This window comes from Mesorhizobium amorphae (genome assembly GCF_014843845.1).
Classification (GTDB): domain Bacteria; phylum Pseudomonadota; class Alphaproteobacteria; order Rhizobiales; family Rhizobiaceae; genus Mesorhizobium; species Mesorhizobium amorphae_A.
Genome location: NZ_JHQS01000126.1, coordinates 1 through 55,145 on the forward strand (window position 1 = coordinate 1; position 55,145 = coordinate 55,145).

Below are 55,145 nucleotides of genomic sequence, written 5' to 3' on the forward strand. Positions count from 1 at the left end.
GCAGAACGCTTGACTTCCAAGACAGTCGCTCTGGCCTGCCGGCCATCTCCCCCACGAGGGGGGAGATCACCCCTTTACAGCGCCTTCACCGCCACCTTCACCGGCTTTTCGATCTCGAGAGGGTTGCGCAGCGGCAGGCCGAAATCCCCGGCTTCGATCTCGAAAATATCGCCGGCCTCGGTCCTGATGCCGTCAGCAAAGGACAACGTCGCCGTGCCGAACATGTGCACATGCACGTCGCCCGGCTGGCGGAAGGCCGAATATTTGAAATGGTGGTGCTCGAGATTGGCGATGGTGTGCGACATGTTCGCCTCGCCCGACAGGAACGGCTTTTCCCAAAGCAGCTTGCCGTCGCGAACGATGCGCGATGAGCCCCTGACGTCGGACGGCAGGTCACCGATCAGGATCTCTGGCCCGAACGAGGCGTTGCGCAGCTTCGAATGCGCCAGGAAAAGATAGTTCACACGCTCGGTGACATGGTCTGAAAACTCGTTCGACAGCGTGAAGCCGACGCGAAACGGCGCGCCATCGTCGCCGATGACATAGATGCCGGCGATCTCCGGCTCCTCGCCGGCATCCTGGGCGAAGGCGGGCGACATGAGGGCTGCACCCGGCGCCACCGCCATGGTGCCGTTGCCCTTGTAGAACCATTCCGGCTGCACGCCGGTCTGGCCCTTCGCCGGCTTGCCGCCTTCCAGCCCCATGCGGAACATCTTCATGGAATCGGTGAGCTGCTCCTCGCCATCGGTGTTGAGCTTCTTGTGCATGGAATCGCGCGTCGCCGCCGAGCCGAGATGGGTGAGCCCCGTGCCGGTGAGGTGGAGATGCGCGGGATCCGGATGGTTGATCGGCGACAGCAGCCGACCCTTCTTGTAGGCGGCGTCGAGGTCGACGGTCTCACCAAAACCCTTGCGCTCAATCAGCGCGGCGAGCCCGGTGCCGGTGCGCGCGGCCTCCATGGCCAGCGAATAGACGCTGCGGGCGCCGTTGATGATCCGCGTCTTGCCGCCGTTGCGGGCGACGACGCGGATCGTCTCGGCGTCGTCGAGGATCTGGGAGATCAGCATGATGTACCCTCTCTCTGGTGCCTTGGCCCGGCCGCCTGCATGGCAAACCTTGACCTGCGCGGCTCGGGACCAATCCGCGCCACGGGTGAAACTCTTCGTCCGGATTGCGCTCGCAGGCCTGGTCCCTCGGGGGACTTCTCTGCATCGGCGGGTTGCCGACGGCCGCGATGTGACCCGTATGCCGTCCTGGTTGCCTCGCCCTTAACCCTTGTTCTTGTTGTAGACGTCGAAGACCACTGCGCCGAGCAGCACCAGGCCTTTCACGACCTGCTGCCAGTCGACATTGACGCCCATGATCGACATGCCGTTGTTCATGACGCCCATGATGAAGCCGCCGACCACCGCGCCGATCACCTGGCCGACGCCGCCCATGGCCGAAGCGCCGCCGATGAACACCGCGGCGATGACGTCGAGCTCGCTGCCGAGGCCCGCCGCCGGAACCGCTTGTCCGAGCCGCGCCGCGATGATCAGGCCGCCAAGCGCCGACAGCACGCCCATATTGACGAACACCATCAGCGTCAGCCGCTCGGTCTTGATGCCCGACAGCTGCGCCGCCTTGGCATTGCCGCCCATTGCGTAGATGCGGCGGCCGATCGTCATGCGTTTGGTGACGAAGACGAACAGCGCGATCAGCACGCCCATCACCATGAGTACGATCGGCAGGCCCCTGTAGCTGGCGAACTGGTAGACCAGGAACAGCGCCAGCGCGCTGGTCACCAGGGTCTTGACGACGAACAGCGCGAAGGGCTCTGCTTCGTAGCCATGCTGCTCGCGGGTGCGCCGTGCCCTGAGCCCGAAATAGGCATAGGCGAGCACCGCGACGACGCCGAGCACGATCGTCGTCATGTGCAGCGTCAGGCCGCTGCCCATAATGGTCTTGCCGGCCGCATTTACCGTCGGTGGGATCAGCGTCAGGGGGCCGATGACATCCGGGATGAAGCCGGAGCTGAGCGCCTTGAAGCCGTCGGGAAGCGGCCCGACCGAGGATCCGCCACCCAGCAGCGCCTGGCAGATGCCGCGGAAGATCAGCATCCCCGCCAGTGTGACGATGAAGCTCGGTATTCGGTGATAGGCAATCCAGTAGCCTTGGGCCGCGCCGATGCCGCCGCCGATGATGAGGCAAATGATCGACACCACCAGCGGATTGCTCAGAGGGCCGAGCGGCCAGATGACCATCATCATCGCCGCCAGCGCCCCGATGAAACCGGCGACGGAGCCGACGCTGAGATCGATATGGCCGGAGACGATCACCAGCAGCATCCCCAGCGCCATCACGATGATGAAGCTGTTCTGCTGCACCAGGTTGCTCAGGTTCACCGGCTTGAACAGCGTGCCGGACGTGGTGAACTGGAAGAATACCATGATGGCGATCAGCGCCAGGATCAGGCCGTATTCGCGCAGATTGGTGATCAGCGCCGAGACGGCAACGCGCGGTCCCGGCTGTACGTCTTCGGCGACGCCGCTTTTCGGCGCGGGAGCGCTTTCGGTGCTCATGATGCTTTTCCTTCTCCCCGAACGATGGCCCGCATTATTTTTTCCTGGCTTGCGTCGCTTGCCGCCATTTCGCCGACCATGCGCCCTTCATTCATGACGTAGATGCGGTCGGTGATGCCGAGCAGCTCAGGCATCTCCGACGAGATGACGATGATTGCCTTACCCTCGGAGGCGAGACGCGCGATGATGGTGTAGATTTCATACTTGGCGCCGACGTCGATGCCGCGCGTCGGCTCGTCGAGGATCAGCACCTCCGGATTGGCGAACAGCCATTTCGACAGCACCACCTTCTGCTGGTTGCCGCCCGACAGATTGCCCGTCATCTGATAGACGCTGGACGAGCGGATGTTGGTCTTGGCCTTGTAGTCGTTGGCGACGGCCAGCTCGCGCATGTCGTCGATCACGCTATGACGCGACACGCCGCTGAGATTGGCCAGCGTGATGTTATGCTTGATGTGGTCGATCAGGTTGAGGCCGTAGGTCTTGCGGTCCTCGGTGACGTAGGCAATGCCATGGTCCACGGCCTTGCTCACCGAGGAGACGTCGATCGGCTTGCCCTTGAGCAGCACTTCGCCGGTGATGTGGCGGCCATAGGAGCGGCCGAACAGGCTCATCGCGAATTCGGTGCGTCCCGCTCCCATCAGTCCGGCGATACCGACCACCTCGCCCTTGCGGACGCTGATGTCGATGCCCTTTATCACCTGCCGTTCGGCATGGATCGGGTGGTAGACCGACCAGTTCTTCACCTGCAGCACGGTCTCGCCGATCTTGGGCTCGCGCGGCGGATAACGGTCGTCGAGCGAGCGGCCGACCATCGAGGTGATGATGCGGTCCTCTGATATGTCCTTTCTGGCAAGTGTCTCGATGGTGCGCCCGTCGCGGATGACCGTGACCTTGTCGGCAACCCGGTTCACCTCGTTGAGCTTGTGCGAGATCAGGATCGAGGTCATGCCCTGTCGCTTGAATTCGAGCAAAAGGTCGAGCAGCGCCTGGCTGTCCTTTTCGCTGAGCGACGCCGTCGGCTCGTCGAGGATCAGCAGCTTCACTTCCTTGCTCAGCGCCTTGGCGATCTCGACCAGTTGTTGCTTGCCGACGCCGATATTGGTGATCAGAGTCTTGGGGTCCTCCTTGAGGCCCACCTTCTTGAGCAGGGCGCTGGTGCGCGTCTCATTGGCATTCCAGTCGATGATGCCGAATTTGGCGTGCTCGTTGCCGAGAAATATGTTTTCGGCGATCGACAGCATCGGCACCAGCGCAAGTTCCTGGTGGATGATGACGATGCCCTTGTGTTCGCTGTCGTGGATGCCTTTGAAGTGGCATTCCTCACCACGATAGACGATCGCACCCTCATAGGTGCCGGATGCATACACGCCCGACAGCACCTTCATCAGCGTCGATTTGCCGGCGCCGTTCTCGCCGACCACGGCGTGGATCTCGCCTTCCTCGACGCTGAGGTTGACGTTCGACAGCGCCTTCACGCCGGGAAACGTCTTGGTGATGTCGCGCATCTCCAAAATCGTCGAGGTCATCAGGAATTAAGCTCCTTCGAGGTCGGCAAAACAATACCGGGCTCGCTGGTTAACGAAAAGGGGCCCTGCGTTGCGCAGGACCCCTGTCCTTGCAACCGTGATTACTTCAGTTCGTCGGCCTTGATGTAGCCGGAGTCGACGACCAGCGCCTGGTAGTTCGACTTGTCGACGTCATGCGGCGTCAGCAGGATCGAGGGAACGACCTTGACGTCGTTGTTGTAGGTCTTTTCATCAAGGCCGTCAGGCTTGCCGCCCGAGAGCACCTTGTCGACCAGACCGACAGTGGCCTTGGCCAGTTCGCGGGTATCCTTGAACACGGTCGAGTACTGTTCGCCCGAGATGATCAGTTTGACCGAGGCGGTCTCGGCGTCCTGGCCGGTCACGATCGGCCAGGGCTGAGCGTCCGTGCCGTAGCCGACAGCGCGCAGCGAAGCGGTGATACCGCGCGACAGGCCGTCATAGGGCGACAGAACGCCATCGACGCGGCTGCCGTCCGAGTAGTTGGCGGACAGCAGATTGTCCATGCGCGCCTGGGCGGTGGCGGCCAGCCAGCGCAGCGTGCCGACCTTGTCCATGCCGGTCTGGCCGGACTTGATCTTGATCGAGCCGTCGTCGATCAGCGGCTGCAGGACGGAAATCGCACCATTGTAGAAGAAGAACGCGTTGTTGTCGTCGGGCGAGCCGCCGAACAGTTCGACGTTCCACGGCTTGGTGTTCGGGAAGCGCTCCTTGAGGCCCTTGACCAGGGAATTGGCCTGGATCACGCCGACGCCGAAATTGTCGAAGGTGGTGTAGTAGTCGACATTGGCGGTCTTCTTGATCAGGCGGTCATAGGCGACGACGACGACGCCCGCGTCAGCGGCCTTCTGCAGCGCGTCCGATAGCGTGGTGCCGTCGATCGAGGCGATGATCAGCGCCTTCGGGCCCTTGGTGATTTCGTTTTCCAGCTGGCTGAGCTGGTTCGGAATGTCGTCCTGCGCGTACTGCAGGTCGACGGTGTAGCCGAGCGCCTCGAGCTGGGACTTCACGGCATCGCCGTCATTGATCCAGCGCTGCGAGGTCTTGGTCGGCATCAGCACGCCGATCAGGCCTTCGCCTGCATGCGCAGGCAGCGTCATGGCCGCGATGCCAAGGGCCGCCACGGCGGCCAGTGTCTTGATGATTTTCACAGTAACTCTCCCTGGTTGATGGACGCGACACCTCGGGGCTTCGCGGGCCGCGCAGTCGAGCAGAAGCGCACACGGCGCTGCTGTCGTCTATCGATCTCCGGTATCCTCCCAATCGGCCCCGGGACGCAGATTTCAATCGATACGATTTTCCTCGTCATCGACCGGCACGCCCCAGGACGCGCGAAGGGTGTGTCCCTTTGACATAACTGTCAAATGCGATCTTTGATGATTGCTATACCGAAACTGATATATGATTGAAAACAGATAGATCCTTCGACGGGAACAGGCGACAATCATGGCGGCATTGCAAAATCCTTCTGGAATTTCCGGTAGTTACGACGAGCTGCCGGGCGACGGCGAAACCCTGCTGCGCAGCGGCCTGAGCCTGCGCCACATGCGCATGATCGCCGCACTCGACGATCACGGCCGGGTGAGTGCGGCCGCGCAGGTGATGAACATTTCACAGCCCGCAGCATCGCGCATGATCGCCGAGATGGAGGCAGTGCTCGACGTCAAGCTGTGCGAAAGGCTGCCGCGCGGCATCACGCTGACGCCCTACGGCAAGGCGCTGGCCCGGCGCGCGCGCTCGATCCTGCTCGAGATGCGCGAGGCCGACCGCGAGATTTCCGAACTCAAGGCGGGCAAGGGCGGTTCGGTGTTCCTCGGCGCGGTGACGGCGCCCGCGATCGAGCTGGCGGTGCCGGCGATCCGCGAGATCCGCCGCATCTACCCGCGCATCGAGATCACCATGCAGGTCGAGACTTCCAACGTGCTGGCGCGCGAGCTGATCGCCTCGCGCCACGATTTCATCATCGCGCGCATCCCCGACGACCTCAATCCGCGGCTGTTCGAATCGCGCGTCATCGGCGTCGAAAAGGCCTGCCTGATCGTGCGACGCGGCCACCCGCTGAGCATGGGCAAGGCGGTGCGGCTGGAGGACACCGCCGCCTATGACTGGGTCTTCCAGTCGGGCGGCTCGCCGCTGCGCCAGGCGATGGAAAGCAATTTCTTGAACCGCAACATCGCGCTGCCCGACCGCATCCTCAACACCAGCTCGCTGCTGCTCACCCTGGTCATGGTGGCGCAGTCCGACGCCATCGCGCCGGTGTCGATCCAGGTGGCGAAATTCATCCAGAGCCCGGAAGGGCTGGCCGGCGCCATCGACGTCGTCCAGACCGAGTTCGACATCGAGGTCAGGCCCTACAGCCTGATCACGGTCAAGAACCGCGTGCTGTCGCCGGCCGCCAAGATGCTGCACGACTTCATTCTAAGGGAAGTGGGATAAACGCTGGAGCGGATGGCGGTAGTCCTTGGACGTTTCCCAAAACCCGGACAACAGATGAAGCGGTGATGCCCTCTGCGCCAAAGGCTGGAGCACGTGGCGGGGATCGAGCTTGCGCTAGTGTAACAGTACCGATCGGAAGGTTGATTAGCGCTGCCTTATGTTAACCATCTTGATGCTAGCGTTGGCGTCGCGAGACGAACGCGAGATCACAAGATGGACAAAGATCTGATGCCCGCACGGATGTTGACGACCAGGGCGATGGGGTTCTTCGCCGCCGTCCTGATGGCGCTGCCCGTGAACGCGGAGACCGTGAGCGGCAATCCCGGTGGCCAGATCGTGAACTTCGCTTTGCATGTCGCCGAACTGCGCGTCGCCGAGGAGCCAGTGAGCTTTGACGGGGCATGCGACAGCGCCTGCACGCTCTACCTGTCCCTGCCCGCCGAGCAGCTTTGCGTTACCCTGGACGCATCCTTTGGCTTCCATCTGCCCTATGGCGTCGGCGCTCGGCAGAATGTGGTCGCCGCCAACTACCTCATCTCGCAATACCCCGATTGGGTGCGGCACTGGATCGAGGAGCATGGCGGCCTGTCGCACACGATAATGCGGATGGGAGCCGAAGAGGCGGCAAAGCACCTGCCCCTGTGTGGAGTGCTGGCGTGAACGTGGTCGCAGTGGCGCTGTTCGCCTTCGGACGCTGGAGCGGGTAGAGGGAATCGAACCCTCGCGTTCAGCTTGAGATCGAAGACCATCTCGTCCTTTGTGTCCATGGCCGACGCCGGCGCTACCACGTCAGAACCTCTTCGACATATCCACGTCGCATCCAGTATGGATACCTCAATCCCCGAACATCGGGATCATTTGCGTAAAGCGATCGTACCGTATTCTGGTTGACTTCGTGGTTGATTGAAAGGAACGTATTCGTGTTCTTTCGAGCAAACCGCCAATATGCCTCGGCGGTTTCTTGCGACATCTCCGTCAGAGAGTCGACGTTGACGATCAGGTCATATCTTTCATCGATTTGATCGATCGCCGTAGCGGGCACTATACGAACCGGTGCAACTGATTCTTCCCCATGCAATCGAATACGCGACGTGCCGAGCGTCCGGCCGAGGAATGAAGCCTGCGCGGCATTGGTCAGGGGAATGTCAATGATTGTGTAATCCTTGATCCCAAAGAGGTCGGCAAAATAGGCTGTCCTGCCCAGCCCCGCTCCAATCTCCAGAACTTTGAAATTTGCTCGGCTTCTTGAGATCTGTCCAATTCGCCATGCCTGGTAGACCGCTTGCAACGCGCGGAACCCCGCGATTCCCCGCTTTGTGCTGAGCCCGATTTCATTTGGAAATGGATTGGGGAATTGCAGCTTGATGCTGAGCGTCTCGTCGATATCATCCAGTATCTGGTCGGCGCTTCGCGCATTGGCGTAGTTGGCGCCGACATCTGCAGGCTGCATTTCCGGATAGGTCATACGACGCGCACCAATAGCTTCGGCAAGGCTGTTCAACATATCCATCAGCCACATCGCGTGGAGTTTTTGCCACGATATGGTGCCGTTGAGACGGCGGACGACGAATTCGTGCGGTTCAACCTCGCCGGGCGGGGCTTTCGCAATATCGTCAAAGCCCCAGAAAAATGCTGTCTCGCTGGGGCGACCCAGCACACGCGCGGCTTTGTCGGCATTGTCTCCAAGCAGGGCGTTGTGAACGTCGGCCTTGATACTGAACAAGGAGTGATCCCAAGCCGAACTTGTCGGCACAAACGCCGCATATGCCCCGCGATACGCTGCCGTAATTCGGTCAACGAGACCGCTGTCATCCTGGGCCCCGACGTGCGGCGATTGCGCTAGGTCAGGAACGTCACCTAATGGCATGCGGCTCAACAGCCACGCGAAATATTCTAAGGAATGTTCTTCTTCCACGGTTTGGACTGGCACACTCTCGGGGTTGGAAAACCAGCGCTTTAGGAATTGCATGTGTGACGGGGCTCCCCTGTTCTGCCATTTGATCGCGCCGCATCGTGGGCGGGCTGAGATCACAACTTCCTGTTCTCATCGGGCTCAGCATGCAGGCGCGGCCAAGCCCTCGGAGGTACGGTCGAACGAGTTTCACGCCTGCCTTGCGGGTCATCCGCTGCATCGCCTCATGCAGAGTTGGCGTGAGCTTGAATCCTGACGTCAAAGCGACGGTACTTGCCGTACGGAGCAGCCGAAGGGAGACCTTGGGAGTGATCCCGGCGCCGAGCCGGACTGTCCATGCCAGTTGCTGGAGCGGGTAGAGGGAATCGAACCCTCGCGTTCAGCTTGGGAAGCTAGCCGGTTCGTTGCGAATCCAGAGACTTGGCTGTAAAACCGGCCAAAAGTCGCTCTTTTCAAATCAATAGCTTAGCTCGCGATTGTAAAACCGGGATCCGATGTCGATCATCCTCGTCGCCCTCATGCTTTCCGGTTGGCCGGTTGCCATCGACGGCGACACCATCGTGCTGGACGGCAAGCATATCCGCATCGCCAACATCGATGCGCCGGAGATCGAGCACTACAAATGCGACGCCGAGCTGCGTCTCGGCCTGGTGGCGAAGAAGCGGATGGCCGAGCTGCTGGACAGCGGCCCGGTCACCGTGCACGAGGGCGACCCGGCGAGCGGCCGGCTGATTGATCGCTATGGCCGCACGCTGGCGACGGTCGAGGTCGACGGCAAGGACGTCGGCGAGATCCTGATCGCCGAAGGGCTGGCGCGCCGCTGGAACGGCAAGCGCCGCCCATGGTGCGATTAGCAAACGGGGACTTTGCCCGGAACCCCTAGTCGTTGCGACGGGCTTCGTACGTGCAAAAAGTCCCAGTGTCCGCATGCTGGAATGAGCCGCCGCCCTTTTCCTTGACACCTTCGTAGTAAGCTTTTGCCGCGCCCAAACAGGCCCGCCTTGCAACTAAGCCCATCTTCCGACAGATGTTCTTCGTTTGCGTGTGGAAGTCTTTGTCACACTTGCTTTTGTGATAGTGGTAGGTGGTGGCCCCCATTCTGTAGCAAAAATCGTGCTGCACGCAGGCGGGACCGAAAACCCTGTCGTAGCCTGCAACAGGTGGGAACAACTTGGCCCAATCGGTGGAGCATTCAATCTCTTCTTTAGGTAGACAATTCCCGTATGGACCATCCGGATAGGCGCTACCCCTAGGTGGTGGCGGTGTAATATGCCACAATTGAGAACTGCTCTTGGCCTGGGGGCCGGCAAGAATTGTCCGGGTTTGGTTTTGGCTGCCAGACGCATCAATGTAGGTCCCGTCGTCGGCTTGAATTGTATAGGCATTGGCTCCCACACGCGTGATGAGAAACTTCGCAGGATCGACCGCCGAGTCGGCCGCAACCGCCACCAAGCGTCCGTTTTCTACAGCAAGGTACCTACCGCTGTTCTTGTGGAGGATCGCATATGTCCCACGGGCCTTGCCGCGGATTAGTTGCCACGTCTCTTTGCCATTGGGAGAAGCTGCCACTTCGCCCGACTTCGAAATGTCCCAAGACCTGTCGGTGTTGAGTTGTACGATGCTCACTCTCGTTCGGTGATCCCTTACATCAGTTTTCTTGCTATCTTCTGATGCCGCCTCCTGCGAGAGCATAACCGCAAATACGAGCAGTATCGTTGAGCAAATGGTCCTGATGATAGGGTGAGGTCGTAAGCGGCCCATGGCATTCCTCCCGTGTGAAACCAAGTCAAGCACAAGAAATTGCCGAAGAAGTCAGTCAACCTACATTCACCGGATGACCGGCCTGTTGAGACGAAGTCTTGCGCAAACTGGCACCATTTGCAAGGCCAGACCCCGGCAAATGGCATCGGCGATCAACCCTCAACATGAGTTCAAATCAGACGAAGATCATCGGGCTCAGGTCAGCCCTCCGGACTTAGTCGATTTTTCTGTCGAATCGGATCGGCCTGCCGCGCTCAGCCGCGAATGTCCCTATGAGGGCCTGAAGGTCGACGGTAGATCCTTTGATCCCGCCTTCGCGAAGCGCGGCAATGCCGGCGGCGATCGACACAGGGCCTGGATTGTCGAGCAGGAACTTCTCGAGCACGGCGCGGATCTCCATTCTTCCCCCTCCTCCTATTGGATGTTGGCGTACCTGGCGCCGCAGATGTTCTTTATGTCGAAGCGATCCAATTTGGCGCAGCCCTTGCGCCTGGCGATCGCCTCGAGCAGATAGGTCAGCGCGCGGTCGCCGCCGGCTTCCAGCATCTCCAGCTTGTCATATTTGGCCTGCATGCCGCACTTGTCGCAGTCCACGATGACCTTGTCGGCCGGGTAGCGAGAAAGGAGGGCGGCGCCGCTCGGGATAGGCTCACTGCTCATGCCGGTTCCTCGCGCCAGACTGGAACACGATGGATCTTGAGTGCCACCAGGCGACGGATGCGCAGGTTCACGGCCTCGCGGCCGGTCGGCGAGAATGCCTCGACCTCGAGCTTTCCATGGTCGGCGCCGTTCTCGCATTTCATCCTGTCCATCAGCGAATCGACGTCGACGTCGCCGAAGATCTGGATGAGGTCGGACGGGAAGTAGTTGTGCGAGCGCTTGCAATAGCGACAGCGCACGCGGACCAGCCGAAGCGTGTCGTTGAGATTGGACAGCGGGTAGTCGCGTCGCTTCGGGGCATAGGTCTCGGGCATGAGAACAGAAAAGGAACAAATTCCTTGAACGTCAAGGCCAGTTGTGGAATCTTCTCGACGTGGAAAGGGATTTCACATGCCACTGCGCTATGCCGTCGAAACATGCCCGGACGACGCGACGGTGCTTCACTTGAAGCTGAACGAAGCCGTCGACAATGGTGGTCGCGTCGTGAATGTCATCTGGCAGCCGGAGCACGAAGTGGTCGACCGTTCGACTTATGACGATGTGCGGATCAAGGTCGACGCCGCCTATGTCATCATCTTGGAATATTTCGAGGCGGAGCCATGAGCGACGAACCGACACGCCCCTCCGAAGCCCTCCAGACGCGCGAGCGCGGCCCAGCTATTGGCCATGTCTGCGAGCACGCCGGCTGCGGCAAGGATGCCGGCTGGGGCTTCGCGCGGCCACGCCAGCCATCGCGCTGGTTCTGCTTTGAACACCGCGGCGAGGGCGAGCGCTTCTTATGATCCAGCAGCCGAGACACCAGAGCGACTATGCAGACCGAGATATCGATTGCCAGGAAGCGATGGAGCCTGGCTTCCAGGCGATCGTAGACTGCATGCTCGAGGCCGGCTGGGCACGCGGCGAGGTCATGCGATCGCTGCGGCAGCTCATCGCCGCCGACAACATGGCCCAGAAGGAAAGCGCCAGGCTGGAAGCACAACTGGCGATCGCGCGGGCGATGATCCGCGCGGGCAGGGCGCTCTAGCTCTCTTCCCTGAAATCCTGCACCGTGGCGTGGCGCAGCTTCGGTTCCCCGCGCAGATGTCTGACCCGGGCTGTGATGCCAGGGTTCAACCATTCCGCCTTCGAGATCGCCTTCGGCAGCCCGGGCGGTGGCGCCCGTCCCTTGCGTACTCGATGCCATAGACGCTCGCGCATCTCCTTGGTCAGTGCGATTGTGGCTGATCCCGCATATTTCCCGCCGCGGGCCATGATGCCTTGCGGCGCCTTGCCGGGCTCGCGCTTGATACCGAGCAGCTCGAAGTCTCCGATCTCCCAGCATTTCGTCTTCACCCAGGAATCGCCTGGACCGCTGTGATAGGGGCTGCCGCGCCGTTTCGAGACGATACCCTCAAGTCCCATCTTGTCGGCGGCGGCAAAGAAGTCGGCGCCGTTGCCCTCGACGTGATCGCTGTACTGGATGATTTCCTTGGCCGGCTTCACGAGATCCCAAAGGATCGCCTTGCGCTCGATCGCCGGCAACGCGCGCAGATCGCGGCCGTTGAGATGCAGGATGTCGAAAGCGACGAAGGCGAGCAGCTCCGCGTTCCAGGTCATGCGCGAATGCATCTGGTGGAAGTTTGGCCGCCCGTCGGCTTCCGGCGCGATCACCTCACCGTCGAGGATGAACGATTTCGCCGGCAGTTTTTCTGCCGCGGCGACCACCGGCCAGTAGCGCTTCGACCAGTCGACACCGGTGCGGGTAAACGCGCGCGCGCCGGCCCAGTCGAGGATCAGCTGGGTGCGGAAACCGTCATATTTGATCTCGTGGATCCAGTCGTCGCTGACCGGCGCCTCTTGGACCAGCAAGGGCTCCTGCGGCTTGATGAAGTTCAGCCTATCTCGGGGAACGCTACGCATGGGCTCACACTCAAGAAACCGCGATTCAAAGTCCCGGCGTGCCTATTCGGTTCCGGGGGAGTTGAGTAAAAATCTACTCAAAAATGAGTGGAAAGTGAGTAAAGAGGCCGCCAAGTAGCCATCTTGCAACCTCAGGACGCGAGGTCTATCGTAGAGAAACGGGGAAACTATCTGCGGCATTGGGCAAAGGGGCGCTGCAATGTTTCGTGTTTTGCGTGAATTCTGGAATGATCAGCGCGGTGTCGCGATGGTCCTGGTCGCTGTCATGCTGCCGGCGATCGTCGGATTTTCGCTGCTGGTGATCGACATGAGCCGGGCCAACAACCTGCAAAACGACCTGCAGAAGGGCGCCGATTCGTTCGCCTTGGCGACTGCGGCAGAGCTTGATGGACAGTCGGACGCTATCACCCGAGGCGACCGCGCCCTCGCGACGTTGGTCCTCAATCAGTATACCTTCACGACCACCCCGGGACCGCAAGATCTAGCAGCAGCAGGGGTGACGAGACGCTATCTTAGGTCCATTCCAGGTACATCGAACGGTGTTCCCGGCGACGCGCGGGCGATCAGCGCGGCTGATGTCATAACGGACGAGATCGGCGACGCCAAGGAGGCTCGCTTTGTCGAGATCAGGGTGACCCCTGTCGGATTTGCGACGATCTTTCCCGTCTCGTTCTTGACCGGCGGGACTGAGAACTCATGGACCATCGGCGCTGTCGCTGTCGCCGGCTTCACTACATCGGTCTGCGATTACACGCCGGTCTTCATTTGCAATCCCTACGAGAAGACCGAAGCCGCTGGAGGCCTCACGCTCGAGCAGGCCGCGAGCAACCGCGAGCAGCGCCGCCGGCAGCTGATCCTTCGTGGCGACAAATTCTATGGTCCAGGCAACTTTTCCTTTTTGGACTCGCCGCTCGGCACTGGCGCGAAGGCGCTGGAGGAAGCCTTGGCCGTGGTGAAGCCCGCCGCATGCTTTGCGCAGAACGGCGTGAGCACCAAACCTGGGCAGAACGCCGGGCCGGTGCTTGATGGCCTCAACGCTCGGTTCGGTCTGACCTCGACCTATGTAGATTCCGACCCGCCATCGCCAAACGTCCGCATGGGCGTCAAAAGCGTGGAGTGTAAGAGCGGCGCCGTAAAGAAGATCGAGTTCAACACCGCTGCCGAAGGCACGACGGGGCTTAACCGTGATGGCTGCTACAGCACCGGATCCTGCACCCCTCTCGACCCTGCTAATCCGGCCGACGCCGGCATGCTCGGCGATGGCGATTGGAAACCTGGCGACTATTGGAACTCAAACCATCTTGTGCCGGGGAGCAGCCCACCGGTAGCACGACCGTTCCCGTCGGGGCCCGATGTTCCCTGGACCTCTTCCGGCACCAACGCAGCGACCAGATACGAAATGTATCGCTACGAGATCGATCACGGATTGATCGCCGACGAGTCGACGTCCGGAGACACCGGAACGCCGCTTTGCGGCATGCCCTCGATATCAATCCCTGATCGACGCATCCTTTTCGGCGCCATTCTAGACTGCGAAGAGTTGGCGCTGAACGGCAACCAGAATGATGTTCCGGTGCGCGCCTTCGGCAGTTTCTTCATCACCGAGCCGATCAAGGACGGCAAGGAGATCTTTGTCGAGCTCGTCGACATCACCGGCCGCGGTGGTCGTGGCACGCTCGATAACTTCCTTCGCGATGAGGTGCAATTGTACCGATGAGAATGCTGCTGGCCGCCCTACTGCTTGTCTCAACCCCGGCCGTGGCTCAGATGAGCCCGGTCGGGTGCAACGCTCTCAGCGCGTCAGCCGATGAAGCCGCGGCAGCGATTGATAAGTCGCTCGACCAAATGAAGGGTGACGCCTTCCGGGCAGCGATGCCTCATATGCCGGAGAAGGCGAAACCGGCCGCTGCGGATGTCGAAGACGCCCGCATCTCGGCCGAAATGGCGATGCGCGAATACACGCACTCGCTACGGGATTTCGCCACCAAGATCCAGAACTGCGGCCAATAAACGCAAAAAGGCCCCGCCGGCAGAACCAGCGGGGCCTCGTGCGGTTGCAGAGGTTTTACTCAGCCGGGGTGAAATCCAGATAGTAGGACTTGCCGACGTCGAAGTGGATTGCGGCGTTGGGATTGTCGACATTCATGCGAAGCTCGCCCCACGGTGTCGCCTGCGTGAATCGCCCATCCTCGGACTGGATGTCCTCGGAATATACGGTGTGCAGGAAGACGGTGTTGCCTTCCTTGCCACTGCATATGAATTTCGCCCTTACTCGTACCGTCATCGGTCTTCTCCTTGTGATTGCCCGGAACCGCCGGGCGCGGATCTCAACCGGTCGATCGAGACCGGCGCGGTTTGGTGGACGGCGGCTGCTCGAGCATCGAGCCGACGATGTTGTCCATGCGCTGGTTCATCAGGTCCTGGCGTTCGCTCAGCCCCTTGATGCCGCTCATGATCTCGTCGCGAGTTTCCCGCATCCCCTGTTTGGTGATGTAGGTTTCGGCGACATGCAGTTTATGCTCCGCGAGCTGCACCTGCGTCAGGCTGGCGATCGCCGCCGCTGCGTTAACCTGACCGCTGGCCTCCTGCTTCGCGGCTGTCACTGCACCCGCCATTTCTGCCTTTGCCGCCGTAATGGCGCGCTCGACGCGCCACCATGCCCCGAACAGGGCGCCGGCGACGAGGATGATGAACACGACGTTGCCGGTCGTGATCGGATCTGCTGCTGTCATCCACTCGCCCCTTGTCAGATGCCGTTGTCGAATTGAGCCTTTTCGCCGGCTATGACGATGCAGGCGCGGTTGCCGTCGGCGAGCAGCACGGTAAAGGTGCCGGAAGCCGAAAGGGTGACGATCATTTGCTGACCTTCTGCGGCGCCGGTCAGAACGACGAACTCATGGAAGCGTTCGACCAGGCGCTTGAGCAGCGCGGCCTGCGGGCCGCATGGCGCCGGATCAGCCCGCGCCGGCCGGATGGTCATAGTTGCGATCACCGCCAGGCAGAGCGCGAAGAGCACCAGCAACATGACGAGCCAGCGGTTCATCTGGCCAGCGCCTTGATGGTCGTGATCTTGGCGTGATTGCTGCGCTTGCAGTCGCCGAAGTTCTGCCGGTCGATCGCCCAGAGCCGGCTCGCCTCGTCATACGGAACGAAGCGGTGGGGCACGTCGACGACGTCGGCGCACTCCTTCATCACGCTTGGGTCGACGTGCTTCTTTGGCGGGTCAACGGCCAATTGCGTCGATGCCAATTGACACCCGTGCAGGGATGCCAGAACGGCGACAAGTAGGGCCAGTCTTTGGGTCCGGTGGTCCAAGGTCTTCGTCCTTCTGATCTCTGATCGCCTGCTCGAGCGTGGCTATGCGGATGGCGTCGTTGTGCTGCGCGTCGGCATACTCCTGCGCGGCGGCGTCGATCTCGTCCTGTTGCGCCTTAGCCTTCACCGCCTGCTGTGCCAGCGCCTTGCGCTGCTGTTCCTGCCAGATCAGCCGCTCGGCCAATTGCCCACGGGCGTATTCGCGATCGACGCGGCCGTCGACCAGGCCGGCCAGCGCCGGGCCGGCATAGGGGATGTCGCGAAGCGGTCCGATCGGCACGCCCTCGTAGAAGAAGACGATGCCGCCGGCGACGATCAGAGGGAGGCCATATCGGGACGTCGCGAAGTCGACGATGCGGCCGACATAGGGGATGGAAGAGATCATGCTCATTTCAGCACCCAGATGAGCAAGCCGGCGCCGGCGATGATGGCGTAAGGCGTCGCGGCTCGGAGGAACAAGGCAACGCCCAACCGGCCCCAGAAGTCAGGAGGGTTGCCGCCACCGCCCATCAGCGTCGCTCGCCAGACTGGAACGCCTCGACCCCCTTGGCGGCGCCATGGCGAGCGACAAGGAAAAGACCGCCGGCAACACCGGCAATCGCAAGCATCCACACCCATCCGGGAACATCGCCGGCGGCATCCTTAACCGGCTGGATGTAGCCACTGGCCGCACCGAGGTTGCCGAGGATGCCGTCGAAAAAGCTGCCAATCAGGGCCATAACGCCGGTGAAGAAGGCACCGATCTTGGTCCACACGTTCGTGCGCACTTCAGGTGCCACGGCGGCAACCTGAGCCTGTGTAGCATTCGCTCGATCGGGAGCCATCTTGCGCGGTGAAGCGGTGGCAAGCGCGGTGAGGAACGCCTCGTCGATCGTGTCGTTCGGCGTCAGCCCCTCGGCATCATTCTTGAACGACAGGATGGCCCCGCGCGTCAGCGGCCCCATCTTGCCGTCGGCACCGCCCGGATTGTAACCGAGCTCCTTCAAGCGATTCTGGACCGCCTGGATGGTTTCCTTCGTTGGCGGGTCCGGAACCACGGGAACCGGATCGACGGGCTGCAGGAGCGCAAGAGGCTTGGCAGGAGCGCCATACCCTGCCTTCAAGAGCATGTCGTCATACTGCTGCGCGTAGCCGGCGATCAGCGAAGCCTTGTCCGTGCCGTTGATGATGCGCCTGGCATTGGTGAAATCCGACTTGCCGGCTGTGATGTAGGTGCTCAGCTTCTTGCCGGTGAACCAGCCTTCGATCATGCCGATGACGAGGATAGGCGCGGCGTTCGCGGACAGGAGAGCAAGGTCGGGCTGCCGAAGCAGGTCGATGCCGAGTTCCTGCCCGGCCCTGGCATAATTGGTCCGACCCGTGAGCTGCACGTAGCCGCGGCCTCGAAACAGATAGCCGTCGCCTTTGACGGCATTCCCGAGCGCCTTGCCGATCTTCGTGCCCGTCTCGTATTTGCTGAAATATGCCTTGGAGCCCCGCTCATAGATCGGCTTCATCGTATGAGCAGTCTCATGGTAGGCGGTCGCCAGCACTAAGGCGCACTGGTTGCGCAGGACGCCACGCGCCTTGCACGCATTGATGATCAGGCGGGTGTCGCCAAGCTTGAGGTCCATGGCTGTTCCTCTCCGCCCTCGCGGGCAGGCTCAATGTTTGATGATCGTGAAATGTCAGGCTGTCAGCGGCGGCAGACCGGCCGGCAGCTTCGCCTGCCAGAGCGTGAAGCCTTCCCAGTAGACATTGTCGAGCAGTTGGGTGTCGTCAACACCGTCCCAGCCGAACAGGATGGTGTTGACCAGCCAGGATGCCGCATAAGGCACGGTCTGCGTCGTTGCCGCGGCACCGTCCAGGCACCAGGCATATTCGTAATCGCCGCCACCGACGTCGCGGTTGAGTGTCACCGCAAGCTTGTGGATGCCAGTCGAGCCGAGCGGCGCGCCAAGGCCGAGCGAGACGGCGTCATACATCTCGTCGTCGACGGCGACCGTGATGCCGTCGCTCGATGTGTCCCAGTTGGTATTGTCGCCGATGAACATGGCAAAGCCATACGGCGCATTGAGGAAGTTCAGCACGAAACGCACGGTGCAGCCGGCGGCAAGGCCGGCAGAGATGTCGGCAAGCAGCGGCCCGATCGCCTTGGGCCGGTTCGAGTTCGATTCGATGAAACGCAGGCCGGAGGCGGATAGCGCGGCGGGATCGAAACCGCCGCCGAGCATTTCGTCGATGCTGCGCGCCGCGCCGCCGGCATAGCCGTCGCCTGTCTTGAGATCCATGTGCGCGATTGCGCCGTCCGGCAGCCATGGCGGCAGTCCGCCGCCACTGCCGTTCAGCATCTGCGCAGCGCTGGAGAGGATCATGCGGTCACGTCCGGCGCCAGCCAGCCGCCGATATCCCATTCATCGGTGCCGACTTTCTTCAGGGTGACCAGCGCACCTTCCTGCGCCGATTGATTGAGGAAGCCGGGAACGGGGTTGATGGTCGGGCCATCGGTCGACACCTCGAATGTGACAGGCCCGTCGCTGGACGCCCGGTAGCCGAGTTCGGTGTCGATCGGGAAGGCCACATCGTCGTTGAGCGGCAGGGTGACCACGCAACCGCCGGCATTTGTGCAGCGCTTGTAGCCGTTGGCGTCGCCGAGCACCGGGGTATGTGTCGCGGCCGAGATCGTGGCGACCACGCTCGGCCGGAAATTGGCCTGAGGCAGAGTGACGATGTATTCGGTCGCATCCTCCTTGACGATGTGCATCTGGGTGCCGACCGCATAGATGTTCGAGATCTCGATCGGTGATGGCGGGTTGTCCTCCATGGCCTGGATGCGCTGCTCATGACCCCAGAAGTTGAAGTCCACCTGAAGCGAGGTCAGACGGCCGTCAAGGCCGGCGCCCGTGCCGGCGCCCCAGTCGCCATCATTGCGATAAGCGGTCATTTGAAAATCCTGTCTATGCGGTGACTGGCAGGCAGAGGAAGCAGCGCGACTCGGCGCACGACTGCGGCAAGATCGTTGCCGACCTTCGACAGGCTGGCGCTGAACTTGTCGAGGTCAGCCTTGATGGCGGCGTTCTTGATCTGGTTGAAGGCCTTTTCGCCGGCATCGCCGAGCGCCTTCAACTGATCTTCTATCGCCTTGCCGCCCTCAAGGCCGATGCGCTGCGCGATCGTATTCTTCTGAAATGCCATCAGCCTACCTTCAGGTGTTTCAGGTAAAGTTGACCAAGGCGCGCAGCGGCACGCTCAGTGATTTCTCGGATGGAAAACCGATCGCGGATGCTCACGCGATCGATGCCGATGAACAGCGGAACCAGCGTAGATGCCTTGCCAGCCGCGCCGCGCTTCAGAGCACTCAGCGTGACCTTGCCAACATTCTTGCCACGAGTGGAGAACGCCGCCTTGCCAGCGAGCAGCGGCGGCCGCGTGCGCTGGGTCCGCATCGCATTGTTCGCAGCCACCGCCCTGGTCGCCGCCGGTTTGCTCTATGCGGGGATGCGCTGATGGCTGAGCGTTTCAACGGCCACATCAATCGCGATGCCTTTGAGAAGAAGTTGCGCGAGACTTTTGGCAACATTCCAGAAGAGGCCAAGGCGACACCTGCCCTGCAATGCCAGGCGCGCGCGGTCGAAGTCTCGATCCAGTTCGCCCTGTTCATCGCCGACGAATTGAATGCCGGCACCAGCGCCAACGTGCTTCTTGACGCTGGCTCGCGCGTCATCGGCGGCATGGTCGAGAACTTCGCGCGCGGCTTCGCGGGGGATGGCGGCGAGGACATCATCGAAACAATCCTGGACCGGGTCCGCTGGGCAACCACATCGGACGATGACGATTTCGAAGTGGTCGTGTCACGCCCTGTGACCAAGGGCGGGAGTGCCTGATATGGCTGACAAATCCGCCATCGAATGGACCGACGCGACATGGAACCCGGTCGTCGGCTGCTCGATCGTCTCGCCCGGCTGCACCCATTGCTATGCCATGAGCATGGCCGCCCGCATCGAGGCGATGACGGCCGCGCTACAGGCGAAAGGCCAGACCGGCGCACCTCACTATGTCGGCACCACGAAGAAGGTGAACGGCCATACCGTCTGGACCGGCAAGCTTGCGCTGGCGCCGGACCATATCCTGACCGAACCGCTGGCTTGGCGCACCCCGCGCCGCATCTTCGTCAATTCGATGGGCGACCTTTTTCACGAGGACGTGCCCGACGCATGGATCGACAAGGTCTTCGCCATCATGGCGCTGGCGCCGCAGCACACCTTCCAGGTGCTGACCAAGCGCGCCAAGCGCATGCGGGAGTATTTCGAGAAGATCGACCAGGAACTCCGCTCGGCCGGTGAACAGGGCTATGCGCCCAGGCGGCTCGATCAGCTCGCATGCGACATCAGCCGATCGCCCCGTGCAGCCGATACCGATTGGCCGCTCCCCGGCGTGCCGGATTGGCCGCTACCCAACGTCTGGCTCGGCGTCTCGGCAGAGCGCCAGCGGGAGGCCGACGAGCGCGTTCCCGAGCTGCTGGCGACGCCGGCAGCGATCCGCTTCGTCTCCGCCGAGCCGCTTCTCGGCCCGATCAACATCATTGATGCAATGTGGGCTGGACAGGATCCGGCATCGTCTCACCTGGAAGAGACGATCGACTGGATCATCGTCGGCGGCGAGAGCGGTCCTGACGCACGGCCGATGCATCCCGCCTGGGCCCGTTCGATCCGCGACCAGTGTCATCGCGTCAGCGCGCCGTTCTTTTTCAAGCAGTGGGGCGCATGGGCCGATTCCTCTGATGCCCCTGACCTTGTCGAAGGCCGCGAAGACCTGATCTTCGCGCCAGATGGAAAGGTGCTCGGCGCGGGCGGTCGTCTCGGCCGCAAGATGCAAGGTTCGGTCGAGCCGGATTGGCGAGCCTTGGGCGGCGCATGGATGACGCTGACCGGTAAGAAAGCCGCCGGCCGGCTGCTCGACGGCGTCGAGCACAACGCTATGCCGGAGTTGCGCGAGGTGTCGGCGCTATGACCGCTCCCGTGCGCATCCAGCTTTCGCGCCGCAAGGGCTGGCGCATGCCCGAGAACACCGTCACCGTCGCGCGTCCGGGCCCATGGGGCAATCCGTTCGTCGTCGGCAAGCATGGCGACGCTGCCTACTGTGTCGACCTCTACAAGGCGCTGCTCGCCGGCCTTCTGCGCGTCGGCGCCGATCCCAACATCGAGGCGCTGGAGCGGACACGCCAGTTCGTCGCCGAGAATGCCGACGAGCTGCGCGACAAGAACCTCGCATGCTGGTGCAAGCCAGGCGCGCCCTGCCACGCCGACGTTTTGCTCGAGATCGTCAATTCCAGGGGAGGGCAGGGCTGATGGGACGCCGACCGGCCCTTCGCCCGTCAGACCTGGTGAATGCGCTCGCCGCGCTCAAGCAGGCCGGCGTCGAGCCGTGCACGCTCGACGTGCTGCCCGACGGCACCCACCGCTGGCACTTTACGAAGCCCGCAAATCCGGACGACAATGACCTCGATCGCGAGCTGGCGGAGTTCGACGCGAAACATGGTCATGGTTGAGCTGAAGGGCCTGCACACCGTCAAGGCCAAGGGCAAGGTCTATCACTACGCCTGGCGCGGCGGCCCGGCCGTCACTGGCGAGCCCGGCACGCCGGCATTCCAGGCCTCCTACAACGAGGCGATCGCCAGCCGGCAGGCGCCCGACGCCACCAGGTTCAGCGGCAGCGTCGTCCGCTACAAGGCCAGCGCCGACTACAAGAAGCTGGCCGAATCGACGCGTCGCAACTGGGGCCCGTGGCTCGATCGCATCGCCGATCATTTCGGTGCGCTGTCGGTCCGCCAGTTCGACCGGCCGGAGAAGATCAGGCCGAGGATCCGGGCGTGGCGCGCCAAATATGCCGAGACCCCGCGCGCCGCCGACTATGGCATGCAGGTGCTGTCGCGCGTGCTGTCCTTCGAGGTGGACCGCGGCGCCATCGCCTCGAACCCGTGCGAGGGCATCAAGCAGCTCTATGCCGGCTCGCGTTCCGACATCATCTGGACCGACGCCGACATCGCGCGGATCCGGCCGCATTGTTCGATAGAGGTGCAGCACGCGATCGACCTTGCCGCCCACACTGGCCTGCGCGCCGGCGACCTGGTGCGGCTGTCCTGGTCGCATGTCGGCGAGGAAGCCATCACCATCACCACCGGCAAGAGCAAGCACCGCCGCGAGGCTGTGATCCCGCTCTATGACGAGCTGCGCGCCCTTCTGAAGCGGATCCCGTTCAAGTCGCCGGTCATCCTGACCTCGAGCAAGGGCCGGCCGTGGGTCAAGGACGGGCTGGGCAGCTCATTCGTGAAGGCGAAGAAGGAAGCTTGGCCGGAAGGGGAGAACCTCAACTTCCACGACCTGCGCGGCACGGCCGCGACGAAGTTCTATGTCGCCGGCCTGACCGAACGCGAGATCGCCGAGATCATGGCCTGGGAAGAAGAGCACGTCGCCCGCATCATCCGCCGCTACGTCGGTCGCGGGGCAGCGATCAAGGAGCGGATCCGGAAGCTGAACGAGGCGCGAACACGCTAGCCAAGAGTAGATTCTTCTTGAGGCGGCGACTTCGCAGGGATTGTTTTGATGTTCGTCCATGCGGACGACCTTGGCGCCTGGTTCTTATAAATCATCACAGGTGACTGCGGTGCGGACTCCGAGAGTTTGGCAACAAGTGCCTCAATAGCAGAGGCAGTGTGGTTGGGGAGTATTGATGAAATTGCTTTTCCGACATCAGTGAGAACATAGACCGGTATCATTGGCGAACCTTTTTCAAATTTCAAAATTTGTTTCTCAATAACTCCGCCGATTGTGGAATCTTTTATCAACGCTAATCCCAATATTTCAAAATTCCAAAACCAAATCTCCACTCCTTTATTGGAAGTGACTTCCGTTGACTGCCTTACCTGACCAGAAAACCCCGGCTCTACCAGAAGTCCTGCTTCCGTCAGTTTCACAGTCTCTTCGAAAGAGAGCTCCCCCACGAGGCACTTTACGAGTACATTATCCAATCGATGTTCGCAGACCTTTTCAAACAATGTCGCGGTCTCAGGATCAATTTCGTCGACAGTTCGCAACACCTTCGCCGAGAAGGTATTCGGCCTCCGAACTTCCGCAGCGAGGACTCTACCCCATTTTTCTCGTAGCTCATCCGTGGTGGCAGACCCCGCATATCGCTCGAATCTATGCGTAAAAGTCTCATCTAGTGTCTCTGGGCCGGATGTTGCTTCCGCTTCGGTCGGTGGTTGTCGGCGCAGGTCCTCAATCGCTTTCCCCAAGACAGCGTCCTTGTTTTGCCGTTCGACGAAGATCGATTCGAGGTGGCCCCGTATTGCCCGTTCAGCAAACTCCCTGTCTGTCCTTAACTGATCGAGCCCAATCTCTGTCATTGCCTCGATGGCACGCACTCTTGCATCGCTACGCGCGCGCTTTTCTGCTGTCCAAGCTTCCATTGGCGCATTCATCAGTTCAGCTAGGTTTCCGCCAAGACGATCTATTGCGGCGATAAATCTGCTTTTGGCGATGGCCTTGACACCGGTGGGCGTGACTTCAGCAGAGACAGATGTCTCCTTATCGAGGTGATCTTCAATACGCATTTGACTTCCCGCTGACAACGCAGGACACCACAGCACTCTCGTGAGGACAAATCAACGAGATACGAAATGCGACCGGAGTGATCCACCGCGCCCAAATGCTGAGCTTGGACCGGATAGAGAACGCATTGTGTAAAACTGCCTGTAAAACCGCCGGGCGGCGGCGTATGCCAAATCAGGCGCGAAGCCTTGTGGCGCAAAGTGGAGCGGGTAGAGGGAATCGAACCCTCGCGTTCAGCTTGGGAAGCTGACAAGCTACCATTACATCATACCCGCGGCGTCACCTCGTTACCATGAGGGCCCCGCTTCGGGCAATCGTCAAAGCCGCCGAAAGCCGCTCGCCCTGTTGGCAAGACGCCTTTGATGCCGGTCGACGGGCATGATAGAACGGCCGCGCCTTGCGAACCGGCACTTGTTTGCTTGGCGATGTTATGGTCCGAACATGAAGTGCTGGGTGGGGACCCGCTTGGAATTCAAGATAAGGAGGAGGAGAAGGACTTCTCACTCCAGAAAGACATTCACGTCAGAAGACCTGCAGTTCCTCCTGCAGCTTCCCGTTTTTGCGATTGTCTCCCTTCTCGCTCCCGAGAAGCGCTGGCAAGCAGCCTGTATGACCATTGAGCGGCTGAAAGGCGCTTCTTCCAACCTGGGGGATGGCTGCGTCCGGCAGACTCTCGCCTCGTTCGGATTGACTGGCGCTGACGATCAACGCCGCATCGGCGCGATGCGAAGCGAGCACCATGTCCAGATCGTGCGCGAGCGTCTGGCCGGCTGGAAACCCGACATCGAGTTGCGAGGTCGGCAGCAACTCGATGCGGCAAGAAACGCAGGCCACGGCGCGGTCCTGTGGATCGCGCATTTCTCCTTCAACGCCCTCGCGGCGAAAATGGCTTTCGCCGGGGCAGGGCTCGAAGTGTTCCACGTCAGCCGGCCGGAGCACGGCTTCACCAAGTCGCGCTTCGGCATCCGTTTCCTCAACCCGATCAGGACCGGCGCCGAGCTGAAATACGCGGCCGGCCGGATCGTGATCGATCGTGCCAATTCCGCAGCAAGCATGCACGAGGCCCGGCGTCTGCTGCGCGCGAACAAATTCGTGTCGATAACGGCGGGAGCCTGGGAGGGCGAATTGCTGGTCAAGGCAAGGATTGGCCAGTCAGCCATCGAACTGTCGAGCGGCGCGCCCCGCCTGGCCAAGATCGCCGGCGCCCCGCTGCTCCCGGTTTTCGTCGTGCGTGACGACAGCACCGGCAAGATCCGGGTGACCGTGGATCGGCCCATCGACCTGGAAGGTCATCGGGACAGGGCCGAACTCCTGCAGTCAGCCACGCAGGAATTCGCCGACAGGCATCTGCCCTTCCTCGCGGCCAGTCCTCACCAGTGGCGCGACTGGGAGAAACTGACGGCGTTCAACCCGCACTGACGGCCGAAAGCAAGCTATGCCCCTGTTCAGCATTCTCATAGCCGATGACGACGGCGGCGACCTCTCCGACCTGGTCACGCAGAACATCCAGTCGTTCAAGGCCGCGCATCCGGGCGAAGGGCATGTCCTGTTTCGGGAAGCGGCGCTGATAGAGTTCATTTCGGCGCATTTCGACGCCGAGGTGCTGTCGGCCTTCCGCACCCTGCGGCCCTACGCCTACAAGGCGGACCTGGCCAAATACTGCCTACTTTACGAACAGGGCGGCGTCTATGCCGACCTCTCCTATGCCTTCCTGCGCGGCGTTCCCCGCGACAAGCAACGCCTGTCGGTGTTTCGCGACTTTCTGAGCTCGACGCCTTGGGATACCAGCCTCGGTGTGGTCGCCGCGCCGCGGCGTCACAGGGCTCTGGTGAAGGCGATCGAGCTCGTCTGCGCCAATGTGAAGCGTCAGTATTACGGGCCAACCGCGCTGTGCCCCACCGGTCCGACCCTCTTCGGCAAGGCCATCGCCATGACCTGCGATGCGGAAGACCTGATCGTCGGAGAGGCGGTCTGGCTGACGCTGCCACCGTCGGATGGCGCCGAACCTTCGCAAGAGCCGAGCCACTGTCTTCAGCATGGCAAGGAATTGCTGGCCATCAAGCGCAAGAAGGGAGGTGGGCCCTTGTCGGAACTCGGCATCTCCAGCGGCAACCGCTACAACCGGCTTTGGCGTTCCGGGGAAGTCTATCGCGAGCGGCCACCCTGGGCGCGCATCTTCCGCCGGCGGATTTGACGGCCTTCCCTGATATGACGCCCTTCGGCTTGATGCCGGACAGGCAAATGCGTATTTCTGCACCGGCACCCGAATCCGGGCACCTCAATCGGGAGACAGGCCTTGTCCGCACTGACGCGCTTTCTCGGAGACTCGCCACTCAGGGTGCTCATCAAGCTGCTGGTGGTGTCGTTCCTCGTCGGTCTGGTCATGAACGCCTTCGGCTGGTCGCCGATGGATGTCTTCTACGGCATCCGCAAATTCTTCGTCGACCTCTGGAACCTCGGCTTCCATGCCATCGATCGCTTCCTCGGCTATATATTGCTGGGTGCCGCGATCGTCGTGCCGGCCTTTATCCTGATCAGGATCGCCAACTACCGGAAGTGACCCCAACCTCAGGCGTAACCGGAGGCCACCTCGAACAGGATGGCGTGGCGCGCGGCCAATCTGGCCACGTCGGTCGAGTAGCCGCCGCCGATGACGCCGCAGAGCGGGATGCCGAGCGCGCGAAAATGGCCGATCACCATCTCGTCGCGAGCGCGCAGACCACTATCGCTGAGGGCGAGCCGTCCCAGCCGGTCCTCGGCATGGACGTCGACACCGGCATTGTAGAAGACGATGTCCCAGCGCGCTCGGGCGGAGAGCTCCGGCAGGATGCTAGCCAGCCGTTCCAGATAGGCGGCGTCGCCGGTGCCGTCGGGCAGTGCGATGTCGAGGCCTGAAGCGATCTTGCGCACCGGATAGTTGCGATCGCCATGCATGGAAAAGGTGAAGGCGCGTGGTTCATCTTTCAGAATGTCCGCTGTGCCGTCGCCTTGATGCACGTCGAGATCGACGATCAGGATGTTTTGGACAGCGCCTTCGGCCAGCAGCACCAGCGAGGTGACGGCTACGTCGTTGAAGGTGCAGAAGCCGGCACCTTGCGCGCGCCGGGCATGATGGCTGCCGCCGGCGGCATTGCAGGCGATGCCGTGCCGCAAGGCGAGCCGCGCCGCCAGCACCGTGCCGCCCGTTGCGAGCTGCGCCCTGAGCGAGACGCGGGGACCGACTGGGAAGCCGATTTCGCGCTCGATTTTTTCGGGCACTTCGCAGGCCAGCACCTGCTCGACATAGTCAGGCGCATGCGCAAGCTTCAGCCAGCATGCCGGCGCCGGGTCGGGCAAGTTCGCCGTTTCCGGGCGCGCCAGCCCGCGCGAACGCAGGGCTTCCATCAGCAGCGGATACTTGCTCATCGGGAAGCGGTGGTTGACGGCAAAGCCGGCGTCGTAGTCGGGATGATGGACGATCTGCAGCGACATGATGTGGGCGGCCCGCGCCAGTGCTGGAATTCGGTTGGCCGCGATCGGTTGGCGATTGCGTGGCAACGCGAAACTGGGGCACATCGGCTGTCCGATCAAGCCGCAATCAGCAAGGCAGCAATCCTTTGGATGCGACCCAAGCCAACGCCAGAGCCTTCGTCGTCACCCACCGTTCGGTGCTCGCCATCGCGGTGCCGATGACACTTGCCTATCTGACGACGCCGTTGCTCGGCATCGTCGATACCGCAGTGATCGGGCAGTTCGGCGATGCAGCCCTGCTCGGCGGCCTGGCGGCTGGGGCGCTGGTCTTCGACGTCGTCTTCACCACCTTCAATTTCCTGCGCTCCGGCACCACCGGCCTCGTCGCCCAGGCTTTTGGACGCGGCGACGATCTGGAGGAGCAGGCGGTATTCTGGCGCGCCGTGCTGATCGCGGTCGTCGCCGGCATCGCATTTGCAGCACTTGCGCCATTGATCGCCATTGCCGGGCAAAAGTTCATGGGCGCCGAACCGCGCGTCAGCGAGGCAATGGCTGTCTACATCCGCATCAGATTGCTCGCTGCACCGTTCTCGCTGATCAACTACGCCATTCTGGGTTACGTGCTGGGGCGCGGCGAAGGCGGGCTGGGATTGATGCTGCAGGCGGTGCTGAACGGCATCAACATCGTGCTCTGCTTCCTGCTCGGGTTAGAACTCGGCTGGGGCGTTACAGGTGTCGCATGGGCGACCGTCACCGGCGAGTTCCTTGCCATGCTGCTTGGGCTGACCATCGTCGTCAGGCGGTTCCGGGCCGCGCCCCGGCTGCCCCGCCACCGCATCCTCGACATGACGGCCTTCCGGCACATGCTGTCGCTCAACCGCGACATCATGATCCGCTCGTTTTCGCTGCTCGCCGCCTTCGCGCTGTTCACCCGCCAGGGCGCGCAGTTCGGCACGGTGACGCTGGCCGCCAATGCCGTGCTGATGAACTTCCTCCTCATCGCCGGCTATTTCCTCGACGGTTTCGCCACCGCCGCCGAACAACTGGCCGGACGGGCCATCGGCGCGCGCGCCGCCGCGCCTTTCCACCGGGCGGTGCGGCTGACGCTGTTTTGGGGTTTCGGGCTGGCGGGAGCGGCGACGTTTGTCCTGCTCACGGGCGGTGCCGGTCTGGTCGCCCTGGTCACGACGTCGCAGGATGTTCGCGCCTTGGCCGACACGTATCTGCCCTGGGCGGCCTTCACCGCGCTCAGCGGCGTGCTGGCCTTCCAGATGGACGGCGTCTTCATAGGCGCCACCTGGTCGCGCGACATGCGCAACATGATGCTCCTGTCGTTTCTCGCTTTCAGCGCCGCGCTGCTCGCTCTGGCGCCGGCCTTCGGCAACAACGGTCTGTGGGCGTCGCTGCACGTCTTCCTGCTGGCGCGCGGTTTCAGCCTGCTGGCGATTTTGCGGCTGCGCGTGCGAACCGCCTTTTAGAGTGGCTTCGATGCCCATTTGTCGAGGCTGATGTCGCGCAACGCCCGGATCGACTTGAGCCGTTCCTTGTCGGCGAAACTAACCATGCCGGTGAGGATGCGGCCGGGCAGTGCGGGCCCGGCATAGATCATGCCGGTGTAGAGCTGGACGAGATCGGCGCCGGCGCGGATCTTTTCAAGTGCCGCGTCAGTGGAATCGACGCCGCCCACGCCGATGATGGCGCGGTCCGGCCCAAGCAGCTTGCGCATCTTCGCCAGCACGATGGTCGAGCGCTCGAACAGCGGCTTTCCCGAAAGCCCGCCGGTCTCGCCGGTGACACTGGCGCTGCGCAGCGTCGGCCGTGAAATGGTGGTGTTGGAGACGATGACGCCGTCGAGTTGCTTCTCGGTGACTTCGGCGGCGATGTCCTCCAATTCGACCTCGACAAGGTCCGGCGCGATCTTGAGGAAGACGGGCGGTTTGGCCGAAGCGGCTGCGCGCGCCGCGATGACGCGGGATAAAAGTTCGCCGAGCTGCTCGCGCGCCTGCATGTTGCGCAGGCCCGGCGTATTCGGCGAGGAGATGTTGACCGTCAGATAGCTGGCATATTGGGCAAACCGGGCCACGCCGCGTTCATAGTCGCCGATGCGGTCGGCGCTGTCCTTGTTGGCGCCGATGTTGACGCCGACGATGCCGGGGCGGCCCTTGCGGGCGGCCAGGCGCCTTTCGGCGGCCTCATGGCCCTCATTGTTGAAGCCCAGCCGGTTGATCACAGCTTGATCCGCCGTCAGCCGGAAGATGCGCGGCTTCGGGTTGCCTGCCTGCGGCAGCGGCGTCACGGTACCGACCTCGGCGAAGCCGAAGCCGAGAACAAGCAGCGCGTCCGGCACCTCGGCGTTCTTGTCGTAGCCCGCGGCCATGCCGAGCGGGTTCGGGAAATCGATCCCGCAAACACTGACTTTCAGTCGTTCATCTCGCACCGGCCGTCCGGCAGCCGGCAGGCCGCATCGCAGCGCGGCGATCGACAGCCCGTGGGCTGCTTCCGGATCGAATGTGAACAGCAGCTTCTGGCCGATCCGGTCAAGCACGCTCATTTGGCCTCCAGCGCGGGGAATTGGTGCAGGCCGTCAGCGCCGAGCGGCAGTGGCTTTACCCATATGACGGCCTCAAGATCCAGCGGGGCGTAGAGGTGCGGGAACTGCGCACCACCGCGCGACACCTCGTATTTCAGCGCGTCGCCGAGCCGGCTGCCGTCGATTGCAATCAGCAAAAGGTCGGACTGGCCGGCGAAGTGCCTGGCCGCCGTTTCCCGCACCTGCCCGGCGGTGGAGAAATGGATGAAGCCGTCGGCGACGTCGATCGCAGCACCGGTGAAGCAGCCGTTTTTCTCGGCTTCGCGCCACAAGGCTTCTGGCGCGATCTTGTAGATAATCTGAGACATGGCTGCGCTATAGTCCGAACCGATCAAGCTGGGAAGGGCAACTCTTCCCCATTTACGGCGCAAACCTGTGATAAGGTGCGCATACTGGCTCGTGGAGGTTGAACATGCGTCTGCAGCACATACTGATCCCCGCCGCACTGGTCTCGTTCGTCGCGGCGTCGGCCTGGTCCGAAGAGACCGACCGCTACAAACTGGAAAAGTCGGCCAACGGCTATGTCCGCATGGACACGCAGACCGGCGCCATGTCGATCTGCGAGGAGCGCGCCGGCCAGCTGGTGTGCAAGATGGCGGCCGACGAACGCGCCGCCTTCCAGGACGAGGTCGACCGCTTGCAGACTTCGATGAAGGCCATGGACGAGCGCGTCACCAGGCTCGAAAACTCGCTGTCCGCCCGCCTCGAATCGAAGCTGCCCAGCGAAGAGGATTTCAACAAGACGATGAGCTACATGGAACGCTTCCTGCGTGGCTTCATGGGCATCGTCAAGGATATGGAAAAGGACGACGGCGCCCAGCTCAATTCGCAAAAGACCTGAGCCGTGCTGGGAAAAACTCCGTGTCCGGCCTTTGCCGCTTGAAAACAGGGCGCATCGCCGCATAATCGTTCCGATCCCGTAAAAGCAGTCAATCAACAGCGGGATTTGGGAGGACTATTTGCCGTCGGGCTACACGTTCGTCATCGCCGACGACCATCCGCTTTTCCGCGGCGCCCTGAAAGAGGCGCTTGCCGGCGTCGGCGATGTCGCCGCTATCCACGAGGCCGGCGATTTCGAGAGCGCCAAGGCGCTGGTCGTGGCCAATGAAGATGTCGACATGGTGTTGCTCGACCTGTCGATGCCGGGCGCCAGTGGCCTCTCCGGCCTGATCTCGCTGCGCGGCGTTCACCCGGCGGTGCCCCTGGTCGTTGTGTCGGCGCATGACGACCCGGTGACGATCCGGCGCGCGCTCGATCTCGGCGCCTCGGGCTTCATCTCCAAATCGGCCAGCATGGAGGAGATTCGCGGCGCCGTGCAGGCAGTGCTGGCCGGCGATATCGCCGCGCCCGTCGGTATCGATCTCGGCGTCGAACGCGACCCCGAGATCTCCGACCTGATCAAGCGCCTGCAGGCGCTGACGCCGCAGCAGACGCGCGTGCTCGGCATGCTAGCGGAAGGACTGTTGAACAAGCAGATCGCCTATGAGCTCGGCGTCTCCGAGGCCACGATCAAGGCGCATGTCTCGGCCATCCTGCAAAAGCTCGGCGTCGACAGCCGCACCCAGGCGGTGATCCAGCTGGCCAAGATCGGCGGCGACCCGCTTCAGGCTGCAGGCTGACCCTGGATGCGGGGTCGAATTATTCGGCCGCTGAGGCCAGCGGCCTGACCCTGGCCATCATCGAACGCAACACAGCCGGTTTCAGCGGCTTGTTGATCACCGGCACGTCGAGTGCGCCGGCAGCAGCGCGGACCTCTCTGGAGCGGTCGGCCGTGACCAGGACGGCCGGCAAGTCGTGGCCGTGAATTGACCGCAGCGTCTCGATGGCATCCAGTCCGGTGCCGCCGTCGAGATGATAGTCCGCAAGCACGATATCCGGCCGGCGCATGCCGGATGCCGCCTCGACACCCGTGACGGTGTCTACGCTGCAGCCCCAGCCCTCGAGCAGCAGCCGCATCCCGTCGAGGATGCGGGCGTCATTGTCGATGCAGAGAACACGCAGCCCGGCCAGCGAGTTTGTGGCGCGCACCGGCGTCTTCGCTTCGACTTCGCGCCGGGGCGCCTCTGCCGCGACCACCGGCAGGATCACGGAAAAGCGCGTGCCCTTGCCCGGGTTGGAGAATATCCGGATTTCGAGCCTCAGCACGCGAGCGATGCGGTCGACGATGGAGAGGCCAAGGCCGAGGCCTTCGGCTTCGCGCGCGCCTTCGTCGAGCCGGGTGAATTCGTGGAACACCGTGTTCAGCTTGTCGCCGGCGATGCCGATGCCGGTGTCGATCACCTGGATTTCGGCCAGTTCCCCGCGCCGCCTCACCCCGACCAGGATGCGCCCGTGGCGGGTGTATTTGATGGCGTTGGAGATGAGGTTCTGGATCAGCCGGCGCAACAAATTGCGGTCCGTCATGACGCAGAGCGACGACGGCATGATGGTCAGCCCGAGCCTTTTTTCGGCGGCGAGGGGCCGGAAATCGTTGCCGATCTGGCGCAGCAGCCCGTCCAGGCTGAAGGCGGTGTCGTCCGGTTTCATTGCGCCTGCATCGAGGCGGGAAATGTCGAGCACGGCGCCCAGAATGGTCTCGACCGATTCCAGTGAGGATTCGATGTTGACCGCCGCTTTGCCGGTGGGTCCCTTGCCGGCCTTTTCGATCAGCGACGAGCAATAGAGCCGGGCGGCGTTCAGCGGCTGCAGGATGTCGTGGCCGGCGGCGGCAAGGAAGCGCGTCTTGCCGAGATTGGCCTCCTCGGCCAGCATCTGCGCCTGCGCCAGCTCCTCATTGACGCGGGTCAGTTCGATGGTGCGCGTCTTGACCCGCTGCTCAAGCGATTCATTGGCTCGCTTCAGCGCCAGATCCTGTTCGACGCGCCCGGAGATATCGGCATAGGTGGCGACGATGCCGCCGTCCGGCATCGGGTTGGAGCGCAGTTCCAGGATGCGGCCGCTGGTCTTCAACTCCATCTGCCACGGGCTGACGAAGCTGGTCAGGCGGTTGAGCATCGCCACCCGCTGGTCGGACGGAATGTCGCCGCGCTGCGCGAGGTGGTGCAGGATGCGGTCGAGCGAGACGCCGACCTGGCCCATCTCGTCGGGCAGGTCGAACAGCGCCCGGTACTGGCGGTTCCAGCAGATCAGGCGGAAATCCCGGTCGAAGACGGTAATGCCTTGTTCCATCTGGTCGAGCGCGATCTGCAGCAGGTCGCGGTTGTGCTGCAGCGCCTCGGTGGCGTCGTCAAGCAGGCGGAAGGCATCCTTGGATTCGCGGTCGTTGCGCCGGAACAGTAGCGACAGGATCAGCCGCGCCGAGGAGGAACCGACGGCGCTCGCCAGCAATTGCTCGGAAAAACGGATGACGTCCATGCTCGCCTGCTCATTGCCGTGCAGCGTGGTGCCGTTGGTCTTTTCGAACGACTGGAAAGAACGCTCGGTGCGCTCGACGCCCAGATAGCGCGAGATCGTGTCCTTGAGGTCGTTGACGGTGATGGCGGTGCGGAAGCGGCGCAGGCTTGGCATCGGGCCGGCCTCCCGCGGCACGAAGATCGCCGCCTGGATGCGTTCCAGCGGCACCGATGCGCGCGACAGCGATCCCAGAACAAAGAACACCGCGTTGATCGACAGGCTCCACAGCACGCCATGGTTCAACGGTTCGGCGACGGTGCCGAACAGCGCCTGCGGCCGAAGCGCCTCGAAGCCGAACAGGCCGTGGACGAGGATGTCGGCATCCGGCGCGGCGAGCGAGGGCAAAAGCAGCGTGTAGCCCCAGCAGAGGATGCCGGCGACCATGCCAAGTGCTGCACCCCTGCCGTTGGCGCCGCGCCAGATCAGCCCGCCGATCAGCGCCGGAGCGAACTGGGCGATGGCCGCGAACGACATCAGGCCGATGGAGGAGAGCCGCGCATTGTTGGTGCTCTCGCGATAGTAGAGGAAGGCGATGAACAGCATGACGAAGATCGCGCCGCGCCGCACATTGAGGATCAGCGACGACCAGTCTTCGCTTTCGGAGGTCGTGGTCTTGAGCAGGCGGCGCACGAACAGCGGGATGACGAGGTCGTTGGAAATCATGATCGACAGCGCGACGCTTTCGACGATGACCATGGCGGTCGCCGCCGACAGGCCGCCGATGAAGGCGGCCATGGCCAGCACATCATGGCCGCTGAACAGCGGCAGTGACAGCACATAGAGGTCGCTGCTGGTCCTGGTCCCGACCAGCGACAGGCCGGCGAAGGCAATCGGCAGCACGAACAGGTTGATCGCGACAAGGTAGAGCGGAAACACCCAGGTCGCGGTGCGAAGTTCAGCTTCGCCGCGGTTCTCGACGATGGTGACGTAGAACTGGCGCGGCAGCATGATGATGGCAAACCCGCTGAGGCCGGTCAGCACCAGCCAGGTGGCCAAGGAGGTGTTGTAGCCCATCGCCTGCCGCACCTCGTCATTCTCGGCCAGCTTGTCGAACATGTCGCTTGGTCCGCCGAAGATCAGGAAGGTGACCATCAGGCCGATCGCCAGGAAGGCGGCGAGCTTGACCACGGTTTCCACCGCCACCGCCAGCACCAGCCCGTCCTGGTGCTCGGTGGCGTCGGCATGGCGGGTGCCGAACAGCACCGCAAACAGCGCCAGCAGCATGGCGACGACCAGCGAGATGTCGCTGACGAACGGATCGAAGGAGGGTGGCGATCCCGTGTAGTGCTCGACCATCAGGCTGACCGAGCCGGAGATCGCCTTCAATTGCAGCGCGATGTAGGGCACCGCGCCGATCGTCGCGATCAGCGTGGCGATCGCCGCGACGGTGAAGCTCTTGCCGTAGCGGGCGCCGAGGAAGTCGGCGATCGAGGTGATCTTCTCGGTCTTGGCCAGCCTGACGATGCGGTTGAGCAACGGAAAGCCGAACACGAACACCAGCACCGGGCCGGTATAGATGCCGAGGAATTCGAGGCCGCGTTCGGAAGACAGGCCGACCGAGCCGAAGAAGGTCCAGGAGGTGCAGTAGATGGCGAGGCTGAGCGCATAGATGAACGGACGGGCGCGGTCCGGCCCTGCCGAGCGCCGGTCGCCAAGGCTGGCGATGACGAACAGCAGCGTCACATAGGCGATCGCGATGATGACGATGAACCAGCCCTGCACGGCCCGAAATTCCTCCTGGTACAGACGCAATCACAGCTTGGGGGGCGAGTCCATCGCGGCTTTCGGCGCATGGCTGTCAGGTCTGTCAGACATTTGGCCGCTGACCCCGGGGAAGGAGAAGGCAGCTGCTTTCTCGCTTTTGCTTCTGTTGCAACCAAGGGTTTTTGTTATGGTGGACGTGGGCCGGCGCCGAAGGGATGGTGGAGGCGGCAGCGCGGCCATGGCAAGGAGGGTCGAATGCTGAAAGAATTCCAGGAATTCATTTCCAAGGGCAATGTGATGGACCTGGCCGTCGGCGTCATCATCGGCGCCGCCTTCGGCAAGATCGTCGATTCGCTGGTCAACGACATCATCATGCCTTTCATCGGCGCACTTGGCGGTGTCGATTTTTCGAACTACTTCTTCGCCCTGTCGTCCAACGTGCATTCAACCAACCTTGTCGATGCGCGCAAGGAAGGCGCGGTGTTCGCCTACGGGAATTTCATCACCGTGGCACTGAACTTCATCATCCTCGCTTTCATCATCTTCCTGATGGTCAAGGCGGTGAACAATATGCGCAGGCGGCTGGAGAAAGAGAAGCCGGCAGCACCCGCCGCTCCACCGCCCGCCGATGTCGCTTTGCTCACCGAAATTCGCGATCTGCTCGCCAGGAGATAGCCGGAGCAACATTTCTGGACCAAAACCCCGGTCGCTTGCGGCCGGGGTTTTCTGTTTTCGCCTGCCGCAAAACAGGCTAGCTGTCGCAAAACCAACGGACATTTACATGACCCTGATCCAGAATTTACGCGCCGAGGCCCGCGCCGCGCCCGAAAGTGGCATCGTCGCCGTCGTCAACCACGGCCGCCTGCGCGACGGCCTGATCCCGCTTTGGGCCGGCGAGGGCGACCTGCCGACGCCCACCTTCATCAGCGATGCCGCTGCCCGTGGACTGGCTGCTGGCGAGACCTTCTACACCTGGCAGAAGGGCATCCCAGAGCTGAGACAGGCGCTTTCCCGCTACTATGACAGGCATTTCGGCAAGAGCTTCGCCACCGACGAATTCATCGTCACCGCCTCCGGCATGCACGCCATCCAGCTGGCGATCGACGCGGTCGCCGGCAGTGGCGACGAGGTCGTCTATTTGTCACCGGCCTGGCCGAATTTCGCCGCTGCCGCCGGTGTCGCCGGCGCCGTTCCGGTTGCGGTCACGCTCGACCAGTCCGGCAATGGTTGGTCCTGCGATGTCGACAAGATCGCAGCCGCGATCACGCCAAGGACCAAGGCGCTGTTCGTCAACACGCCGTCCAACCCGACCGGCTGGACCGCCGACCGGGAAACCCTGCAGGCGATCCTCGACCTCGCCCGCGAAAAGGGCATCTGGATCATCGCCGACGAGATCTATGCGCTGTTCCACTACGGCCATGGCCGCGCGCCGTCCTTCCTCGACATCGCGACCGGGGAAGACCGCATCCTGTTCGTCAACAGTTTTTCCAAGAACTGGGCGATGACCGGCTGGCGCGTCGGCTGGATCAAGACCCATCCCGCCCTGCAGCAGGTCTTCGAGAACCTGATCCAGTACTCGACCTCGGGCGTAGCCCAGTTCATGCAGCGCGGCGCCGTCGCCGCACTCGACGAGGGCGATGCCTTCATCGTCGAGCAGGTCGAGCGGGCGCGGGCGGCGCGTGATCTGGTCTGCGGCATCCTCGGCGCGACCGGCAAAGCGCGCTTCACCGTGCCGCAAGGCGCTTTCTATCTGTTCTTCACGGTCGACGGCATCACCGATTCCCGAACCGCCGCCTTCGACATCGTCGATCAGGCCAATGTCGGCCTGGCGCCCGGAACCGCCTTCGGTCCCGGCGGCGAAGCCTTCCTCAGGCTATGCTTCCACCGCCGCCTCGACCAGCTCGAGGAAGCCGCGCACCGGCTGGCGAAATGGATGAAGACGATTTGAGCAACTGAGGATCAGACGGCCTTCAGCCGCCTGACTTCGGCACCAATAGCGGAATGATCCGGTCGCTCTTCGCGACCGCGGGGCGACCGGCCGCGCCATAGGGAATGCCCAGAGCATCCCAGGTCTCGACCAGCGCGTCCTGCAGTTCGGCGATCAGTTGATCTGAATGGAAGGGCGTCGGCGTGATGCGCAACCTCTCCGTTCCGCGCGGCACTGTCGGATAGTTGATCGGCTGGATGTAGATGCCATGCACGCCGAGCAGCCGATCGCTGGCCATCTTGCAGAGCTCGGGATCGCCGACCAGCAACGGCACAATGTGCGTGGGCGAGTCCATCACCGGCAGGCCGGCGGCGCGGAGGATCTCCTTGGTCCGCGACGCCTGACGCTGCTGCGCGTCGCGCTCGGCCTTCGAGCGCTTCAGATGACGGATCGACGTAGTCGCCGCAGCCGCGACCGCCGGCGGCAGCGCCGTGGTGAAGATGAAGCCCGGCGCATAGGAGCGCACGGCGTCGATGACAGCACTTGTGCCGGTGATGTAGCCGCCGAGCGTGCCGAATGCCTTGGCAAGCGTGCCTTCAATGATGTCGATGCGATCGGCGAGCCCCTCGCGCTCGGTGATGCCGCCGCCGCGCGGACCGTACATGCCAACGGCATGGACCTCGTCGATATAGGTCATGGCGTTGTAGCGTTCGGCGAGCTCGACGATCTGCTTGATCGGCGCGATGTCGCCATCCATCGAATAGACGCTTTCGAAGACGATCAGCTTGGCGCGCTCACGGCCGGCCGCCTGCAGCAGGCTCTCGAGATGCGCGACGTCATTGTGGCGGAAGATCTTCTTTTCGGCGCCCGAGCGCCGCACGCCTTCGATCATCGAGGCGTGGTTGAGCTCGTCCGAAATGATCAGGCAGTTGGGCAGCAGCCGCGCGATGGTCGAAATCGAGGCTTCATTGGAGACGAAGCCCGAGGTGAAGACCAGTGCCGCTTCCTTGTCGTGCAAGTCGGCCAGTTCCAGTTCGAGCTGGACCAGCGGATTGCTGGTGCCGGAAATGTTGCGGGTGCCGCCGGCGCCCGAACCCATCTTGCCGGCCGCTTTCTGGAAGGAAGCGATGACGTCGGGATGCTGGCCCATGCCGAGATAGTCGTTGGAGCACCAGACGGTGATTTCCTGGGCGCGGCCGTTGGAACGCCAGATGGCGCGCGGGAATTTGCCCACGATGCGCTCAAGGTCGGCGAAAACGCGATAGCGCCGCTCGGCATGGAGCTGGTCGATCGCTTCCTCGAAGAACCGCTGATAGTTCATGTCGACGTCCCAAGTTTTGCGCGGGATCATAGTCATTGCCCCCTTTGGCGTCCACCGGACCTTTTTGGTCAAAATGCCACGCCCCGGACCTGTTCCTAACGACCACGGTTCGTGGCCTATTCCCTTGATGTGGATCAATTTTGTTTCGGTACCATGTCGCAGGCCATAGCGACTGTTACCGATTTAACATTGAGGGTTTTAATGGCCTTGCGGCAGGCTTTCCAGTAAGGCGCTTGTTGAGACAGTTTCCGATAAATCAGAAGGTGCGAGGATTCGGGATGGCGGTTTTGGTAACGGGCGGCGCCGGCTATATCGGCAGCCACATGGTCTGGGAGCTTCTGGATGCGGGCGAGAGCGTGGTCGTGCTCGACCGCCTTTCGACCGGCTTCGAATGGGCGGTTGCGCCCGAGGCGAAGCTCGTCGTCGGCGATGTCGCTGACAGGGAACTGGTCGGTTCGATCATCAGGGACTATCATGTTGACGCCATCATCCATTTCGCCGGCTCGATCGTGGTTCCCGAATCGGTCGCCGATCCGCTCGGCTATTACGAGAACAACACCTGCAAGACACGCACGCTGATCGAGACCGCGGTGCGCGAAGGCGTGCCCAATTTCATCTTTTCCTCGACCGCCGCCGTCTATGGCGGCGCCGGGCTGGAGCCGGTGCGCGAGGACGCCAGCCTGGCGCCGGTATCGCCCTACGGCCTGTCTAAGCTGATGAGCGAATGGATGCTGCGCGATGCGGCGATCGCGCATGGGCTGCGCTATACGGCGCTGCGCTACTTCAACGTCGCCGGCGCCGACCCCAGGGGCCGCACCGGCCAGTCGACGCCGGGCGCCACGCATCTGATCAAGGTTGCCTGCGAGACGGCGCTCGGCAAGCGGCCCTTCATGCAGGTCTTCGGCACCGACTATTCCACCCCGGATGGTACCTGCATGCGCGATTACATCCATGTCAGCGACCTGGCGGCGGCGCATCGCCTGGCGCTGCAGCGGCTGCGCGCAGGGGGACAAAGCCTTGTCGCCAATTGCGGCTACAGCCACGGCTATTCCGTGCTCGAAGTCATCGACAGCGTGCGCCGCGCCTTCGGCCGGGATTTCGAGGTGAAGATGGGCGATCGCCGCCCTGGCGACGCTGCCGCCATAGTCGCCAATTCGGAGCTTGCGCGTGCGGAACTCGGCTGGACGCCGCAGCGCGACGACCTCGACCTGATCGTCGCCGATGCGCTTGCCTGGGAGCGGATCCTGAGCAGCAAGAACTCCGCACGCGGCTGAAGGGCTCGTCCCGCGCTCGCTAAAGCGCTATTGAAGGGCTTCGCGGCGGAGCGTGGAGGCGCTTTGGCCGTTGAGATTTGGGGGGCGGCATGAAAATACTGGTACTCGGCGCGGGTGTTGTCGGCACGGCGGCGGCCTACTATCTGGCCAGCGACGGCCACGAGGTGACGGTGATCGAGCGCCATCCGGCGCCGGCGCGCGGCACCAGCCAGTCGAATGCTGGTCTGGTGTCGCCAGGCGACGCCACCGCCTGGGCCTCGCCGGCGGCGCTGAAAACGTTCCTGCGCGCGCTCTATAACCACGATCTCGGCATCAAGGTGCGGCTGCGCTTCGATCCGTATTTCCTGGCCTGGAGCATGCGTTTCCTGCGCCAGTGCACGGTATCGCGCCTACGCGCCAATAGTCAGGTCAAATTGCGTCTGGCGCTCTATTCTCGCGACTGCATCAATGCGCTTTCGGCCGATACCGGCATCCACTATCACGAGCGCAAGAAGGGCATCCTCTATTTCTTCCGCTCGCAGCACAGCCTCGACACCGGCACCGACAATTACCGTTTTCTCGCCAAGCATGGCCTGCCGATCGAGATCGTCGGCCGCGACCGCCTGATCGAGCTCGAGCCCGGCCTTGCCGATGCGAAGGACAAGATCGCCGGCGGCGTCTATTCGCCGATCGACCAGACCGGCGATTCCCGGCAATTCGTCGAAAAACTCGCCGCCCACGCCGCCGAAAAACTCGGCGTGAAGTTTCTCTACGGCACGACGGTCGAAGGTCTCGACATCGAAGGCGGTCGTGTGCGTACGGTGATGACGTCGGCCGGACCGGTCTCCGGCGACGCCGTCATCATCTCGATGGGGCCGGAAAGCGGCCTGCTTGGCCGCCGTTACGGCATCGACCTGCCGGTCTATCCGGTGAAAGGCTACACCGCGACCATTCCCTTGGAGGATGAGAGCAAGGGGCCGACCATGGGCGGCGCCGACGAAGACCAGTTGATCGGCTACTCCCGGCTCGGCAACCGGCTGCGGCTTGCCTCGACGGCCGAATTCACCGGCTTCGACCGCACGTATCGGCCACGTGACTTCGCCGCCATGTTCAGGACCGGCAAGGAGCTTTTCCCGGGCGCCTTCGACGAGAAGAAGGCCGAACTCTGGGCAGGTCTCAGGCCGATGATGCCGAACTCGGTGCCGGTCATCGGCCAGGCGCGCTACACGAACCTCTATCTCGATACCGGCCACGGCCATGTCGGCTGGACCATGGCCTGCGGCTCCGGGAAATTCCTTGCCGACATCGTCGCCGGCCGCAAGCCAGAGATCGACCCGCAAGGGCTGGTCTACAGGAACTGAGCGATGTCGGGTCCGCAAGTCGCCATAGATCTCGGTCGCATCGAGCGTAACGCCCGCACCATCGTCGAGCGCTGCGCGCGCTCGGGCATCAAGGTCTTCGGCGTCACCAAGGGCACTTGCGGCATGCCGCAAGTGGCGCGCGCCATGCTGCGCGGCGGTGTCACCGGCATTGCCGAATCGCGCTTCGAAAACATCCGCCGCTTGCGCGACAGCGGCATCAATGCGCCGATCATGCTGCTGCGCAGCCCGCCGGTCGCCCGCGTCGAGGAGGTGGTGCGCAGCGTCGACATCAGCCTGCAATCCGAACTCACCATCATCCGCGAAATCGCCCGCATCGCCGAGCGCATGGGCCGCGTCCACGACATCATGCTGATGATCGATCTCGGCGATCTCAGGGAAGGCATCTGGCCGAACGATCTGGTGTCGACGGTCGAGCAGATACTCGAAATGAAGGGCGTGCGCATCGCCGGCATCGGCACCAATCTCGGCTGTTTCGGCGCTATCATGCCGACGGAAGAGAACCTCGGCCAGCTCGTCGCCCACGCCTACAAGACCGAGCGCCTGTCCGGCAAAAGCCTGGACTGGATCTCGGGCGGCGCCTCCTCGTCGCTGCCGCTGCTGCTCGAGGGACGGCTGCCCGCCGGCATCAACAATCTCAGGGTCGGCGAAGCGATCCTGCAAGGCGGCGTCGAAACCTTCCGCAACACGCCGTGGGACGAGCTCGAACCCGATGCCTGCCGGCTGACCAGCGACATCATAGAGGTCAAGCTGAAGCCGTCGCGGCCGATCGGTCAGTCCGGCTATGACGCTTTCGGCAATCAACCGGTCTTCCCCGACGAAGGCGATCGGCTGCGTGCCATCGCCAATATCGGCCGCGAGGACGTGCTGGTCGAGGGGCTGGTGCCGATCACCAAGGGCATGCGCGTCCTCGGCGCCTCCAGCGATCATCTGCTGCTCGACGTGGCCGATGCCGATCCTCCTCCCGCCGTCGGCGACCGCGTCGCCTTCCACATGAGCTACGGCGCCATGCTGATGGCGATGACTTCGGAATATGTCGAAAAGGCCCCGATGCACGATGTCGAGGACTATTCCGGTCGCAAGATGGTGTCGATCTCGGCCGAGCCGGCGGCCGCCGGCATCGTGGCGCGCGAGGCGACCGGCGCCCGGCTGGAGGCGATGAATTTCGACGTCGTCGAGCTCGCCGATGTCGAGCGGCCTCCGTCCGGCCTGATCCGGCTCACCGTCGGCGCCGATCGCCGCAATGCCCACAAGGCGCTGGCGGCGACGGCGCGCGCCACGCATTCCTTCGGCCTGATCTGGATCGATTCCATCGCCGCGCTGATGCCGGAGGAAGAGGACGGCATCGACCTGCCGGAGGTCTCGGTGCTGGCGCGCGCGCTCGGCCTCGACCACAAGCCAGGCGCCCTCCAGCCGCAGCTGTCGCCGGAAAACGTCGTCATTGTCGGCCTGCGCCACGCCGATCCGGCCGAGGCGCGGGTGCTGAACGATTCGCGCGTTTCCGCCTTCACCATGACCGACGTCGATGCCATGGGCATGCGCGACGTGATGCGCGAGGCCATCCACATCGCCTCTTCCGGCACGCAAGGTTTTCATGTCAGCTATGCGCCCACCGTCACCGAATTCGCCGGCTGGGCGGCGGGTTCCGGCGGCATCACCGTGCGCGAGACGCATCAGGCGATGGAGACGATCGCGCTGTCCGGCGGGCTGCTGTCGATGGATGTGTCCGGGCTGACGGCCGAACTGGAGCCAAGGCTGGCGACCGAAACGATCAACTTCGTCATGTCGGCCTTCGGCAAGCGGATTCTCTGATCAGCTCGCGTCGACCGCTGCTCGCCATGCGCGCGCATAGTCGGCCCATGCGAGATCATCAGGCGGTTTCGTTGTTTCGCCCTTGCTTCCGACCGCGCCGCGATCGGTCGCCAAAAGGGCGGCGCCGATGCTGGTGCCGGTCGCGGCTTCCGAGGCGATGACTGGCCGCGCCGTCGCGGCCGCGAGCATGCGGGTGAACAGCCGGTTGCGGGCGAAGGGGCCCTCGACGATAGCCGGACCATCGCCGCCGATCAGGCCCAGACAAGTCGCCGTCATCAGCGCCAGATAGAACGAGATGGCGACGAAGCGCTGGCCGTCGGTGACGTCCTCGGCCGCAAGCCAACGTGCGGCGTGATGCGGATAGGGCCCCGAGCCTTGCTGGGTCGAAGGCAGCAGCAATGTCCTGCGTGCCAGTACGGCGGCGACATCGGCGTCGCTCCAGTCCTGCGGCTTGCCGTCGGTCAGAAGCGAAAACTCACGTCCGCCCATGAAGCGCGCTGACGGAACGGGATTGCCGAGCGCGTTGACATTGACCAGCGTGTCACGCGCCGCATCGAGCGCCACCTTGTTGCCGCCGACTGCCATCGACACCACCCAGGTGCCCGTCGAGACGACGGAGAAGGGCGGCCGATCGGCGATGAGATGCGGCAGCAGCGAGGCATTGGAATCGTGCAGCCCGCAAAACACCGGCGTTTGCGGGTCGAGTCCGGTCTCCCGGGAGAGTGCCGGCAGGATTGGTCCCAAACGGTCCTTCGCCGGCCGCACCGGCGCCATGAGCCGGCGCCAGCCCATCCGGTCGACCAGCGACGAGAAATCGGCCTGCCACGGGTCCCACAGATCGGTGTGGCAGCCGAGCGATGTCACCTCGTTGGCGGCAACGCCGGTCAGCCGCAAGGCCCAGTATTGCGGGTACATCAGGATCGCGGCCGTCCTGGCAAAATCGGTCGGAAAATGCCTCCGCTGCCAGAACAGCTGCGCACCGATGTTGAGACCTGCCGGCAGGCGCGGCGTGCCCGTCTCGGCAAAGGCCGGGCGGATCGCTTCATAGTCCTGGGCTAAATCGTCGGGCCCTGAGAATTCATAGTCGAGCACCGGCAGCGCCAGGCCGCCTTCGGCGTCGACCAGAACCGCCGTCGCACCATGGGTGGTGATCGATATGGCGTCGATGCGTTGCTCGCGATGGATCGCGGCAAGGCTGTCCAGAATGAAGGTCCACAGGCTTTCGACGTCGTGATGCGGGTAGGGGCCGTCGGTGGAGGCAGCATTGGCAACGCGGCGCAGCGTGACCTCGCGCACGGTCGTGAGATCGACCAGCGCCACCTTGGCGTTGGTCTTGCCTATATCGATGACGGCGACGTGGCGGATCATGCCATATGGAACATGGTTTCCAGCGGCACCGCCACCGGCTCGTTGTCGGCCTTGGTTTCCATGACGTCTGCCATGTGCGCCCACCAGCGCTGCATCACCGGATGACCGGGCAGATCGGCCATGCCGTGATCGTCGCGCCGCCACAGCACGCCGAACAGGATGTTGGTCTCCTCGTCGAGATGGATCGAATAGTCGGACACCCCGGCCTGTTTCAGCAGTGCCACCAGCGACGGCCAGATCTCGTCATGGCGGCGCTTGTACTCGGCCTTCATGCCGGGGTTGAGCTTCATCTTGAAGGCGTATTTCTCCATCAGGCGAAGCGCCCCCCGCGCAGCCGCCGCCAGACGATCGGCAGCGCAATCACGATGATCAGCAGCAGCCCGATGAAGATCGACATGACGATGCCCGGCACGTTGAGCAGGCCGAGGCCGAAGGTCACCAGCCCCATGATGAAGGCGGCAAGCACGACGCCCAAAATGCTGCCGGCGCCGCCGAGGATGCTGACGCCACCGAGCACCACCATGGTGATGGCCTCGAGCTCGTAGCCTTGCGCGATCGAAGGCCGCGTCGAGCCGAGACGCGAGGTGATCAGCACCGCGGCGATGCCCGACATCAGCCCGGTCAGGCAGAACAGGATGAACTTGATGCGATCGACGCGCACGCCGGAGAACTGTGCCGCCACCGGATTGTTGCCGATGGCAAAGACGCGTCGGCCAAAGCTCGTCCGATGCAGCACGAACCAGTAGATGACGGCCGCCACCAGGAACAGCGCCAGCTCGAACGACACTACCCACCAGACATAGCCTTGGCCGAAGAAGGCGAAGCTCGCCGGATAGCCCTTGTAGGCCTGGTCGCCCAGCACGATGAAGGCGATGCCGCGAAACAGGCTCATCGTGCCGATGGTGACGACGATGGAGGGCAAGCCGAGCCGGGTCACCAAGAGCCCGTTGAAGGCGCCGCAGCCGAGCCCGACCGCGATGCCGATCAGGACAAGCACCGGCGTGCCGGCGCCGGCCTGCACCGCCATGCCCATCATCGTTGACGCCAGCGCGATGATGGCGGCCACCGACAGGTCGATTTCGCCGGAAATGATCAGCAGCGCCATGGCGAGCGCGATCAGCGCCTTTTCGGTGAAGTTGAAGGTCAGGTCCGACAGCGACCACGGGTCGAGGAAATAGGGCGAGGCAAAGCTGTTGACGACAAAGATCGCGACCGCGACGACGACCAGCAGCGCCTCCCAGGAGAAGATCGCCGAAGAGAGCGGCTTGTCCAGCCGGTCTGGTATATGGCGCAGGGCAGGGGTGTCGGTCATGCCGCTTCCGCCTTTCTGAGGATGATGCGGCCCTGCCGGCGTTCGCCGCGCGCATTGAGCACGACGGCCAGGATGATGGCGCTGCCCGAGATCGCCATCTGCCAGAAGGGCGAGATGTTGATGACCGGCAGCGCGTTGGAGATGATGCCGAGGAACAGCGCGCCGAGCACCGCGCCGCCGACCGAGCCGATGCCGCCGGCGATCGAGATGCCGCCGATGACGCAGGCCGCGATGATGTTGAGCTCATAGCCGTTCGCGACCTCGACCGAGGCGATGACGTAACGCGAGATCCACAGATAGCCGGCAAGCCCACCGATCATGCCGGAGATGCAGAAGACGATGAATTTTGTCCGGCCGACATCGATTCCGGCATAGACCGACGCGGTCGGATTGACGCCGATGGCATAGACCGAGCGGCCGAGCGCGGTGCGCGTCATCACCAGGAAGAACAGCGCGATCACCAGAAGCGCGATCCATGACAGCACTGGAATGCCGAGAAAGGCCGCGCGCTGAAAATTGATGAAATCGGCGCTCATCTGGTCGGCATTGACCCAGGCGCCGCCGGATATGACGAAGGTCGCGCCGCGATAGATGGTGAGCGTGCCCAGCGTCACCACGATCGAAGGGATGTTCAGCCGCCACACCAGCAGGCCATTGATGGCGCCGAGCACCAGCCCGACGAGTAGGGCGATGACGATCAAGAGTGGGATCGGGATCGCCGGATGCGCGGCGTTGAGCATCGCCACCACCATGCCGGTGAAGCAGAGATTGGCAGCCATCGACAGGTCGATCGAGCGGGTCAGGATGACCACCATCTGCCCCAGCGCCAGGATCATCAGGATCGAAGTGTCGTTGAACACCTGGCGCAGATTGCCCGGGTTGGCAAAGCCCGGGAAGCGCGTCGAGATCAGCCCGATCAGCATGGCGATGGCCGCCAGCAGCCAGATCTCGCGATACTTCAGAAAATTCTTCATGCCGCGATCCCCGCTGCTGTCCTCACCAGCGTCTCGGCGTCGAGCTCCTTATTGTCATGCACCGCCGCGATCCGGCCTTCGCGCATGACCACGACGCGGTCGGACATGCCGAGGATCTCGGGCAGCTCGGACGACACCATGATCACCGACAGGCCCTGCGCCACCAGCTCGGCCATGAAGCCGTGCACGGCGGCCTTGGAACCGATGTCGATGCCCTTGGTGGGCTCGTCGAGGATGATCACCTTGGGCGCGGTCGCCAGCCATTTGGCGATGACGATCTTCTGCTGGTTGCCGCCGGAAAGCGTGCCGACATCCTGGCTGAGCGAGGAGGCACGCAAGTCCAGCCGCTCGGTATAGGAGCGGGCCAGCGCGAACTCCTCCGCCAGCCGAAGCATGCCGGATTTGGACGTGCGCTTGAGCGAGGGCAGCGAGACGTTCTGGAAGATCGGCAGGCCAATCACCACGCCCTGCTTGCCGCGCTCTTCCGGCACATAGACGATGCCGGCGTCGATCGAGTCAGCCGCCGATTTCGGCGCGATTGTCTTTCCCTCGAGCGTGATCGTGCCGCTGCTGGTGCGGGTGATGCCCGATATCGCCTGCATCACCTCGCTGCGCCCGGCGCCGACAAGGCCGTAGAAGCCTAATATCTCGCCCTTGTGCAATTCGAAGCCGATGTCGTCGAACTCGGTCGGATGCGACAGTCCGGCGACCGACAGCACCGGCGCGCCAATGTTGGCCTTGCGCTGCGGAAAGATGTGGTCGACGTTGCGGCCGACCATCATGCGCACGATCTGGCCCTGGTCGGCGTCCTTGAGCAGGCCTGCGCCGACCATCTCGCCGTCGCGGAAGACGGTGTATCGGTCAGCGATGCGGTAGATCTCGTCGAACTTGTGGCTGATGAACAGGACCGCCTTGTCTTCGCTCTTGAGGAATTCGATGAGCAAAAACAGCTCCTCGATCTCCTTCATCGATAGTGCCGCCGTCGGCTCGTCCATGATGACGATCCGCGCATCGATCGACATGGCGCGCGCGACCGCCACCAGATGCTTGTTGGCGATGCCGAGATCCTTCAGACGCGTGTCGGCGTCGATATGGCCGGCGCCCATCGTGCCCAGCACTTCGCGCGCATTGCTGCGCATCGTGCGCCAGTCGATGGTGCCGAAGCGGGTGCGTGGCGCGTGGCCGAGAAAGATGTTTTCGGCAACCGAAAGGTCGTCGAACAGCACCGTTTCCTGGTGGATGGCGGTGATGCCATGACCGAAGGCGGCGTGCGCACTGTGCAAGGTAACGGCCTGGCCGTCGATACTGATCGTGCCGGCGTCGGGCTGATAGATGCCGGTCATGATCTTGACCAGCGTCGACTTGCCGGCACCGTTCTCGCCGATCAGCGCCGTCACCTGTCCGGGATAGAGCGACAGGCTGACATCGTGCAGCGCGCGTACGCCGGGAAAACTCTTGGAGATGCCTGAAAGCGTCAGGCGCGGGGCGGAGGGTTGCGACGGGCCCAAGGGCTCCGGCAGTTCCGTCTCCAATTTGTGTTGGGCTGTCGTGTCCATATCCGTATCAGGCCCTGGTTCAAGGTCCGTTTGAAGATGCGGCGGGGCGTGATCCCCGCCGCATCAGCTTGAAGGCGCCAGGATCAATAGATCTTGGAGAACTTCTCGATGTTGGTCTTGTCGAACTGGAAGGGCGGAGCCATCGCAGCCGAGTTGGTGTCGTCGAGCGTCACCTTGCCGACGCGGCCGATCGACAGCGTCGCACCGGGCTTGGCCTCTTCCTTCTTCACCGCCAGATCATGGGCGAGATAGATGGCCGAGTAGCCGAGGTCGATCGGGTTCCACAGCGCAACCGCCTGGCTGGAACCGTTGTCGATGAACTTCTTGAACTCGGACGGCAGCGCCAGGCCGGTGACATTGACCTTGCCGATCAGGCCTTCGTCGGTCACCACCTGGGCGGCGGCAACGACGCCGACCGTGGTCGGGGCGATGATCGCCTTGAGGTTCGGGTAGGACTTCAGCAGGCCCTTGGCTTCGTCGGTGCTCTTGGCCGAGTCGTCATCGCCATAGACGGTGGCGACGAGGTTGATCTTGGGGAACTTCTCCGGCAGCACCTTCTTGGCCGCTTCGATCCAGGCATTCTGGTTGGTCGCCGTCGACGAGGCCGAGAGAATCGCGACGTCGCCGCCTTCCGGCAGATAGTCGGCGGCGAGCTTGATGATGGTCTCGCCGATCAGGCCGGTGTCGGACGGGTTGAGGTGGAGTTGGCGGCCTTCGGGCGCGACGCCCGAATCCCACGAGATCACGGTGATGCCGCGTTCCATCGCCTTCTTCAGCGCCGGAACCAGCGCGTCGGCGTCATTGGCCGAAATGGCGATGGCGTTGACCTTCTGGGCGATCAGCGAATTGACCACTTCGATCTGCGCTTCGGCGGTTGCCTTGGTCGGGCCGGTGTAGATGACCTCGACATCGCCGAGTTCCTTGGCCGCCTCCTCGGCGCCCTTGTTGGCGGCATCGAAGAAGCCGTTGCCAAGCGACTTCACCACCAGCGCGATCTTGACGTTTTCGGCATAGGCGGCATTCACGAACATGGCGGCGGAAAAGGCCGCCGTAACCAGCAGTTTCTTCAAAAAGCTCATCGAATATCCTCCCTTGAGCGTTGCATTCCATCGCCGCTGCGGGCGTGAGGGTGTCTCAGGCCTGCAGTGAAGATTCTTCCTTTGCCGGTTTGCGGGCGACGATCAGCGTCACCCCGGCGGTCTCCAGCATCTTGGCTTCGCGGTCCTCGATGCCGTCGTCGGTGATCACCGTGGCGATGCGCGTCAGGCCGCACAGGATCAGGCTGGAGCGCATGCGGAACTTCGAGGAGTCGACCAGCACCACCAACTCGTCGGCCTGGTCGATCAGCTTCTGCTCGGCCTGGATCAGCAGCGGGTCGCCTTCCATCAGGCCGAGCGGCCCCAGCCCCTGCGCGCCCATGAACATGCGGCGCGCGTAGAAATTGCGCGTCACGTCATTGTCGAAGGGCGACAGGATGATGTTCTGCTCGCGGTAGATGGTGCCGCCCGAAAGCATCACCGTGTTCTTGGAATGCTTGAGCAGGTGTTCGGCAATTGGGAAGGAATTGGTGAAGATCGGCATGCGGCGGCCGGTCAGGAAATGCACCATCTGGAAGGTGGTGGTGCCGCCATTGATGATGATCGGCTCGCCGTCCTTGCAGAGCTCGACCGCTTCCCTGGCGATCGCCCGCTTCTGCTGGGCATTGAGCGTCTCGTTGACGGAAAAGGGCCGGCCGGCCAGGCCGATGAACTGCGGCGGCGAGATGGCCTCGGCGCCACCGCGCACCCGGCGCAGGCGTTTTTGCACATGCAGGGCCGCGATATCGCGCCGGATCGTCGCCTCGGACGAGTCCGTCAGGTCGACCATTTCCTGCACCGTCACCACAGGTTTTTCCTGGACGGCGGACAGAATGATCCTGTGGCGCTCTTTCTCGTGCATGGTTCCTCCCTGCTTGAGCATCTAGGCACCCAAAACGCGCAGTGTCAATCATTTCCAATCATATATTTTCATTGTGCAGTGCAATATGATCGATATTGATCGTTTGTGATTGACAATCTCGCCGCTTCCGTAGACATTTGGCCAAGATCGACCGCACTGTTCGCGTGTCTCACGGGAGGATATTCAAATGCTCGACAAGCGCTCCGGCTCGCGCCTTGCCAATCTGTGGGATGACGCCAAGGCAGCGTCGATGAGCGAACCGGAACGCCTCGTCTACCGCTCGAACACGCTCGGTTCCGACAAGCGCGTCACCAATTATGGCGGCGGCAACACCTCGTCAAAGATCTGGCAGAAGGACCCGCTGACCGGCGAAAGCGTCGAAGTCTTGTGGGTCAAGGGTTCGGGCGGTGACAGCGCCTCCATCAAGCTCGACGGTTTCGCCACCCTCTACATGGACAAATTGCGCGCGCTGAAGGGCCTCTATCGCGGCCTCGCGCATGAGGACGAGATGGTGGGCTTCTTGCCGCACTGCACCTTCAACCTCAATCCGCGCGCCGCCTCGATCGACACGCCGCTGCATGCTTTCGTGCCGAGGCCCTTTGTCGACCATATGCACCCCGACGCCATCATCGCCATTGCCGCGGCCAAGGATTCCAAGGCGCTGACCAAAGAGATCTTCGGCGACGCCATCGGCTGGCTGCCCTGGAAGCGGCCGGGTTTCGAACTGGGTCTGTGGCTGGAGAAATTCTGCCTTGAACATCCCGCCGCCAAGGGCGTCATCCTCGAGAGCCATGGCCTGTTCACCTGGGGCGACACGCCGAAGGAATGCTACGAGACGACGATCGCGGTGATCAACCAGGCGATGGAGTGGTTCGAGCGCCGGTCGGAAGGCGTGGCGATCTTCGGCGGTGAAATCGTCAAATCGCTCGATGCGCAGGCGCGCCGCGCTGTGGCCGCAAAACTGATGCCGCGGATCCGCGGCCTGATCTCGGAGAAGAGCCACAAGCTCGGCCATTTCGACGATTCCGCCGCCGTGCTCGAATTCGTCAATTCCAGGGATCTGCGGCCGCTGGCAGCCCTCGGCACATCCTGCCCCGATCATTTCCTGCGCACCAAGATCCGGCCGCTGGTCATCGAGTTCGATCCGGCAAAACCCGATGTCGATGCCGTCATCGCGCGCCTCGCCGACGACATTGCTGCCTATCGTGTTGGCTACCAGGCCTATTACGACAGCTGCAAGCATGCCGACTCGCCCGCCATCCGCGATCCCAATGCCGTCGTCTATCTGATGCCGGGCGTCGGCATGTTCACATTCGCCGGCGACAAGGCGACCGCCCGCATTTCCGGCGAATTCTACGTCAACGCCATCAACGTCATGCGCGGCGCCTCGACCGTCTCGTCCTATGTGGGCCTGCCCGCACAGGAAGCTTTCGACATCGAATACTGGCTGCTCGAGGATCTGAAGCTGCAGCGCATGCCGAAGCCGAAGGCGCTGGCCGGCCAGATCGCTCTGGTCACCGGCGGCGCCGGCGGCATCGGCCGCGCCACCGCCAACCGCCTGCTGCGCGAAGGTGCCTGCGTGGTGCTGGCCGATATCGACGAGACGGCACTCGCTAGCGCCAACGACGAGTTGGCCAAGGCCTACGGCAAGGATTTCGTGCGCCCGGTGCTGATCAACGTCACATCGGAGGATCAGGTCGTTTCCGGTTTTGCCGAGACTTCGGTCGAATTCGGCGGCATCGACATTCTGGTGTCCAATGCCGGCCTGGCGTCCTCGGCGCCGATCGAGGACACGACGCTGGCGCTGTGGAACAAGAACATGGACATCCTGTCCACAGGCTATTTCCTCGTCTCGCGCGAAGCCTTCCGGCTGTTCCGCACCCAGAAGATTGGCGGCAACGTCATCTTCGTCGCTTCCAAGAACGGCCTTGCCGCATCGCCCAACGCCGCCGCCTATTGCACCGCCAAGGCGGCCGAGATCCATCTGGCGCGCTGCCTGGCGCTGGAGGGCGCTGAGGCGCAGATCAGGGTCAATGTCGTCAATCCGGACGCGGTCTTGCGGGGCTCGAAGATCTGGACCGGCGAGTGGAAGGAACAGCGCGCCGCCGCCTACAAGATGTCGACCGACGATCTGGAAGAGCACTACCGCTCGCGCTCGATGCTGAAGCGCTCGGTGTTTCCAGAGGACATCGCCGAAGCAATCTATTTCTTCGCTTCCGACATGTCGGCAAAATCGACCGGCAACATCATCAACGTCGACGCGGGCAACGCCCAGAGCTTTACGCGCTAGTCGATCGCGAGGCGCCGACGCCGCAGCGCTTCCCTTCTCCCCGTCTCTATACGGGGAGAAGGTGCCGGCAGGCGGATGAGGGGCGCCGGCCGAACACATATGGGAGGAACCACCGTGTCCGAAACCATCATCTCCGCCAAAATCGTCGACAAGGACAATGCCGCGCGTAAGGCCAACCTTGAGCGCGACTATCAATCACTCGGCGAGCGCCTCGACCGGCGCGGCATCGCTATCGACGCCATCCGCGACAAGGTGGAAAAATTCGCGGTGGCGATCCCGTCCTGGGGCGTCGGCACCGGCGGCACCCGCTTTGCCCGCTTTCCCGGCGCCGGCGAGCCGCGCGACATCTTCGACAAGATCGAGGACTGCGCCGTCATTCGCCAGCTGACGCAGGCAACGCCGACCGTCTCGCTGCACATCCCTTGGGACAAGGCCGATCCGAACCGGCTGAAGCAGGCCGCCTCCCGCTTCGGCCTCGGCTTCGACGCCATGAATTCCAACACCTTCTCGGACACGAAGGACCAGAAGCTGTCCTACAAATTCGGCTCGCTGTCGCACGCCGACGCCGGCACGCGCCGCCAGGCGGTCGAGCACAATCTCGAATGCATCGAGATCGGCAGGACGCTTGGCTCGAAGGCGCTGACGGTGTGGATCGGCGACGGCTCGAACTTCCCCGGCCAGGTCAATTTCGCCAGGGCGTTCGAGCGCTATCTCGAAGCCATGAAGGACATCTATGCCGGCCTGCCGGACGACTGGAAACTGTTCACCGAGCACAAGATGTACGAGCCGGCCTTCTACTCGACGGTCGTGCAGGACTGGGGCACCAACTACATGATCGCCAAGGAGCTAGGCGACAAGGCGTTCTGCCTGGTCGACCTCGGCCATCATGCGCCCAACGTCAACATCGAGATGATTGTGTCGCGGCTGATCCAGTTCAAGAAACTCGGCGGCTTCCACTTCAACGATTCCAAATATGGCGATGACGACCTCGACGCCGGTTCGATCGATCCCTACCGGTTGTTCCTGGTCTTCAACGAACTGGTCGATGCCGAGCTTTCCGGCGCCGAGGGGTTCGACCCCGCGCACATGCTCGACCAGAGCCACAACGTCACCGACCCGATCGAAAGCCTGATGCTGTCGGCGGTCGAAGTGCAACGCGCCTATGCCCAGGCGCTGCTGGTCGACCGCAAGGCGCTCGAAAGTTATCAGGACACCAATGACGCGCTGATGGCGACGCACACGCTAAAAGTGGCCTACCGCACCGACGTCGAGCCGATCCTGGCCATGGCGCGGCTGAAAACCGGCGGCGCCATCGATCCGGTCGCTGCTTATCGGGCGGCTGGCTATCGGGCGAAGGTCGCGGCGGAACGCCCGGCGGTCACAGGCGGGAGCGGCGGCATCGTCTGAGCCGAACCCTCAGCCGATATTGCCTCACCGGTTTGCTTTGTGAGATGGCCATTTTGTGAATGGACTCGATCCGTCTGAGAGGCTCTTCTAGGCGTCCCCCGCCCCGGAGAACCCCATGCCTCTCACCCGTCGGACACTGATCGCCGCCAGTCTTTCCATCACCTTCGTACTGGCGCCGTTGACGAGCGTCTTCGCCGCTTCGCCCCAGCCGGCGAAGGGCGAACACGGCATGGTGGTGACCGCCCAGCACCTGGCCTCGGAAGTCGGCGTCGAGGTGCTGAAGAAAGGTGGCAACGCCGTCGATGCCGCGGTCGCGGTCGGCTATGCGCTGGCCGTGGTGTACCCGAACGCCGGCAATATCGGCGGCGGCGGCTTCATGACCATCCGCTTCAAGGACGGCCGCTCGACCTTCTTCGATTTCCGCGAGCGTGCGCCGCTGGCCGCGACCAAGACCATGTATCTCGACAAGGACGGCAAGCCGGTGAAGGGCGCCAGCCTCGACGGCTACCTTGCGGTCGGCGTCCCGGGTTCTGTCGCTGGCCTTGAGATGGCGCGCGAAAAATACGGAACGCTGTCGCGGCAGGACCTGATGGCGCCAGCGATTGCCTACGCCAAGGACGGGTTCGTCCTCGATCAGGGCGATGCCGGCTTTTTTGCCCGCTACGCAGACCGGCTGGCGAAGGATCCGGCTGCGGCCGCCATCTTCCTGAAACCGGACGGCAAGCCCTATGGCATTGGTGAGCGGCTAGTGCAGCCGGACCTCGCCGCCTCGCTGTCTGCGATCTCCGAGAAGGGGCCTGACGCCTTCTATAAGGGCGCCATCGCCGACGCCATCGTCAAGGCAAGCAGCGCCAAGGGCGGCATTCTGGCCAAGCCGGATTTCGAGCAATACGCGGTGCGCGAGCTGAAGCCGGTGACCTGCAACTATCGCGGCTACGAGATCATTTCCTCGCCGCCGCCGAGTTCGGGCGGCATCATCATCTGCGAGATCCTCAACGTGCTGGAAGGCTACCCGCTGTCCTATCTCGGCGCCGGTTCGGCCGAGACGGTCCATGCCATGGTCGAGGCCATGCGTTACGCCTATGTCGACCGCAACTCGGCGCTTGGCGACCCGGATTTCGTCGACAATCCGGTCTCGAAGCTGCTCGACAAGGGCTACGCCAGGGACATCCGCGACAAGATCGATCCGTTCCGGGCCGGCGTCTCGCAGGATCTGATGCCGAAGGGTTTTGGCGAGAGCAAGGAAACCACGCACTATTCGATCATCGACAATGACGGCAATGCGGTGGCAGTGACCTATACGCTCAACGGCTCGTTCGGCGCCGGCGTCGTCGCCGACGGCACCGGCATCCTGCTCAACAACGAGATGGACGATTTCACCCAGAAGCCGGGCGTGCCTAATCTCTATGGGCTCGTCCAGGGCGAGGCCAACGCCATCCAGCCGAGGAAGACGCCGCTATCCTCGATGAGCCCGACCGTGGTGGCCAAGGACGGCAAGCCGTTCATGGTCATCGGCAGCCCCGGCGGCTCGCGCATCATCACCATCACTCTGGAAGCGATCGTCAATGTCGTCGACCACGGCATGAACATCCAGGAGGCCATCGACGCGCCGCGCATCCACCATCAGTGGCTACCCGACACGGTCTATGTCGAACCGTTCGGACTGTCGCCCGACACCGAGAAACTGCTTGCCGGCATGGGCTATCATCTCGATCTCGGCGATACGACCTGGGGCCAGGCTGCCGGCATACTGGTCGGCGGCAAGAGCCTGGCGGAGATCGAGAAAGGCGG

59 protein-coding genes and 1 tRNA gene (1 of these 60 running past the window's edge) are annotated in these 55,145 nt (G+C 62.9%); 27 read left to right on the top strand and 33 right to left on the bottom strand.

All coding sequences use genetic code 11. From position 1 onward, the window contains the following. Positions 1-74: 74 nt before the first annotated feature. From araD1 to chvE, 4 genes are all read right to left on the bottom strand, one after another. A complete protein-coding gene (araD1, locus tag DH08_RS32285; protein WP_192183271.1) occupies positions 75-1,067 on the bottom strand; it encodes an AraD1 family protein in 993 nt (330 codons plus the stop codon). A 201-nt stretch (positions 1,068-1,268) separates the two neighbouring features. Beyond that, on the bottom strand, positions 1,269-2,561 hold the full coding sequence (gene mmsB / locus DH08_RS32290; protein ID WP_246801161.1) for a multiple monosaccharide ABC transporter permease: 1,293 nt from the start codon (positions 2,559-2,561) through the stop codon (positions 1,269-1,271). After that, the gene (mmsA, locus tag DH08_RS32295) at positions 2,558-4,090 is read right to left on the bottom strand and encodes a multiple monosaccharide ABC transporter ATP-binding protein (RefSeq protein ID WP_192183272.1); all 1,533 of its coding nucleotides are present in this window, start codon (positions 4,088-4,090) and stop codon (positions 2,558-2,560) included. The genes mmsB and mmsA overlap by 4 nt, the downstream gene beginning before the upstream one ends. 101 nt (positions 4,091-4,191) lie before the next feature. Continuing rightward, positions 4,192-5,259, bottom strand: a complete 1,068-nt coding sequence (gene chvE, locus DH08_RS32300) for a multiple monosaccharide ABC transporter substrate-binding protein (RefSeq protein ID WP_006204536.1) — start codon at positions 5,257-5,259, stop codon at positions 4,192-4,194. A gap of 295 nt (positions 5,260-5,554) precedes the next feature. Here chvE and DH08_RS32305 point away from each other — a divergent pair, with 295 nt between their 5' ends. Both DH08_RS32305 and DH08_RS32310 read left to right on the top strand, forming a co-directional pair. Next, on the top strand, positions 5,555-6,544 hold the full coding sequence (locus DH08_RS32305; protein ID WP_192183273.1) for a LysR family transcriptional regulator: 990 nt from the start codon (positions 5,555-5,557) through the stop codon (positions 6,542-6,544). A gap of 213 nt (positions 6,545-6,757) precedes the next feature. Beyond that, positions 6,758-7,204 (top strand): hypothetical protein, encoded by a 447-nt coding sequence (locus DH08_RS32310; RefSeq protein WP_192183274.1) that lies wholly within the window; start codon positions 6,758-6,760, stop codon positions 7,202-7,204. A 121-nt stretch (positions 7,205-7,325) separates the two neighbouring features. On the opposite strand, the gene DH08_RS32315 is transcribed toward DH08_RS32310, so the two are convergent. Beyond that, complete coding sequence (locus DH08_RS32315) at positions 7,326-8,513, bottom strand: putative sugar O-methyltransferase (protein WP_192183275.1); 1,188 nt, start codon at positions 8,511-8,513, stop codon at positions 7,326-7,328. A 437-nt stretch (positions 8,514-8,950) separates the two neighbouring features. Between DH08_RS32315 and DH08_RS32320 the strand changes: the two genes are divergently transcribed. Beyond that, positions 8,951-9,310 carry a thermonuclease family protein gene (locus DH08_RS32320; protein ID WP_192183276.1) on the top strand — a complete coding sequence of 120 codons (360 nt, stop codon included), beginning with the start codon at positions 8,951-8,953 and terminating at the stop codon, positions 9,308-9,310. Positions 9,311-9,335: 25 nt separating this feature from the next. Here the strand turns inward: DH08_RS32320 and DH08_RS32325 are convergent, their stop codons facing one another. The 4 genes from DH08_RS32325 to DH08_RS32340 all read right to left on the bottom strand — a co-directional run bounded on the left by DH08_RS32325 (position 9,336) and on the right by DH08_RS32340 (position 11,191). Further along, a complete protein-coding gene (locus DH08_RS32325; RefSeq protein ID WP_192183277.1) occupies positions 9,336-10,082 on the bottom strand; it encodes a phospholipase A2 in 747 nt (248 codons plus the stop codon). A 349-nt stretch (positions 10,083-10,431) separates the two neighbouring features. Then, positions 10,432-10,617: a hypothetical protein gene (locus DH08_RS32330; RefSeq protein WP_192183278.1), complete on the bottom strand. Its 186-nt coding sequence runs from the start codon at positions 10,615-10,617 to the stop codon at positions 10,432-10,434. Between the two features lie 14 nt (positions 10,618-10,631). Further along, complete coding sequence (locus tag DH08_RS32335) at positions 10,632-10,877, bottom strand: hypothetical protein (protein ID WP_192183279.1); 246 nt, start codon at positions 10,875-10,877, stop codon at positions 10,632-10,634. Beyond that, complete coding sequence (locus DH08_RS32340; protein ID WP_192183280.1) at positions 10,874-11,191, bottom strand: hypothetical protein; 318 nt, start codon at positions 11,189-11,191, stop codon at positions 10,874-10,876. The genes DH08_RS32335 and DH08_RS32340 overlap by 4 nt, the downstream gene beginning before the upstream one ends. 76 nt (positions 11,192-11,267) lie before the next feature. Between DH08_RS32340 and DH08_RS32345 the strand changes: the two genes are divergently transcribed. From DH08_RS32345 to DH08_RS32355, 3 genes are read left to right on the top strand one after another with little or no spacing between them, the layout of a single operon-like run. Then, positions 11,268-11,480 (top strand): hypothetical protein, encoded by a 213-nt coding sequence (locus tag DH08_RS32345; RefSeq protein WP_192183281.1) that lies wholly within the window; start codon positions 11,268-11,270, stop codon positions 11,478-11,480. Beyond that, positions 11,477-11,659 carry a hypothetical protein gene (locus DH08_RS32350; protein ID WP_192183336.1) on the top strand — a complete coding sequence of 61 codons (183 nt, stop codon included), beginning with the start codon at positions 11,477-11,479 and terminating at the stop codon, positions 11,657-11,659. Before DH08_RS32345 ends, DH08_RS32350 begins: the two co-directional genes overlap by 4 nt. Next, on the top strand, positions 11,656-11,901 hold the full coding sequence (locus DH08_RS32355) for a hypothetical protein (protein WP_192183282.1): 246 nt from the start codon (positions 11,656-11,658) through the stop codon (positions 11,899-11,901). The genes DH08_RS32350 and DH08_RS32355 overlap by 4 nt, the downstream gene beginning before the upstream one ends. Here DH08_RS32355 and DH08_RS32360 read toward each other — a convergent pair. Continuing rightward, positions 11,898-12,776, bottom strand: a complete 879-nt coding sequence (locus tag DH08_RS32360) for an ATP-dependent DNA ligase (protein WP_246801163.1) — start codon at positions 12,774-12,776, stop codon at positions 11,898-11,900. The genes DH08_RS32355 and DH08_RS32360 overlap by 4 nt on opposite strands. A gap of 247 nt (positions 12,777-13,023) precedes the next feature. On the opposite strand from DH08_RS32360, the gene DH08_RS32365 reads away from it, so the two are divergent. Then, positions 13,024-14,493: a pilus assembly protein TadG-related protein gene (locus tag DH08_RS32365; protein WP_282595071.1), complete on the top strand. Its 1,470-nt coding sequence runs from the start codon at positions 13,024-13,026 to the stop codon at positions 14,491-14,493. A 2-nt stretch (positions 14,494-14,495) separates the two neighbouring features. Beyond that, entirely contained in the window at positions 14,496-14,786 is a 291-nt protein-coding gene (locus tag DH08_RS32370) for a hypothetical protein (RefSeq protein ID WP_192183284.1), read from the top strand. A gap of 55 nt (positions 14,787-14,841) precedes the next feature. Here the strand turns inward: DH08_RS32370 and DH08_RS32375 are convergent, their stop codons facing one another. The 9 genes from DH08_RS32375 to DH08_RS32415 all read right to left on the bottom strand — a co-directional run bounded on the left by DH08_RS32375 (position 14,842) and on the right by DH08_RS32415 (position 19,265). Then, entirely contained in the window at positions 14,842-15,060 is a 219-nt protein-coding gene (locus tag DH08_RS32375; protein ID WP_192183285.1) for a hypothetical protein, read from the bottom strand. Positions 15,061-15,103: 43 nt separating this feature from the next. Then, complete coding sequence (locus DH08_RS32380; RefSeq protein WP_210328985.1) at positions 15,104-15,472, bottom strand: hypothetical protein; 369 nt, start codon at positions 15,470-15,472, stop codon at positions 15,104-15,106. A gap of 50 nt (positions 15,473-15,522) precedes the next feature. Next, positions 15,523-15,819, bottom strand: coding sequence for a hypothetical protein (locus tag DH08_RS32385; protein ID WP_192183287.1), 297 nt, complete (start codon positions 15,817-15,819; stop codon positions 15,523-15,525). Then, positions 15,816-15,968: a hypothetical protein gene (locus DH08_RS32390; RefSeq protein ID WP_192183288.1), complete on the bottom strand. Its 153-nt coding sequence runs from the start codon at positions 15,966-15,968 to the stop codon at positions 15,816-15,818. Before DH08_RS32390 ends, DH08_RS32385 begins: the two co-directional genes overlap by 4 nt. Positions 15,969-15,999: 31 nt before the next feature. Further along, positions 16,000-16,482, bottom strand: a complete 483-nt coding sequence (locus tag DH08_RS32395; RefSeq protein WP_192183289.1) for a hypothetical protein — start codon at positions 16,480-16,482, stop codon at positions 16,000-16,002. A gap of 118 nt (positions 16,483-16,600) precedes the next feature. After that, a complete protein-coding gene (locus tag DH08_RS32400; protein ID WP_192183290.1) occupies positions 16,601-17,704 on the bottom strand; it encodes a peptidoglycan-binding protein in 1,104 nt (367 codons plus the stop codon). A gap of 54 nt (positions 17,705-17,758) precedes the next feature. Then, positions 17,759-18,445: a hypothetical protein gene (locus tag DH08_RS32405; RefSeq protein WP_192183291.1), complete on the bottom strand. Its 687-nt coding sequence runs from the start codon at positions 18,443-18,445 to the stop codon at positions 17,759-17,761. Further along, positions 18,442-19,014 (bottom strand): hypothetical protein, encoded by a 573-nt coding sequence (locus DH08_RS32410; protein ID WP_192183292.1) that lies wholly within the window; start codon positions 19,012-19,014, stop codon positions 18,442-18,444. The genes DH08_RS32405 and DH08_RS32410 overlap by 4 nt, the downstream gene beginning before the upstream one ends. Next, positions 19,011-19,265 carry a hypothetical protein gene (locus tag DH08_RS32415; RefSeq protein ID WP_192183293.1) on the bottom strand — a complete coding sequence of 85 codons (255 nt, stop codon included), beginning with the start codon at positions 19,263-19,265 and terminating at the stop codon, positions 19,011-19,013. The genes DH08_RS32410 and DH08_RS32415 overlap by 4 nt, the downstream gene beginning before the upstream one ends. Positions 19,266-19,294: 29 nt before the next feature. Here DH08_RS32415 and DH08_RS32420 point away from each other — a divergent pair, with 29 nt between their 5' ends. The 5 genes from DH08_RS32420 to DH08_RS32440 are packed head-to-tail and all read left to right on the top strand — an operon-like array spanning position 19,295 to position 22,624. Further along, the gene (locus DH08_RS32420) at positions 19,295-19,954 is read left to right on the top strand and encodes a hypothetical protein (RefSeq protein WP_192183294.1); all 660 of its coding nucleotides are present in this window, start codon (positions 19,295-19,297) and stop codon (positions 19,952-19,954) included. A 1-nt stretch (position 19,955) separates the two neighbouring features. Further along, positions 19,956-21,080 carry a DUF5131 family protein gene (locus DH08_RS32425; protein WP_192183295.1) on the top strand — a complete coding sequence of 375 codons (1,125 nt, stop codon included), beginning with the start codon at positions 19,956-19,958 and terminating at the stop codon, positions 21,078-21,080. Continuing rightward, positions 21,077-21,418, top strand: a complete 342-nt coding sequence (locus DH08_RS32430) for a DUF4326 domain-containing protein (RefSeq protein ID WP_192183296.1) — start codon at positions 21,077-21,079, stop codon at positions 21,416-21,418. Before DH08_RS32425 ends, DH08_RS32430 begins: the two co-directional genes overlap by 4 nt. Further along, the gene (locus DH08_RS32435) at positions 21,418-21,618 is read left to right on the top strand and encodes a hypothetical protein (protein ID WP_192183297.1); all 201 of its coding nucleotides are present in this window, start codon (positions 21,418-21,420) and stop codon (positions 21,616-21,618) included. The genes DH08_RS32430 and DH08_RS32435 overlap by 1 nt, the downstream gene beginning before the upstream one ends. Beyond that, entirely contained in the window at positions 21,605-22,624 is a 1,020-nt protein-coding gene (locus DH08_RS32440) for a tyrosine-type recombinase/integrase (RefSeq protein ID WP_192183298.1), read from the top strand. Before DH08_RS32435 ends, DH08_RS32440 begins: the two co-directional genes overlap by 14 nt. On the opposite strand, the gene DH08_RS32445 is transcribed toward DH08_RS32440, so the two are convergent. Both DH08_RS32445 and DH08_RS32450 read right to left on the bottom strand, forming a co-directional pair. Continuing rightward, a complete protein-coding gene (locus DH08_RS32445) occupies positions 22,621-23,682 on the bottom strand; it encodes a DUF2806 domain-containing protein (protein WP_192183299.1) in 1,062 nt (353 codons plus the stop codon). The genes DH08_RS32440 and DH08_RS32445 overlap by 4 nt on opposite strands. Before the next feature lie 199 nt (positions 23,683-23,881). Further along, positions 23,882-23,955 (bottom strand) — tRNA-Gly (locus DH08_RS32450). 190 nt (positions 23,956-24,145) lie between these two features. Here DH08_RS32450 and DH08_RS32455 point away from each other — a divergent pair. From DH08_RS32455 to DH08_RS32465, 3 genes are all read left to right on the top strand, one after another. Continuing rightward, the gene (locus tag DH08_RS32455) at positions 24,146-25,099 is read left to right on the top strand and encodes a lysophospholipid acyltransferase family protein (protein ID WP_192183300.1); all 954 of its coding nucleotides are present in this window, start codon (positions 24,146-24,148) and stop codon (positions 25,097-25,099) included. A 16-nt stretch (positions 25,100-25,115) separates the two neighbouring features. Beyond that, positions 25,116-25,874 carry a glycosyltransferase gene (locus DH08_RS32460; RefSeq protein WP_192183301.1) on the top strand — a complete coding sequence of 253 codons (759 nt, stop codon included), beginning with the start codon at positions 25,116-25,118 and terminating at the stop codon, positions 25,872-25,874. A 102-nt stretch (positions 25,875-25,976) separates the two neighbouring features. Then, the gene (locus tag DH08_RS32465) at positions 25,977-26,240 is read left to right on the top strand and encodes a DUF6460 domain-containing protein (protein ID WP_006204546.1); all 264 of its coding nucleotides are present in this window, start codon (positions 25,977-25,979) and stop codon (positions 26,238-26,240) included. 8 nt (positions 26,241-26,248) lie between these two features. Here DH08_RS32465 and DH08_RS32470 read toward each other — a convergent pair whose 3' ends face one another. After that, positions 26,249-27,151 carry a histone deacetylase family protein gene (locus tag DH08_RS32470; protein ID WP_192183332.1) on the bottom strand — a complete coding sequence of 301 codons (903 nt, stop codon included), beginning with the start codon at positions 27,149-27,151 and terminating at the stop codon, positions 26,249-26,251. 125 nt (positions 27,152-27,276) lie between these two features. Here DH08_RS32470 and DH08_RS32475 point away from each other — a divergent pair, with 125 nt between their 5' ends. Beyond that, on the top strand, positions 27,277-28,608 hold the full coding sequence (locus tag DH08_RS32475) for an MATE family efflux transporter (RefSeq protein ID WP_192183302.1): 1,332 nt from the start codon (positions 27,277-27,279) through the stop codon (positions 28,606-28,608). Here DH08_RS32475 and DH08_RS32480 read toward each other — a convergent pair. Together DH08_RS32480 and DH08_RS32485 are read right to left on the bottom strand one after the other, a co-directional pair. Continuing rightward, positions 28,605-29,681 carry a quinone-dependent dihydroorotate dehydrogenase gene (locus DH08_RS32480; RefSeq protein WP_192183303.1) on the bottom strand — a complete coding sequence of 359 codons (1,077 nt, stop codon included), beginning with the start codon at positions 29,679-29,681 and terminating at the stop codon, positions 28,605-28,607. The genes DH08_RS32475 and DH08_RS32480 overlap by 4 nt on opposite strands. Next, complete coding sequence (locus tag DH08_RS32485; RefSeq protein ID WP_192183333.1) at positions 29,678-30,028, bottom strand: DUF952 domain-containing protein; 351 nt, start codon at positions 30,026-30,028, stop codon at positions 29,678-29,680. Before DH08_RS32485 ends, DH08_RS32480 begins: the two co-directional genes overlap by 4 nt. Positions 30,029-30,132: 104 nt before the next feature. Here DH08_RS32485 and DH08_RS32490 point away from each other — a divergent pair, with 104 nt between their 5' ends. Together DH08_RS32490 and DH08_RS32495 are read left to right on the top strand one after the other, a co-directional pair. Then, positions 30,133-30,561 (top strand): hypothetical protein, encoded by a 429-nt coding sequence (locus DH08_RS32490; RefSeq protein ID WP_192183304.1) that lies wholly within the window; start codon positions 30,133-30,135, stop codon positions 30,559-30,561. A gap of 118 nt (positions 30,562-30,679) precedes the next feature. Then, a complete protein-coding gene (locus DH08_RS32495; RefSeq protein WP_006204554.1) occupies positions 30,680-31,339 on the top strand; it encodes a response regulator transcription factor in 660 nt (219 codons plus the stop codon). 19 nt (positions 31,340-31,358) lie between these two features. Here the strand turns inward: DH08_RS32495 and DH08_RS32500 are convergent, their stop codons facing one another. Next, positions 31,359-34,835, bottom strand: a complete 3,477-nt coding sequence (locus DH08_RS32500; protein ID WP_192183305.1) for a PAS-domain containing protein — start codon at positions 34,833-34,835, stop codon at positions 31,359-31,361. Between the two features lie 237 nt (positions 34,836-35,072). Between DH08_RS32500 and mscL the strand changes: the two genes are divergently transcribed. Continuing rightward, positions 35,073-35,492: a large conductance mechanosensitive channel protein MscL gene (mscL, locus tag DH08_RS32505; RefSeq protein WP_192183306.1), complete on the top strand. Its 420-nt coding sequence runs from the start codon at positions 35,073-35,075 to the stop codon at positions 35,490-35,492. A 106-nt stretch (positions 35,493-35,598) separates the two neighbouring features. Next, entirely contained in the window at positions 35,599-36,765 is a 1,167-nt protein-coding gene (locus tag DH08_RS32510; RefSeq protein WP_192183307.1) for a pyridoxal phosphate-dependent aminotransferase, read from the top strand. A 22-nt stretch (positions 36,766-36,787) separates the two neighbouring features. Here DH08_RS32510 and hemA read toward each other — a convergent pair whose 3' ends face one another. Next, a complete protein-coding gene (gene hemA, locus DH08_RS32515; RefSeq protein ID WP_192183308.1) occupies positions 36,788-38,065 on the bottom strand; it encodes a 5-aminolevulinate synthase in 1,278 nt (425 codons plus the stop codon). 278 nt (positions 38,066-38,343) lie between these two features. Here hemA and galE point away from each other — a divergent pair, with 278 nt between their 5' ends. The 3 genes from galE (at position 38,344) to DH08_RS32530 (ending at position 42,509) form a co-directional block, all read left to right on the top strand. Next, positions 38,344-39,339 carry a UDP-glucose 4-epimerase GalE gene (galE, locus tag DH08_RS32520; protein WP_192183309.1) on the top strand — a complete coding sequence of 332 codons (996 nt, stop codon included), beginning with the start codon at positions 38,344-38,346 and terminating at the stop codon, positions 39,337-39,339. 89 nt (positions 39,340-39,428) lie between these two features. Further along, positions 39,429-40,679, top strand: coding sequence for a D-amino acid dehydrogenase (locus tag DH08_RS32525; protein ID WP_192183310.1), 1,251 nt, complete (start codon positions 39,429-39,431; stop codon positions 40,677-40,679). A 3-nt stretch (positions 40,680-40,682) separates the two neighbouring features. After that, complete coding sequence (locus DH08_RS32530) at positions 40,683-42,509, top strand: alanine racemase (RefSeq protein WP_192183311.1); 1,827 nt, start codon at positions 40,683-40,685, stop codon at positions 42,507-42,509. On the opposite strand, the gene DH08_RS32535 is transcribed toward DH08_RS32530, so the two are convergent. The 7 genes from DH08_RS32535 to DH08_RS32565 form a co-directional block, all read right to left on the bottom strand. After that, complete coding sequence (locus tag DH08_RS32535; protein WP_192183312.1) at positions 42,510-43,877, bottom strand: FGGY-family carbohydrate kinase; 1,368 nt, start codon at positions 43,875-43,877, stop codon at positions 42,510-42,512. Then, positions 43,874-44,188, bottom strand: coding sequence for an L-rhamnose mutarotase (gene rhaM / locus DH08_RS32540; RefSeq protein WP_192183313.1), 315 nt, complete (start codon positions 44,186-44,188; stop codon positions 43,874-43,876). The genes DH08_RS32535 and rhaM overlap by 4 nt, the downstream gene beginning before the upstream one ends. Beyond that, entirely contained in the window at positions 44,188-45,189 is a 1,002-nt protein-coding gene (locus DH08_RS32545; RefSeq protein WP_192183314.1) for an ABC transporter permease, read from the bottom strand. The genes rhaM and DH08_RS32545 overlap by 1 nt, the downstream gene beginning before the upstream one ends. Further along, complete coding sequence (locus tag DH08_RS32550) at positions 45,186-46,163, bottom strand: ABC transporter permease (RefSeq protein WP_192183315.1); 978 nt, start codon at positions 46,161-46,163, stop codon at positions 45,186-45,188. Before DH08_RS32550 ends, DH08_RS32545 begins: the two co-directional genes overlap by 4 nt. Next, the gene (locus tag DH08_RS32555) at positions 46,160-47,719 is read right to left on the bottom strand and encodes a sugar ABC transporter ATP-binding protein (RefSeq protein ID WP_192183316.1); all 1,560 of its coding nucleotides are present in this window, start codon (positions 47,717-47,719) and stop codon (positions 46,160-46,162) included. The genes DH08_RS32550 and DH08_RS32555 overlap by 4 nt, the downstream gene beginning before the upstream one ends. Before the next feature lie 83 nt (positions 47,720-47,802). Continuing rightward, positions 47,803-48,798, bottom strand: a complete 996-nt coding sequence (gene rhaS, locus DH08_RS32560; RefSeq protein WP_192183317.1) for a rhamnose ABC transporter substrate-binding protein — start codon at positions 48,796-48,798, stop codon at positions 47,803-47,805. A gap of 55 nt (positions 48,799-48,853) precedes the next feature. After that, entirely contained in the window at positions 48,854-49,657 is an 804-nt protein-coding gene (locus DH08_RS32565) for a DeoR/GlpR family DNA-binding transcription regulator (protein ID WP_192183318.1), read from the bottom strand. 187 nt (positions 49,658-49,844) lie between these two features. Here DH08_RS32565 and DH08_RS32570 point away from each other — a divergent pair, with 187 nt between their 5' ends. The 3 genes from DH08_RS32570 to ggt all read left to right on the top strand — a co-directional run. Next, the gene (locus DH08_RS32570) at positions 49,845-51,947 is read left to right on the top strand and encodes a bifunctional rhamnulose-1-phosphate aldolase/short-chain dehydrogenase (RefSeq protein WP_192183319.1); all 2,103 of its coding nucleotides are present in this window, start codon (positions 49,845-49,847) and stop codon (positions 51,945-51,947) included. A gap of 114 nt (positions 51,948-52,061) precedes the next feature. Next, positions 52,062-53,354: an L-rhamnose catabolism isomerase gene (rhaI, locus tag DH08_RS32575; RefSeq protein ID WP_428339662.1), complete on the top strand. Its 1,293-nt coding sequence runs from the start codon at positions 52,062-52,064 to the stop codon at positions 53,352-53,354. Positions 53,355-53,469: 115 nt separating this feature from the next. Beyond that, positions 53,470-55,145, top strand: the 5' portion of a protein-coding gene (gene ggt / locus DH08_RS32580; protein WP_192183321.1) for a gamma-glutamyltransferase. 64 nt of this gene lie beyond the right edge of the window; only the first 1,676 of its 1,740 coding nucleotides appear in the window; its start codon is at positions 53,470-53,472; its stop codon lies off the right edge, out of view.

Excerpts from the sequence above, each read along its gene's own strand:
- DH08_RS32345 (WP_192183281.1), top strand. The coding sequence starts at position 11,268 with ATGCCACTGCGCTATGCCGTCGAAACATGCCCGGACGACGCGACGGTG.
- DH08_RS32470 (WP_192183332.1), bottom strand. The coding sequence starts at position 27,151 with ATGTCGCTGCAGATCGTCCATCATCCCGACTACGACGCCGGCTTTGCC.
- DH08_RS32425 (WP_192183295.1), top strand. The coding sequence starts at position 19,956 with ATGGCTGACAAATCCGCCATCGAATGGACCGACGCGACATGGAACCCG.
- DH08_RS32375 (WP_192183285.1), bottom strand. The coding sequence starts at position 15,060 with ATGACGGTACGAGTAAGGGCGAAATTCATATGCAGTGGCAAGGAAGGC.
- DH08_RS32545 (WP_192183314.1), bottom strand. The coding sequence starts at position 45,189 with ATGACCGACACCCCTGCCCTGCGCCATATACCAGACCGGCTGGACAAG.
- DH08_RS32350 (WP_192183336.1), top strand. The coding sequence starts at position 11,477 with ATGAGCGACGAACCGACACGCCCCTCCGAAGCCCTCCAGACGCGCGAG.
- DH08_RS32440 (WP_192183298.1), top strand. The coding sequence starts at position 21,605 with ATGGTCATGGTTGAGCTGAAGGGCCTGCACACCGTCAAGGCCAAGGGC.
- DH08_RS32570 (WP_192183319.1), top strand. The coding sequence starts at position 49,845 with ATGCTCGACAAGCGCTCCGGCTCGCGCCTTGCCAATCTGTGGGATGAC.
- DH08_RS32430 (WP_192183296.1), top strand. The coding sequence starts at position 21,077 with ATGACCGCTCCCGTGCGCATCCAGCTTTCGCGCCGCAAGGGCTGGCGC.
- DH08_RS32395 (WP_192183289.1), bottom strand. The coding sequence starts at position 16,482 with ATGAGCATGATCTCTTCCATCCCCTATGTCGGCCGCATCGTCGACTTC.
- mscL (WP_192183306.1), top strand. The coding sequence starts at position 35,073 with ATGCTGAAAGAATTCCAGGAATTCATTTCCAAGGGCAATGTGATGGAC.
- DH08_RS32565 (WP_192183318.1), bottom strand. The coding sequence starts at position 49,657 with ATGCACGAGAAAGAGCGCCACAGGATCATTCTGTCCGCCGTCCAGGAA.
- galE (WP_192183309.1), top strand. The coding sequence starts at position 38,344 with ATGGCGGTTTTGGTAACGGGCGGCGCCGGCTATATCGGCAGCCACATG.
- DH08_RS32330 (WP_192183278.1), bottom strand. The coding sequence starts at position 10,617 with ATGGAGATCCGCGCCGTGCTCGAGAAGTTCCTGCTCGACAATCCAGGC.
- DH08_RS32490 (WP_192183304.1), top strand. The coding sequence starts at position 30,133 with ATGCGTCTGCAGCACATACTGATCCCCGCCGCACTGGTCTCGTTCGTC.
- DH08_RS32365 (WP_282595071.1), top strand. The coding sequence starts at position 13,024 with ATGGTCCTGGTCGCTGTCATGCTGCCGGCGATCGTCGGATTTTCGCTG.
- DH08_RS32510 (WP_192183307.1), top strand. The coding sequence starts at position 35,599 with ATGACCCTGATCCAGAATTTACGCGCCGAGGCCCGCGCCGCGCCCGAA.
- DH08_RS32485 (WP_192183333.1), bottom strand. The coding sequence starts at position 30,028 with ATGTCTCAGATTATCTACAAGATCGCGCCAGAAGCCTTGTGGCGCGAA.
- rhaS (WP_192183317.1), bottom strand. The coding sequence starts at position 48,798 with ATGAGCTTTTTGAAGAAACTGCTGGTTACGGCGGCCTTTTCCGCCGCC.
- DH08_RS32415 (WP_192183293.1), bottom strand. The coding sequence starts at position 19,265 with ATGGCATTTCAGAAGAATACGATCGCGCAGCGCATCGGCCTTGAGGGC.
- DH08_RS32405 (WP_192183291.1), bottom strand. The coding sequence starts at position 18,445 with ATGATCCTCTCCAGCGCTGCGCAGATGCTGAACGGCAGTGGCGGCGGA.
- DH08_RS32535 (WP_192183312.1), bottom strand. The coding sequence starts at position 43,877 with ATGATCCGCCACGTCGCCGTCATCGATATAGGCAAGACCAACGCCAAG.
- DH08_RS32480 (WP_192183303.1), bottom strand. The coding sequence starts at position 29,681 with ATGAGCGTGCTTGACCGGATCGGCCAGAAGCTGCTGTTCACATTCGAT.
- DH08_RS32355 (WP_192183282.1), top strand. The coding sequence starts at position 11,656 with ATGATCCAGCAGCCGAGACACCAGAGCGACTATGCAGACCGAGATATC.
- DH08_RS32340 (WP_192183280.1), bottom strand. The coding sequence starts at position 11,191 with ATGCCCGAGACCTATGCCCCGAAGCGACGCGACTACCCGCTGTCCAAT.
- DH08_RS32460 (WP_192183301.1), top strand. The coding sequence starts at position 25,116 with ATGCCCCTGTTCAGCATTCTCATAGCCGATGACGACGGCGGCGACCTC.
- DH08_RS32555 (WP_192183316.1), bottom strand. The coding sequence starts at position 47,719 with ATGGACACGACAGCCCAACACAAATTGGAGACGGAACTGCCGGAGCCC.
- DH08_RS32370 (WP_192183284.1), top strand. The coding sequence starts at position 14,496 with ATGCTGCTGGCCGCCCTACTGCTTGTCTCAACCCCGGCCGTGGCTCAG.
- DH08_RS32320 (WP_192183276.1), top strand. The coding sequence starts at position 8,951 with ATGTCGATCATCCTCGTCGCCCTCATGCTTTCCGGTTGGCCGGTTGCC.
- DH08_RS32410 (WP_192183292.1), bottom strand. The coding sequence starts at position 19,014 with ATGACCGCTTATCGCAATGATGGCGACTGGGGCGCCGGCACGGGCGCC.
- DH08_RS32315 (WP_192183275.1), bottom strand. The coding sequence starts at position 8,513 with ATGCAATTCCTAAAGCGCTGGTTTTCCAACCCCGAGAGTGTGCCAGTC.
- DH08_RS32550 (WP_192183315.1), bottom strand. The coding sequence starts at position 46,163 with ATGAAGAATTTTCTGAAGTATCGCGAGATCTGGCTGCTGGCGGCCATC.
- rhaM (WP_192183313.1), bottom strand. The coding sequence starts at position 44,188 with ATGGAGAAATACGCCTTCAAGATGAAGCTCAACCCCGGCATGAAGGCC.
- DH08_RS32335 (WP_192183279.1), bottom strand. The coding sequence starts at position 10,877 with ATGAGCAGTGAGCCTATCCCGAGCGGCGCCGCCCTCCTTTCTCGCTAC.
- DH08_RS32390 (WP_192183288.1), bottom strand. The coding sequence starts at position 15,968 with ATGAAGGAGTGCGCCGACGTCGTCGACGTGCCCCACCGCTTCGTTCCG.
- DH08_RS32525 (WP_192183310.1), top strand. The coding sequence starts at position 39,429 with ATGAAAATACTGGTACTCGGCGCGGGTGTTGTCGGCACGGCGGCGGCC.
- DH08_RS32360 (WP_246801163.1), bottom strand. The coding sequence starts at position 12,776 with ATGCGTAGCGTTCCCCGAGATAGGCTGAACTTCATCAAGCCGCAGGAG.
- DH08_RS32310 (WP_192183274.1), top strand. The coding sequence starts at position 6,758 with ATGGACAAAGATCTGATGCCCGCACGGATGTTGACGACCAGGGCGATG.
- DH08_RS32305 (WP_192183273.1), top strand. The coding sequence starts at position 5,555 with ATGGCGGCATTGCAAAATCCTTCTGGAATTTCCGGTAGTTACGACGAG.
- mmsB (WP_246801161.1), bottom strand. The coding sequence starts at position 2,561 with ATGAGCACCGAAAGCGCTCCCGCGCCGAAAAGCGGCGTCGCCGAAGAC.
- araD1 (WP_192183271.1), bottom strand. The coding sequence starts at position 1,067 with ATGCTGATCTCCCAGATCCTCGACGACGCCGAGACGATCCGCGTCGTC.
- DH08_RS32445 (WP_192183299.1), bottom strand. The coding sequence starts at position 23,682 with ATGCGTATTGAAGATCACCTCGATAAGGAGACATCTGTCTCTGCTGAA.
- hemA (WP_192183308.1), bottom strand. The coding sequence starts at position 38,065 with ATGAACTATCAGCGGTTCTTCGAGGAAGCGATCGACCAGCTCCATGCC.
- DH08_RS32385 (WP_192183287.1), bottom strand. The coding sequence starts at position 15,819 with ATGAACCGCTGGCTCGTCATGTTGCTGGTGCTCTTCGCGCTCTGCCTG.
- DH08_RS32435 (WP_192183297.1), top strand. The coding sequence starts at position 21,418 with ATGGGACGCCGACCGGCCCTTCGCCCGTCAGACCTGGTGAATGCGCTC.
- DH08_RS32530 (WP_192183311.1), top strand. The coding sequence starts at position 40,683 with ATGTCGGGTCCGCAAGTCGCCATAGATCTCGGTCGCATCGAGCGTAAC.
- mmsA (WP_192183272.1), bottom strand. The coding sequence starts at position 4,090 with ATGACCTCGACGATTTTGGAGATGCGCGACATCACCAAGACGTTTCCC.
- DH08_RS32400 (WP_192183290.1), bottom strand. The coding sequence starts at position 17,704 with ATGGACCTCAAGCTTGGCGACACCCGCCTGATCATCAATGCGTGCAAG.